Below are 57,671 nucleotides of genomic sequence, written 5' to 3'. Positions count from 1 at the left end.
CCGTCGCGCAGCACCTCGATATGGTCGATGGCGCCCACCGGGATGAGGTCCAGATCCACCGGCACGCCGCCGTTGGCGATGCGCGCCAGATTATTGATCAGCGCCGTGTTGTGCCGGCGCTTGCCGTTGACCAGCACCAGCGCCTGGTCGCCGTTCAGGCCGCGCATGGTGGTGGAGCGCACGGTCCAGCTGGTGCCACCGCCGTTCACGCCGGGCAGGTTGAAGGACGGCACCAGCTGGTTCAGCAGTTCCTTCAGGCCGACCTTGCCCGTTTCCGCCAAAGCCGCCGAGCCGACGACATCGATGGGGGAGGGGCTGTCGATGGCCGCCCGGCTGCCGCCGCGCAGGCCGGTCACCACCGTTTCCTGCACCGCGTCCAATTCCACACTATCGCTGGTCAGGGCCCCGGTGGTCGCGGTCGCCGGGGCGGCCAGCTCCCCCGCGTGCGCCGTGACGGCAACGGTGGGCAGGGCCAGCGCGGTGGCCAGCAGCAGGATCTTGTGACGGCTCAGAATAGCAGCGGCATGCATGTAAAACCCCCTTGGGCCCGACTTGGCACGCCTGCCGGGCTTCCCCGATGTTGAATAAAGCGTTGGGTTTTTAGACAGGCCGCCGCCCTGGCCCGTAAATCGACTTATCCTTGAGGATTTGATGAGGGCACTAAATTGGTAGTCAGGCCGCGCATCATTGCGGCGGGCCGCCCGGGATGAGGCCTTGGAAAGGCTGGATTCTTATAATGCACTAAATAAGTGTGAAATATGGAGCTATGCGATATATTGTACATCGCTATGCTGCGGACTCAGGTTGCTGTCTTGCGTATCGGCATGTGTAATTGGGGTCAATGAGAACCCATGGACAGTGAGGACCGTGCCCCATGCCCCCCAATCTGCCCACCGAGCTGCTGCGCACCTTCGTCGCCATCGTTGACGCCGGCACCCTGCAGAAGGCGACGGAGCGCATCTTCCTGACCCAGTCGGCCCTCAGCCTGCAGATCAAGCGGCTGGAGGACCTGTTGCAGACGCAGCTGTTCCTGCGTGAGGGGCGGCGCCTGACGCTGGCGCCGGCGGGGGTGACCTTGCTGGGTTTCGCCCGCAAGATCCTGGAAATGAACGAGCAGGCGGTCAGCGCCGTTACTGCCGGCGCCTTCGCCGGCCCGGTGCGGGTGGGCATGGTGCAGGACATGACCGACACGCTGCTGACCGGGGTGCTGGCCAGCTACGCCCAGATCCATCCCCAGGCGCAATTGCACGCCCGCATCGCCGGCACCGCCGAACTGCTGGAACAGATGACGGCCGACCGGCTGGATGTGGTGGCGGGCTTTGGCCCGGCGGGGGACCCCAACGGGGTGCTGACCGTGCCGGTGCGCTGGATGGGCAATCCGGAACTGTTGAGTGCCGACGTGCTGCCCCTGGTGGTGCTGGAAACGCCCTGCCGCTTCCGCGAGGCGGCGCTGGCGGCCCTGGACCGCATCGGCCGGCCCCACCGCATCGTGGTGGAAACGCCCAACCTGTCCAGCCTGCGCGCCGCCGTGCGCGCCGGCCTGGGCCTGACCTGCCGCGCCATGGCCTTCGACCCGCTGCCGCCCCTGCCGCTGGGTGTGCTGCCGCCCCTGGCCCCCGTCAGCGTCATCCTGGCCCATCGTCCCAACCCGTCGGAATCCATCACCAGCCTGATCAGTCTGGTGCACCAGGCGATCAGCGCCCAAGGCGCCGGGGACGACGATGGCGAAGAGGATGAGCCGCGGGCCAACGCGGCATGAGGATGGGTGTGCTGTTATGGGAGAAAGCCGCGCTGCAGTAGCCAGTCCTGAAACAGGCGGGGCCACGCCTCTTCTCCGGTAACGCCCATTGCCAGCCCCACCCCGTGGGGGCCATGGTCAAACAGATGGATGTCGTTGGGCACCCCCGCGTCACGCAGGGCCTGCGCCAGCAGAAGGCTGTTCTTGGAGCTGACACGCTGGTCATCCAGCCCGTCGAATAGGAAAACCGCCGGCGCGTCCGGGCCAATCTGCGTCTGGGCGGAAAGTTGTTGTTCCAGGGCGGCCCGCTCTGCGCCGTGGTAGCCGGCCAACAGGTGTCTGACGCTGCCGGACGGCGGCACCACGGCAGGATCAAGGGCGACCAAGGGATAACCCAGCCCCAGGACGGCCACCGTGTCGTCCGCCGCATCGATGACGTCCCCTGGGGTGAAGCCGAAATCGTCTTTGGGCCGGAAGGCGATCAGGGCGGCCAAGTGGCCGCCGGCGGAAAAGCCAAACACGCCGATGCGATTGGGGTCCACCCCATAGCGGGCCGACAGGGTGCGGACGAGCCGCACCGCGCGGCGGCCATCCCAGAGCGGCACGGGGTAGCGGTACGTCCCGTCCGGCTGCACCAGCCGGTAGGACAGCAAAAAGGTGGTGATCTTGAGGTGTTCGGCGAAATAGGCCGCGACCGTCGCCTGCTCGCGCTCGTTGGACAGGTGATCGTAGCCGCCGCCGGGGATGAGCACGAGGGCCGGGCCGGGATCCACACCGCCTGCCCGGAAAACCTGGACGAACGGGATGTCGCGACAGGGCTCATCCCCCACCGCCCCCGGCGCCCGCCCAGGCCACAGGCGAATATCATCAGGATTGGCCGCCTCATAGCAGGGGTAGGCAGCCCCGGCGGTCGTGGGCGCCGTCTGGCCCCACGCTCTGGTTCCCGTCGCCAGCACCCAAATCAGAAGACCGGCAGCGGGCACATAGTACGTCCACCTGGACCGTCGCATGCTTTTCCCCGTCGAGGACTGGTGCGCCTCACCATCCGCGCCGGCGCGCGAACCGATATTGGCGATGTCCCGGACGGGGCGCAATGCGGGGGCTGGATCGCCCACGCGAAAGGGTCAGCTATCATACCCCGGCGACTCCCGGGCCAGGCGGCGCAGCAGGCCGGCCCAGGGCAGTTTGGCGTGGTCGGGGCGGTGGTTGGCCACCTGCTGGCGCACCTCGGCCTGGGCGTGCTGGGGCGCCAGCAGGATGCCGTCGCGGCCGGCGCTGAGGGTGCGCACCTGCAGGGTGGCGGAACGTTCCAGGGCATGGATGCCCAGGAAGGCATGGGCGGCAGTGGGGCCCAGGGCCAGGGTGCCGTGGTTGCGCAGCAGCATCAGGCTCTTGTCGCCCAGATCAGCCACCAGCCGCTCCCGCTCATCCAGATGCAGGGCGATGCCTTCATAGTCGTGATAGGCCAGGCGCGGAATGACGGTCAGGGAATGCTGGTTCAGGGGCAGCAGCCCCTCCTTGTGCGCCGAGACGGCGATGCCGTCGGCGGTGTGCAGATGGATGACGAACTTGGCGTCATGCCGGGCGCCGTGGATGGCGGAATGGATGGTGAAACCCGCCGGGTTGATGCCATATTCCGTGTCGCCCCACACCGGCGCCTGCAGGATGTTCCCGTCCAGGTCCACCTTCACCAGGCTGCTGGCCGTGATCTCATCGAAGTACAGGCCATAGGGGTTGATCAGGAAGTGCTCTTCCGGGCCCGGCACGCGGGCGGAGATGTGGGTGTAGATCAGGTCGGTCCAGCCGAACAGCGCCACCAGGCGGTAGAGCGCCGCCAGTTCAACCCGCGTCTGCCACTCCGCCTCATCCACCTGCCCCTTCAGGGACTGGATGCCCAGGTAGGATCCGTCCGCCATCCTCATTCTCCATCGCGTTGATTGGCCTTCAGCGTCGATCCACGCGGGCGGGACGTCAAATTGGGGATTTTAAAGCTTGGCTTGAGCGTTCCTTGGACCGCCACCGCTCAAGGAACTGTTGAAACTTATCAAACAGTCGCCGGTGCGCCCGTCCGCTAGCCTGGGTTCTCGCTGCAATGGCATGGGTTTGGGTGCATCATGGCTTGGGGTCGGGATTGGTCGCGACGCGGCTTTTTGCGGGCGGGTGCGGGTTTGGGCGTGGTCGTCGCCGGCCCAGCGCTGCTGACGGCCTGTGATGATAAGAAGGCGCCCGGCGTCCTGAAGGTGGGGGACCAGCGCGGCGGGTTGCAGGCCCTGCTCAGCGCCTATCCCGATGACAAACCCGGCCTGGACTATCAGGTGGAATGGGCGCAGTTCCCCAACGCCGCCCCGGTGATCGAGGCCTTGAACGCCCGGGCCATCGACGTGGGCGCGGTGGGCGACGCGCCCTTCGGCTTCGGCTTGGCGGGCAAGGCGCAGATCAAGGCGGTCTCCGCCTATCGTTCCAGCGGTGAGGGCACGGCCGTGCTGGTGAAGCCGGATGGCCCGGTCCGGGCGGTGGCCGACCTCGCCGGCCGCACGGTCGCCACCAGCAAGGGGTCCATCGGCCATTTCCTGGTGCTGCGCGCCCTGGCGGAGGTGGGCGTGCCGGTGGACAGGGTGACCATCGCCTTCCTGGCGCCCAACGACGCCAAGGCCGCCCTGCTGGCCGGCAGCATCGACGCCTGGGCCACCTGGGACCCCTATACCGCCCTGGGGGAATTGCACGACGGGCTGAAGGTGCTGGTGAACGCGCAGGGGCGCATGCCCGGCCTGTCCTATCTGCTGTCCACGCCGGCGGCGCTGTCCGCCCGCCGCGCCCTGGTGCGGGACTTCGTGGCCCGCATCGACCGGGCGCGGGAGTATTCCGCCGCCAAGCCCGACGCCTACGCCGCGGTCTTCGCCCAGCAGACGGGCGTGCCGGCGGAGGTGGCGGCCCTGATGATCCGCCGCACCAACTTCCATCCCGTACCGCTGGACGATGGCATCATCGCCGACCAGCAGAGCATCGTGGACCAGTTCGCCAAGGTGGGGCTGGGTGGCGATGGCCTGGACGTGCGGCCGGCCTTCGAGCGGGTGCTGTAGAGGCCGCCTGTATCAGGAGGGCTGGTCGTCCGGCTGCTCATCCACCAGCAGCGTCTCCACCTCCGACGCGCGGGTCAGGGTGATGTCCACGGGGCAGCGGTTGGCGATGGACAGCAGCTTGGCGCGCTGCTCCGCATCCAAGGGGCCTTCCAGGGTGATGGTGCGGGTGAACAGGTCGGCGGGTGTCTGGTCCGCCCGCTTGGTGTGCACCACCCGCGTCTGGGCGCGCACCAGGGGCAGGCCCTTGCGCTCCGCATACATGCGCATGGTCATGGTGGTGCAGGCGGCCAAGCCCGCCGACACGAAGTCATAGGGGGCGAGGCCGCTGTTCAGGCCGCCCACGTCCACCGGCTCATCCGCCAGGAACTGGTGCGGGCCGCTGCGCATGGCCAGCTGGTAGCGGCCGCGACCCGTTTCCATCGCCAGCACGCCTTCGGCCTCGCCATGCGGATCCGGCGTCTCCCCCTGCTGCGGCAGGTAGCGGCTGGCCCAGGCGGCGATGACGGCGGCCGCGTAGTCGGCGTCCGCCGGGCGGGTCAGCAGATGGTCGGCGTCGTCCAGCGAGACGAAGCTCTTGGGATGCTTGGCCGCCACGAAGATGCGGGTGGCGTTGTCGATGCCCACCGTCATGTCGCCCGGGGCGTGCAGGATCAGCAGCGGACGGCGCAGGCGGGCGATGCGTGTCGCCAAATCCTGTTCGCGGGCATCATCGACGAAGCTCTGGCGGATCACGAAGGGCCGGCCGGCCAGGTCGACCTCGGCCTCGCCCTCCGCCTCGATGCGGTTCAGCGCCTCCGGTCCGAAGGTCTGCAGCACATGGGCCACATCGGACGGGGCGGCGATGGTCACGACGGCCTTGACCGTGGGCATGTCGCCGGCGGCGGCCAGGGCCGCGGCCCCGCCGAAGCTGTGGCCCACCAGCAGGCTGGGCGGCATGCCCGCCTGGGTCATGGCCGCATAGGCCGCCATCAGGTCATCGACATCGGCTGCGAAGCCGCCATCGGCGAAGTCACCGCCGCTTTTGCCCAGCCCGGCGAAGTCGAAGCGCAGCACGCCGATGCCGGTCATGGCCAGGGCGCGGGCCAGCCGCGTGGTGGCCAGGCTGTCCTTTCCGCAGGTGAAGCAGTGGGCGAAGATGGCCCAGCCGCGCGGCGTACCCTCCGCCGGCTCGATCCGGCCGGACAACCGGTACCCCTTGGCGCTGTCGAAATCGAACTGCTGGCTGGCCATGGCGGCCTCCCTTCCCTCTGCCTGCCGTTCTTGTAGCACCGCCAGCGGGGCAATGGCCAAGCCGTCCGCCGCCACGCAACGAAATCTCCATGCTTGAGAATTTTCAAACATTCACAGCATGAGAAGTCCATTGCCGGATTAAAATCCACGACATTTAATGGAGTTCATCGATCAGATATCACCATATCTCACATGTAGAATGAGGTGCGGCCTTGTCCCTGGCCCTCGACGCTCCGCAAGACGCGGCATTGTCCGCCGTCCCCCGGCCTACCCCCCGGCCCGCTGGCGTCCCGCTGATCCGGCGCCTTCTGGCCCGGCTGGGCAATTCCCGCTGGACCGTGCCCCTGGCCCTGATCCTGGCGTGGGAACTGGGGTCGCGGGTGGGTTTGGTGCCCTCCCGTGTGCTGGCTGCCCCCAGCGCCGTGCTGGCCACCTTCTGGACCCTGCTGGCCTCGGGCGAGCTGGTGTCCAACCTGCTGGTGTCGCTGGTCCGCGTGGCCACGGGCCTGGGCATCGGGGTTGCCGTCGGCACGGTGCTGGCCGTCCTGGCGGGCCTGTTCCGCCGGGGGGAGACGCTGGTCGACCCCCTAATGCAGATGCTGCGCACCTTGCCCTTTCTGGCGCTGGTGCCGCTGTTCATCGTGTGGTTCGGCATTGGCGAGGTGCCCAAGGTGGCGCTGATCGCCTTGGGCGCCGCCTTCCCCACCTACCTCACCCTGTTCTCCGGCATCCGCGCCATCGAGGCCAAGCTGGTGGAGGCGGGGCGCAGTTTCGGTCTGTCGCGGCTGGAGCTGATCACCAACGTGGTGCTGCCGGGGGCCACCCCATCCTTCCTGGTCGGCCTGCGCTACGCCCTGGGCCATGCCTGGCTGAGCTTGGTGGTGGCGGAGCAGATCAACGCCTCCGCCGGCCTAGGCTACCTCATCAACAACGCCCGCGACTTCATGCGCACCGACATCATCGTCGTCTGCCTGGGCGTCTATGCCGTGCTGGGCCTGGGCACCGACTTCCTCGTCCGCCTTCTGGAGCGCCGCCTGCTGGCCTGGCGCCCCACCTTCCTGGAGCGCTGAACCATGGCTTCCAACACCGCCCCTCTCACAGCTGCCCCCTTGACTGCCGACAGCTCCACCGCGTCCAGCGACGCCGCGGTTCGCGTGCGTGGCTTCAGCCGCCGCTTCGGCGACGTCACTGTGCTGCGCGACCTGGATCTGGACATCGCCCCGGGTGAGTTCGTGGCCCTGCTGGGCCGCAGCGGCTCGGGCAAGACCACCCTGCTGCGCACCCTGGCCGGCCTGGACGCCGCCCCGGCGGAGCAGGTGTCCACCCCCGGTGCCCGCGCCGTCGTGTTCCAGGAACCGCGCCTGCTGCCGTGGAAGAAGGTGTGGCGCAACATCACCCTGGGCCTGAAGGGCGGCCGCACCCGCCTGCAGGCCACCGCCGCGCTGGAGGAGGTGGGCCTGGGCCATCGCGTCGACGCCTGGCCCGCCACCCTGTCGGGCGGGGAAGCCCAACGCGCCGCCCTGGCCCGCGCCCTGGTGCGTGAGCCGCAACTGCTGCTGCTGGACGAACCCTTCGCCGCCCTGGACGCCCTGACCCGTTTGCGCATGCATCAGCTGGTGCTGTCGCTGTGGCGGGCACACCGTCCGGCCGTGCTGCTGGTCACCCATGACGTGGACGAGGCGATCGCCTTGGCCGACCGCATCCTGGTGCTGGCCGACGGCCGGCTGGCGGTGGAGGAGAAGGTGGCCCTGGCCCGCCCGCGCGAGGCGGGGCCGGAATTCCAGGCCCTGCGCCGCCGCCTGCTGGGTCACCTGGGGGTGGAACAGCCGCTGCCCCGCGATACGGCACCCCTGACCTTCATCCCGCCCGCCGCCGGCTTGCGCCCCGGCTGGAACCGGCCGGCCGCCGTTAATGGTCACGCCGTCAACGGTCACGCTGTCAACGGTCACGGCGGCCATAACGGTGTGCTCAATGGCGGCGCCCATCACAGCGCTCCGCTGGGCGGGGGCCTGTCATGACGGCGGCCCTGCGCCGCGTGGAAGCGGTGGAGGAGGAGCACGTCGACGGCCCGGCCCTGGACGCCGTGCTGGCCGAACTGACCGCCGAGTTCGCCGCCGGTGCCGCCGCGCACGACCGCGACGGCAGCTTCCCCTTCGAAAATTTCAGGAGCCTGCACGCCAGGGGTCTGCTGGGCCTGACGGTGGGGCCCGCCTGGGGCGGTGCCGGCGCCGACCTCGCCACCACGCTGAAGGTGGTGCGGGCGGTGGCCAAGGGCGACCCCGCCACCGCCCTGGTGCTGGTCATGCAGTACCTGTTTCATGCGTCCGTCGATCAGCGCGCCGTGCCCGACGCGCTCTACGACCGGGTGGCGCGGGACGCGGTGGAAAACGGCGCCCTGATCAATGCCCTGCGGGTGGAGCCTGACCTGGGCACGCCGGCGCGCGGCGGCCTGCCGGCCACGGTGGCGCGGCGCACGGCGGACGGCTGGTCCATCAGCGGGCACAAGCTCTATTCCACCGGCATCCCGGCCCTGACCTGGCTGCTGGTCTGGGCCCGCACTGACGAGCCGCAGCCGCGTGTCGGCGGCTTCCTGGTGCACCGCGACAGCCCCGGCATCCGCGTGGTCGAAACCTGGGACCATCTGGGCCTGCGCGCCAGCGGCAGCCACGACGTGATCCTGGAGGATGTGCCCACGCCGCTGGACCATGCGCTGGATCTGCGGGCGCCCGGGGTGGCCGGGCCGCGCGACGCGCTGTTCGGCGCATGGGCCGCCGTGCTGACCGCCGGCATCTATGACGCGGTGGCCGAGGCGGCGCGCGACTGGCTGATCGCCTTCGCCCGCCAGCGGGTGCCCAGCAACCTGGGGGCGGCCCTGTCCACCCTGCCGCGCTTCCAGGAGGCGGTGGGCACCATCGACGGCCTGCTGCTGTCCAACCGCGCCCTGCTGGCCGCCGCCACGCGCGGGGAGACCAGCGCGGTGGAGGCCGGTCTGGTCAAGCATCTGGTGACGGAGAACGCCATCCAGGCGGTGGAGACGGCGGTGCGCCTGACCGGCAACCCAGGCACCACCCGCCACAACCCGCTGGAGCGGCATTACCGCGATGTGCTGTGCGGCCGCATCCATACCCCCCAGGCCGATGTGGTGCTGGTCGGCGCCGGCCGCGCCGCCTTCGCCGCCGCTACCCCCTCCTGAAGCTCCCCCCTCCTGAAAGGGTTCCGCCATGTCCAACACCTTGCAGTTCATCGGCTTCATCGGGTCGCAGGATGGGTCCGAGACCCGGCCCGGCAGCGGCCCCATCATCGACCGCGACTATATCGGTACCGTGGCGCGGGCCCAGGAGTATGCCGGCTTCGACCGCGTGCTGATCGCGCACTCCAGCGCCTCGCCCGATGGCTTCCAGATCGCGGCCTACGCCGTACAGCAGACGGAGCGGCTGAAGATCCTGCTGGCCCACCGCCCAGGCTTCGTGGCGCCCACCCTGGCCGCCCGTCAGCTGGCCTCGCTGGACCATTTCAGCCAGGGCCGCTTGGCCGTGCACATCATCTCCGGCGGGTCGGATGAGGAACAGCAGCGCGACGGCGATTTCCTGAACAAGACGGAACGCTACGCCCGCACCGACGACTATCTGGACGTGGTGCGCAAGGTGTGGACCAGCACGGCGCCCTTCGACCATGACGGCCCCTATTACAAGTCGCGCGGATCGCAATCCTACGTGAAGCCCGTCAACGGCACGCTGCCCATCTATTTCGGCGGATCGTCGGATGAGGCCATCGCCGTGGCCGGGCGCCATGCCGACGTCTACGCCCTGTGGGGCGAGCCGCTGGACGACGTGCGCGAGACCATCGCCAAGGTGCGCGCCGCTGCCGCCCTGCATGGCCGGCAGGACCATGTGCAGTTCAGCCTGTCGCTGCGCCCCATCCTGGGGCGGACGGAGGAGGAGGCCTGGGCCAAGGCCGACCGCATCCTGGAGCAGGCCAAGCAGCTGCGCGCCACCCAGTCGACCTTCCGGCCCGTGCGTGCGGGAGAGCCACAGAATGTGGGTTCGCAGCGCCTGCTGGCGGCGGCAGCCGCCGGCAAGGTGCGGGACAAGCGCCTGTGGACGGAGATCGCCGTCCTGACCGGGGCCCAGGGCAATTCCACCAGCCTGGTGGGCACGCCGGAGCAGGTCACGGAATCGCTGCTGGACTACTATGACCTGGGTGTGCGCACCTTCCTCATCCGGGGTTTCGATCCGCTGGTGGATGCCATCGAGTATGGCCGCGAGCTTATTCCCCTGGTGCGCCAGGCGGTCGCGGCAAGAGAGGCCGGACACGCCACGGCGGTGGCGGCCGAATGAGCCCCATCCGTGTGGCCAGCCAACTGGCCGAGCCCATCAATGCCGAGGTGGCGCGGCGGGTCAGCGCCGCGACGGGGGAGGGGGCGGTCGAACTGACCACCCTGCCCCGGGGGGTGCCGGCCGAGTGGCCGCGCGATGCCGACGTCTTCGTGGCCGCACCCTTCCGCCGCGCCGGCGGCGACCTGCCGGCCCAACCGCCGGGCTGGCCTTTCAACCTGCGCTGGGTGCAGCTGGTTTCCGTCGGCATCGACTTCTATCCCGGTTGGCTGTTCGAGGGGCCGGTGGTGACGGCGGCCAAGCGCACCTCCGCCACGGCTCTGGCCGAGTTCTCGCTGGCCGCCATCTTCGCCGCCGCCAAGCGCTTCCCCGATATCTGGGTCAGCCGGGCGGCCGACTGGCAACCGTCGCCCCTAGGCCTGGTGGAGGGCGCCACCCTGGGCATCGTCGGCTTCGGCGGCATTGGCCAGGCCTTGGCGCCCAAGGCCCTGGCGCTGGGCATGACGGTGCTGGCCACGCGGCGCGGCGCCGGAGATTTGGGCGTGCCCGGCGTGGAGCGGGTGGATGACGTGGCGGCACTGTTCGCCCGCGCCGACCATGTGGTGCTGGCCGCACCCGCGACGGCGGAAACCCACCATCTGGTGAACGCCCGGGTGCTGGCCACCGCCAAGCCCGGCCTGCATCTGGTCAACGTGGCGCGCGGCGCGCTGATCGACGACCAGGCGCTGCTGGCCGCGCTGGCGGAGGGGCCGGTTTCGCTGGCCACCTTGGACGTGACGCATCCGGAACCATTGCCGGATGGCCACCCCTATTACAGCCACCCCCGCGTGCGCCTGTCGCCGCACACCTCCGTCTTCACGCCGGACACTCACGCCAACCTGGCGGCCCAGCTGGCCCACAATCTGATTCGTTTCCGCCGCGGGGAGCCGCTGGAGGATGTGGTCGATCTGTCGCGTGGTTATTAAGGAAAGATCGAACCCATGATGCTGATTTCGCGCCGGTCCGCCTTGCAGGGGCTGGCGGCGGGGGCGCTGGGCCTGGGCGCCCTGAACCTGGCCGCTTGCGGCCGCAAAAAGGACGCGGACCTTGCCGGCGTCACCCTGCGGGCGGCGACATACCGGGGCAATCCGGACTCCTTCTTCGAGCAGGCGGGCGTGGCCGACACGCCCTACACCCTGGAAACGGCCCAGTTCGCCGGCGGCAACCTGATCGCGGAGGCGATCAACGCCCATTCGCTGGACGTGGGCGGCATGAGCGAGATCCCGCCCATCTTCATCGCCGCCGCCAACCCCTTGGTGCGCATCATCGCGGTGTTGCAAGGCGACGTGAACAACCAGGTGGTGCTGGTGCCTAAGGACAGCCCGCTGCAGGCCACGGCGGACCTCAAGGGCAAGCGCGTGGGCTATGTCCGCGCCACCACCTCGCAATACATGCTGCTGAAGATTCTGAAGGAACAGGGGCTGACCTTCGCCGACATCACGCCGGTGGCGCTGTCGCCGCAGGATGGTCTGGCGGCCTTCAACCAGGGCAGCCTGGACGCCTGGGTCATCTATGGCGTGGTGGTGCAACTGGCGCGCGAGGCCGGGGCCCGGGTGCTGACCACTGGCCTGCACCGCCTGTCCGGCAACTATCTGGTGGCCGCATCCAAGGACGCGCTGGCCGACCCGCTTAAGAAGCGTGCCATCGGCGACTACCTGCAGCGCTACGCCAAGACCTTGGCCTGGATCGAGGCCGATTACACCCGCTGGGCCCGCATCCGGGCGCAGCTGACCAGCATTCCCGAGGCCGCCTACATCCAGGAATACCGGGAGCGCAGCGCCGGCTATCGCCTGCTGCCGGTCAGCGACGCGGCCATCGCCTCGCAACAGGACGTGGCCGACACCTTCGCCGCCGCCGGTGTCATCCCCGCCCCGGTGGATGTGCGCCCGCTGTGGGACGACAGCCTGCATGAGGTGCTGGCGAAACTGTAACGGCGTAGAAGAATGCGTTTCGCGGTACGCCGCGATACGCGATGTATCGCGAAACGCGATTTAACTTATTACGTTTCGTAAGCTGGCCAGCTGAGCTGTGGATATCTGCGTGTGCGCTATGAATATGATAAGACACTGATTTAGAAAGATTTTATAGAATGACATTAGCGCTACGTGGCGGGCATTGCGCTACGGTTAGCGATACGAGCAATTCGCGCTGTGTCGCGAGGCGCTACGTTTTGTGATTTTCCAAGATCGCAGAACGCGGTATTTTCCGAGGGCAACCGGGGAGAGCGGCTACTCCCCCCGGCGCCCTTCACCTCCCGATTTTCAGTTCCACGGCCATGCCGAAGAACCGGAAACGGAGATGAAGGAAGAAGGCCCGGATAAGCATCTGGTATCCCTCTTCCTGTGGCGGGGAGGCGGCCGATCCGCCCCCTGACCACAGGGGGAATCTTCCGTCAAAATCTGATCAAGCACCACGGCCTGATAGGAATAAAATGCGTGGGGCCGGAATTTTTTCAGGCCCCATGTCACACGGCCATGACGCCATCTCGTCTTTGGGTCATGCGATGACGCATGATCTGATGGAGATGACGATGAGCACCCATATCCCCCGCCTCAATGACGCGTTCAAGCTGGCGCCCGAGACCATCAAGGGCCTGCTGGCGGCCAGCAACGCCCTCAAGGCCAGCGGGCTGGAGCCGGCGCTGCTGGAACTGGTGAAGATCCGGGCATCGCAGATCAATGGCTGCGCCTTCTGCCTGCACATGCACGTCACCGACGCCCGCAAGATGGGGGAGACGGAGATGCGCCTGCATCTGCTGAACGCCTGGCGGGATTCCTCCCTGTACACCGATCGTGAGCGCGCGGCGCTGGCCTGGACGGAGGCGTTGACCCGCGTGGCCGACACCGGCGCGCCGGACGAGGATTACGCCCTGGTGCAGGCCAACTTCACCGAGGCGGAGCAGGTGCAGCTGTCGCTGGCCATCGGCATCATCAACCTGTGGAACCGCCTGCAGGTAGGCTTCCGCGCCGCCCATCCGCCGGTGGCCCACATCCAGGGGGCGGCCGCCTGATGAACGCAGGGGACGCCACCGCGATCTTTCAGACGCATCGGCCCCGGCTGGTGCGTCTGGCCTACCGCATGCTGGGCTCCTTGGCGGAAGCCGAGGACGTGGTGCAGGACGCCTACCTGCGCTGGCGGCAGGCAGACCACGCCATGGTGGACGTCCCCGCCGCCTTCCTGTCGCGCATCGTCACCCGCCTGTGCCTGGACACGCTGAAGTCGGCCCGGGTGCGGCGGGAGACGTATGTCGGCGCCTGGCTGCCGGAGCCTCTGGCCGGCAGTGATGAGGAAGCGGAGGAGGATGACCTGACCCTGACGCTGATGATGGCGCTGGAGCGGCTGTCGCCCCTGGAACGGGCGGCCTTCCTGCTGCATGACGTGTTCGGCGTGGCATTGGACGAGGTGGCGGGCACCCTGCACCGCGATGCCGCTGCCGTGCGCCAGCTGGCCGTGCGCGCCCGCCGCCATGTGCAGGAGGCGCGCCCCCGCTATCCCGTGGCGCCGGAGGAGGGGGAGCGCATCGCCCAGGCCTTCTATGCCGCATCCCATCTGGGTGACGTGGACACCCTGCGGGGCCTGCTGGCGCAGGACGTGGTGCTGCGGGCCGACGGCGGCGGCAAGGTGCACGCCTTCCGCAACCCCATCGTGGGGGTGGAGCGTATGGTTCGCCTGTTCGCCAGCCTGCACGCCAAGGGGGAGTTCCAGTCGACCGCCTTCATCCGGCCCATGCGCATTGACGGCCTGCCGGGCTATGTCAGTGTGGAGCGGGGCACGATGCTGCAGACCACCGCCTTCGAGATTGAGGACGGCCGCATCACCGCCATCTACATCACCCGCAATCCCGACAAGCTGGTCCGGATCGCGCAGGCGCTGGGGCTGGCCGGCGCGACCCCTTAAAGGGCGAAGCCGCGGCATGGTGGGAACTGTGAAGGTTTGCATTTGACCTGCCCTGCGCTTGCGTCGTGGTCGCTTTCATTGCATCCTCCCGTCGCAAATCTAGGGGAGTTTTGCGCCATGACTCATCGTATCCTGATCGTCGGCCAGGATCCCGACACCGTGGACTTCACGGCACCGGGGATCATCCCGGGCATGACGGCTGACAAGGTTCGCGCGGGCGTGACCGCGTCCAAGCAGTCGCTGGAGGGCCAGGGCTACAGTTGCGACAACCTGTATGTTCAGCCCGCCCCCGCCGTGGCCGAGACGGAAGTTGCCGCCGCCTTGTCCCGCGCGACCTATGACGTGGTGGTGATCGGTGCCGGCATCCGCAACCCGCCGGCCAACCTCATCCTGCTGGAAACCGTCCTGAACACCATCCACCGCGTGGCCCCACACTCCCGTATCGCCTTCAACACGCGGCCAGATGACACCGACGCGGCGGCGGTAAGGTGGCTCGGGCGATAGGGCCCATCCGGCTCCAAGGGGGCGGCCGCATAGTCGGCAAGACCCAGTCCAATGCTCAATAAGTGTGCTATTGCCAAAATTCACAGTCATTTGACGGCCAATCACTAATCACATAAGCAAATCTCGTTTTTATGGAACTGTGAAATACGCGAAACGAATGCTTCCCCATTCGTTTCGCGGAGCACTCTTCCATGGTTCGCCGGGCCTCGTTTTCCCCCGTTGCCGTTTCCTCGTTGCTGCTGGGGACTGCCCTGTGCGCGCTGACGGCATCCGCGTCAGCTCAGACGGTCCCGGCGCCGGTGGCCGAGGTGGCGCCGGACCTGGACGCCAGCGGCGGCGGCATCGCCGACATCGTGGTCACGGCGGAAAAGCGCCAGACCCGGTTGCAGGAAACGCCCATTGCGCTGTCGGCCTACACCGGCGATGCCATCGCCGACCAGCACATCAGCACGGTGCGCGACCTGGCGGGCCTGGTGCCCGGCCTGACGGTGCCGCGCGGCGGCATCACACCCACGACGCAGCTGTTCTTCCTGCGCGGGATCGGTGAGACCGACCCCATCTTCGACCCCGCCATCGCCCAGTATGTGGACGACGTCTACATCCCGCGCTCCATCGCCGCTTCGCCCCTGCTGGCAGAGCTGGAGCGGGTGGAGGTCTTGCGCGGGCCGCAGGGCACGCTCTACGGCCGCAACACCAGCGCCGGCGCCATCCGCTACATCACCCGCGACCCGAATGACGAGGTGCGGCTGTCGGTGGACGCCGGGGTCGGCACCTGGGGCGCGTTCGAGACGCACGGCTACGTCTCCGGCCCTCTGATCGCCAACAAGCTGTACGCCAGCCTGGCCTACGGGCATGAGCAGCACGACGGCTATACCCGCGACCCCACCATCAGCAAGGACGTGAACGACCTGAACGTGGACAGCGCCCGCGCCAAGCTGAAGCTGCAGGCCACGGACGACCTGGACATCCAACTGACCCTGGATGCCAAGCGCGACCGCTCCACCACCGCCTATTACACGCCCAGGAACCAGCCGGGCGGTGGCTTCGACCCGTCGCTGTCGTTCGCGGAACCGCAGCCGCAGAACAACTCCAACTCCGGCGGGGCGGCCCTACGCATCACCCAGGCGCTGGGCGACAAGCTGACCCTGAAGTCCGTGACCGCCTACCGCCTGTTCGGCCAGGCGCCCGTCGCCTACGACAACGACGGTGAGGCGGCGGTGAAGCAGGTGAACTACATCCGCTATTACGAGAATGAGCTGACGCAGGAATTCCAGGCCAACGGCAGTTGGGGTCCGCTGGACTTCACCAGCGGCCTGTTCTACCTGCACGAAAATTTCTCCAGCGACCGCAACGGTTTCAGCTATCCCAGCCTGGCCAACCCGCCGCAGGACCAGGTGGGCAACACCAAGACTGACAGCTACGCAGCCTACGGCCAGGGTGACTACCATGTCACCGACAAGCTGACCGGCACGGTAGGCCTGCGCTACACCATCGAAAGCCGCGACTTCACCTATCGGCAGTTTGACGACACGCCGGACGGCACGCGCATCACCGATGCCGCCGGCAACCCCATCGTGCCGGCCACGGCCACCAACAAGGCCGGCGCCTTCCAGGCCAAGTCGGACGCGACCTGGTACTCGCTGACGCCCAAGTTCGGCGTGTCCTACCAATGGACGCCGGACGTGCTGACCTATGCCAGTTATTCCAAGGGCTTTAAGGCCGGCGGCTTCGACAATCGCGCCAGCGCCCTGATCAACGCCCAGCTGCCCTATCAGCCGGAAAAGGTCGAGACCTATGAGGTGGGTGTGAAAAGCCAGTGGTGGGAACGGCGGGTGTTGGTGAACCTCGCGCTCTACTACAACGATTACACCAACCTGCAGGCGACGGCGACGGACCCGGCCACCTTGCGCTCCCGCCGTCTGAACGCGGCCTCCGCCCATACCGAGGGCTTTGAGCTGGAAACCACCTTCCAGCCCTTCGACGGGCTGCGCTGGGACAATTCTGCCAGCTACACCCTGGCGCTGTACGACCAGTTCCCGAACTACGCCGGCATCGGTACCAGCGCCACCGGCAACCGCTTGCCTTACGCCCCGCGCTGGACCTTCCGCACGGCCCCCACCTATACCCTGCCGCTGGCGGTGCCGGGCCAGGCGCAGGTGGGTGTGGACGCCCAGTACCAGACGCTGTCCTACGCCGACGTCGCCAATTCCTGGCAGGTGGCCATCCCCGCGCAGTGGAACGTCAACCTGTTCGCCAAATACACGACGGAGGACGAACGCTGGACCTTCTCCGCCACCGTGCGCAACCTGGCCGACCGCCGCCTGCCCCAGGGCGGCAGCTACTCCGCCTCCGCCGCCGGCACGGTCTGGTACTACGTTGAAAGCCCGCCGCGTACCGTGTTCTTCAAGGTGGGGTATAAGCTGTGAGGCAGCCTTCTTGGGAGCATCGTTGTGTGGTATGTATCATGGTATAGACTCCCGTCGGAGGCATGCCATGAGTGATGTCGCCAAGCTTTTCATCAACGGCCGCAGCCAAGCGGTGCGCCTGCCGGCGGCCTATCGTTTCGACGCCAAGGAAGTTTACATCCGCAAGGATCCGGAAACAGGAGACGTCATCCTTTCCCGTAAGCCGACGGACTGGTCGGGCTTCTTCGCTGCCCTTGAGGGAGTGGATGTTCCCGCGGATTTCCTGAGCCAGGAGGAGCGGGACCAGGGTTCCCACGAGCGTGATCCGTTCGCCGGATGGGAAGAATGACCCGTTATCTGTTGGACACCAATACGGTTAGCCATCTGGTTCGCCGCCACCCTGGCGTATCGCAGCGTGTCACGACCATGCCCATGTCGGCTTTGGCCGTCTCCGCCATCACGGAGGGTGAGCTGTTGTTCGGTCTTGCCCGCCGACCCGAGGCTGTGCGCCTTAGCGCGGCGGTCCGGGAGTTGCTGTTAAGGGTGGATGTCTTGCCCTGGGATAGCCGTGTGGCGGAAGTCTATGGTGCCTTACGGTCGCACATGGCTGGATCTGGCCGATCACTGGCCCCGTTGGACATGCTCATTGCCGCCCACGCGCGGGCGGTTGATGCAGTGCTGGTGACAAACGATCGGGCTTTCCGACAGGTTCCGAACTTGGCGATTGAAGACTGGGTAAAGTAGCCGTCTCGAGATGAAGGGGCTCTCGCCTGACCACCGGGCCTCAAGCCCACCTTCAGGAAAACTCGATTTCCCCGGCCCTGGTCCAGCCCCTAGGGTTGCTGTCCACCCACCCATTGATGTCACCAGGCGGAGGACGAGATGAGCGAGACCACCAACCCCGAGGCGCCGGCGCGGCTGCGCGCCTTCATCGGCCGGCTGGACACCCTGGTGGACCAGCGTCTGCCCGAGGGCGCGCTGCTGGACCAGGCGCGGGACGCGCTGGCGGACCTGGTGGCCCAGGACGACTGGCTGCCGGCCGCGTATGCCGAGCCTGACCCGGTGCGCTATCGTCAGTTTCTGCTCTATGCCGATCCCGATGGGCGCTATTCAATCGTCAGCTTCGTCTGGGGGCCGGGGCAGGAGACGCCGGTGCATGACCATACCGTCTGGGGCCTGGTGGGCGTCCTGCGGGGGGCTGAGTATTCCCAGCGCTTCGTCGTGGGGTCGCGCGATGAGCTGGTGGCCATCGGCCCCAAACAGCGCTTGGAGACGGGGGAGGTGGAAACGCTGTCGCCGCAGGCGGGCGACATCCACCGCGTCACCAACGCCCACCTGGACCGCACCTCCGTCAGCATCCACGTCTATGGCGCCGATATCGGCCAGGTGCGGCGCTGGGTCTACCCGGCGGAGGGACCGCGTAAGCCCTTCATCTCCGGCTACAGCAACGCCGGCGCCACCCCCGCCTTCGCCGTCAGCCGCACGCCGGCCCTGGAGCACGCCTGATGTCCTTCGCCCCCTCCGCAGCCGCCACCGTCTCCCCCGCGGACGTCCGCCTCCACCTGATCGCCCGGCGCGAACTGGCCCTGCTGGACGTGCGGGAGGAGGATCCCTACGCTCAGGCCCATCCGCTGTTCGCCGCCAACCTGCCCCTGTCGCGCCTGGAGCTGGAGGTGCTGGACCGCGTGCCCCGGCGCGACACCGCCATCGTGCTGTACGACGCGGGTGAAGGTTTGGCGGAGCGGGCGGCGGTCACGCTGGTGGCCTTGGGTTACACCAATGTCCGCTTGCTGGCCGGTGGCCTGGAAGGCTGGCGCGCCGCCGGCTATGAGATCTTCCGCGACGTCAACGTGCCGTCCAAATCCTTTGGTGAGCTGGTGGAGACGGAGGCGCACACGCCCTCTCTCAGCGCCCCCCAGGTCAAAGGCCTGCTGGATGAGCAGGCGGACGTGGTGGTGCTAGACAGCCGGCGGTTCGAGGAATACCGCACCATGAGCATCCCCACCGGCACCAGCGTGCCGGGGGCGGAGCTGGTGCTGCGTGCCCGCACCCTGGCACCCGACCCCAGCACCACCATCATCGTCAATTGCGCCGGCCGCACCCGCAGCCTGATCGGCGCCCAGTCGCTGCGCAACGCCGGGGTGCCCAACCCCGTCTACGCCCTGCGCAACGGCACCATAGGCTGGACCCTGGCCGGATTCACCCTGGAGCACGGGCAGGAACGCCGCTTCGGCGCGGTGGACAGCGCGGCTCAGGAAGCGGCCCGGACAGCCGCCCGCGCCGTGGCCTATCGCGCCGGTGTGCGCCGCCTGCCTTATGCCCAGCTGGAAGCGCTGGAGGAGCCGGGGCGTACCCTCTACCGCCTGGACGTCCGCACGCCGGACGAGTACCAGGCCGGGCATCTGCCGGGCTTCCGGGGCGCGCCGGGCGGCCAGCTGGTGCAGGAGACGGACCATTCCGCCCCGGTGCGTGGCGCCCGCATCGTGCTGTTCGACACCCTGTCGGTGCGCGCGGACATGAGCGCGTCCTGGCTGGCCCAGATGGGCTGGGAGGTGCTGGTGCTGGACGACGTTCCCACGTCCACCCTGACCGCCACGGGGCCGTGGGCGCCCACCCTGCCGCCGGTGCCGACTGTGGAGGCCATACCGCCCGCCCATCTGGCGCGGCTGCTGGCCGAAGGTGGCGTCACTCTGCTGGATGTGGGGCCCAGCCCGGCCTATCGCCGGGGCCGCGTTCCCGGCGCCCGGTTCATCATCCGCGCCCGGCTGGCGGCGGACCTGCCGGCGGTGGCGCGCGAGGGCACCGTCGTCGTCACTTCACCCGACGGCGTCGCCGCCCGCTTCGCCGCAGCGGACATCGAGGCGTTGACGGGCCGGCCGGCGCTGGTGCTGGACGGGGGCACGGCCGCATGGACGGCCGCCGGCCTGCAGCTGGAAGCCGGGGAGGGGGCCTATCTGTCCGCCCCAGACGATGTGTACCGCCGGCCCTATGAGGGCACCGATAACGCGGTGGAGGCGATGCAGGCCTATCTGGATTGGGAGTACGGCCTGGTCGGGCAATTGCGCCGCGACGGCACCCACGGCTTCTTCGTCATCCCGCCGTCGCGCGAGGCCCACGACACTCCTGAATCGCTATCGCCGCATTTGGCTGATGAAGGGCATGGGCGCTGAAGGGGGGGCTGGCGTCCCCTTTCAGCCGCCCGTCTCAGGCGATCGAGACGACGATCTTGCCCTTGGCGCTGCGGTCGGTGATGGCGGTGTGGGCCTCGGCAACGCTGTCCAGGGTGTAGGTGCGCGGGTCCAGGCGGGGCAGCAGTTTTCCGGCCTCGACCAGGGTGGTGACCTGCGCCAGGATTTCGCCATGGTGGGCGCGGTCCACGCCGGTCAGCAGCGGCGCCAGGGTGAAGACGCCGGAATAGGTCGCCCCCTTGAAGGATAGGGGTGCCAGGGCATGGCTGCCCCAGCCCAGCGCGCTGACCACATGGCCGAAGCGGGCCACCGCCTGGAAGGACGCGTCCAGCACCGCGCCGCCGTTGGTGTCGTACACCAGTTCGAAGCCTTTGCCGCCCGTCAGGCGGCCCACGTAATCCGCCACCGTTTCGGCCGCGTAATCGATGGGAGTGGCGCCCAGGCCGCGCACATACCCGGCGTCCTCGGCGCTGGCCGTGGCATAGACCTTGGCGCCCAGGGCGCGACCGATCTGCACCGCCATGTGGCCAACACCGCCGGCGCCGCCCTGGACCAGCAGGGTCTGTCGGGGCCGCACCTTGGCGCGGTCCATCAGCCCTTCCCAGGCCGTGATGGCCACCAGCGGCAGGGCGGCCGCCTCGCGCATCGTCAGGTTGGCGGGCTTCAGCGCCAGCAAGTCGGCATCGACCGCGGCGTACTGGGCGAGGGAGCCCTGGAGCCCGCCCACGCCGCCGGTCATGCCGTAAACCTCGTCACCCGGGCGGAAGGTGGTGACGCCGGGGTCCACCGCCTCGACCACGCCGGCCAGGTCCAGGCCCAGGATGGCCGGCAGGGGATGGCGGGCATGGGCGGCGGCGCCAGCACGGATCTTGGTGTCCAGCGGATTGACCCCGCTGGCCTGGATGCGGACCAGCACCTGGCCGGCGGCCGGCTGGGGGCGGGCGATATCGGTGATGCGGAAGGGGCCGTTCTGCGTCTCGACGATCGCGGCCTTCATGGTAGGGATCATGGTGTTCTGCTCCGGTTCGAGGGGCGCCCTCATCGGCGCCCACAAACCTTGCGCCCAACCACAATGCATGGAAATCTTAAGAACTGTACGAATACCATGCGATTTTGTTTGGGTGAGCTTATGCGCGTCCTGGAATGGAGTGACCTGCCCATCTTCCTGGCCATCGCGCGGGAAGGCACCTTGGGCGCCGCCGCCCGCAAGCTGGGCCAGACGCAGCCGACCATGGGCCGGCGCCTGCGCGCGCTGGAGGAGGCGGTGGGCGCTGCCCTGTTCCAGCGCACCAGCGACGGCTTCGTCCTGACCGATGAGGGACAGGCCATGCTGGGCCCGGCCCTGCGCATGGAGGAGGAGGCGCTGGCCCTGCAGCGCCATCTGGCCGGCAGTGTCGGCGGGCTGGAGGGCATGTTGCGCGTCTCCTGCTCCGACTGGTTCGGGGTGACGATGCTCTCCCCCGTGCTGGCGGAATTCGCCGGCATGCATCCGGCCGTGGTAGTGGAAGTGCTGACCGACCCGCGCCTCTACAGCCTGCCCCGGCGGGAGGCGGATTTGGTCATGCGCATCCGGCCGTTTGACGAGCCGGAGGTCATCGCCCGCCGGCTGGTGACCATCCCCTATGGCCTCTATGCCAAGCCCGGTCTGTGGACCCCGGTGGCGGGCGATGGCGCCGGTTGCCGGCTGGTGTTGATGGACACGGCCTTCGGCGGCATGCCCGACGTGGGCTGGGCCACCCGCCTGCTGCCCAAGGCCGCCGTGGTATCGCGCAGCAACAGCCGCGAGGTCCAGGCCCGCCTGTGCGCCCTCGGGGCAGGCCTGGCCGTACTGCCCCGTCCGCTGGGCGACAGCACGCCCGGCATCGCCCTAGTCGATCTGGGCGAGGCGCCGCCCAGCCGCGACACCTGGATCGGCTATCACCGCGACCTGCGGCGCCTGCCCCGCCTGCGGGCGCTGGTCGACCTGATCCTGCAGCGCCTGGCCAATTGACCCTCTGCTAATTGACCCTCTAGGGCAGGGCGCTCCAGCCCTGCCAGCCGATGGAGAGGCCGACCAGGATGATCAGCGCGCCGGAGGCGTAGGGCGCCCGGCGGGCCAGCATGGCGAAGGCGGGGCCCCAGTGCCCCGAGGGATCCCGAGGGATATGGCAAGGCCCTGGCTGGTTGCGGGGAACACCCGCCCGGCCTGGGAGTTGACGCGAGCGAGCCCAGCCTCCCCAAGCCCTATAGATGCCGATCCAGGGGGGCCAGTCCAGGGACGGGCGACGCGTCAACCCAGGCGAAGGAGTGTGCGATGCGGATCCAGGAAATCATGTCCACCAACGTGAAGCTGGCGACGCCGGACCAGAAGCTGCGCGAGGCCGCGCGGCTGATGTCCGAATGCGACATCGGCGCCATCCCCGTTGGCCAGGGTGATCGCCTGGTCGGTATGATCACCGATCGCGACATCACTATCCGCGGCGTCGCCGAGGGGCGCGGCCCCGACGCCACGGTGGGTGAGGTCATGACCCCCCAGGTGTGCTACTGCTATGAGGACGAGGATGTGGAGCAGGTGTGCCACAACATGGTGAACGTGCAGATGCGCCGCCTGCCCGTCCTGAACCGGGAAAAGCGCCTGGTCGGCATTGTCGCCCTGGGCGATCTGGCGGTGCGCGCCAGCGCCACCGCCGGCCGGGCCTTGAGCGGCATCTCCCAGCGGGACTGACGCCATGGATCGCGACCTGGCCGGGCTCGCGGCCAGTGCCGCCGACTGCCGCCGGTGCGACCTTTACCGTGACGCCACCCAGGTGGTGTTCGGCGAAGGGCCGGTGGATGCCCGCCTGGTGCTGGTGGGCGAACAACCCGGCGATCAAGAGGACAAGGCCGGCCGTCCCTTCGTCGGCCCGGCGGGGCGTATATTGGACGATGCGCTGGCGGCGGCCGGCCTGCAGCGGGACGATCTTTTTGTCACCAACGCCGTCAAGCACTTCAAGCATGAGATGCGCGGCAAGCGCCGCATGCATCAGCGCCCCAACCAAGGGGAGGTGGAGGCCTGCCGCTGGTGGCTGGACCGGGAGCTGGCGCTGGTCCAACCCGCCGTCATCGTGGCCTTGGGCGCCACCGCAGCCCGGTCGCTGATGGGCCTTACCGTCGCCCTGGTCCGTGAAGGCGGCAAGCCCCTGGCCTGGGCCGACGGCCGGCCCGGCATCGCGACATACCATCCCTCCGCCGTGCTGCGGGCCCGGGATGATGCCGCCCGTGCCCGCACCTATGACGCCCTGGTGGCCGCCCTGCGGCAGGCGCGGGACATGGCGGGAGCTGGCTACAGTAAAGATATAATGCTACAGTAAAGATATAATAAAGACGGGAATTTAAGCGGAACTCGAGCTTATCTATATTCAAAAAAATGGAAAATCAGAGAAAAGATCTGGAACCACAACGGTGGTGGCGATCTTTAACAGGCATCCAGCGCATGAGCGGCGTTGGACGCCTCGGGGCCGGTGAAGCGGCTTCGGGGCCTAATTTCCGAAGCAGAATGGAGTGATCCTATGGCTTCCAATACGTCGAACCGCGGCTTCGCGTCCATGGACGACGACAAGCAGCGCGAGATCGCCGCCAAGGGCGGCTCCAGTGTTCCGGACGAGAAGCGCAGCTTCTCCCAGGATCATGAGCTGGCCGCCGAGGCCGGCCGCAAGGGTGGCCAAGCCTCCGGCGGCAATTTCGCCCATGATCGGGAACGCGCCTCCGAGGCGGGCCGCAAGGGCGGCCAGCACTAAGGCGCTGTCATGACCCGGGCGGCGGTGGCGCCGCCGTGGCCCGGGGCAAGTTTCGGAGTGTTCGTTAGAAGGGGGCTGGGCCTGAGGGTCCGGCCCCCAGCCTTATGGAAGAGGCATTCCAGGCGCGCGTGGCGCGATTCCGTAGTGAATACAATATATAATGCAACTACAAGCGAAGCTATGGCTTAACTATACTTTGAAGGACATATATTTTTAAATAAAGACCGGAACCCGGAAGGATATCCCCTCTTATATGCGGGCGCCATGAAGAAGAAGCGTTCGGGCAATAGGCGAGACCGGGCGCAGCGCATCGCTGACATAAGATGAGGATGTCATGACCAAGGACAGCAACACCCGCGGCCGCGGCTTCGCTTCCATGGATGAGGGTAAGCAGCGGGATATCGCCAGCAAGGGTGGCTCCAGCGTGCCGAATGAAAAGCGCAGTTTCTCCCAGGACTCCGGTTTGGCCGCGGCCGCCGGCCGCAAGGGGGGGCGGAACGTTCCTGACGAAAAGCGTAGCTTTTCCCAAAACCGTGGCCTGGCGGCCGAAGCGGGCCGCAAGGGCGGCCAAGCGTCCGGCGGAAACTTCGCCAATGACCCCGCACGCGCGGCCGAGGCGGGGCGCAAGGGTGGCGCCAGCCACGCCCATCGCTGACGGAAGCTGAGCGGCGGATGGATATCGGCCACGCCGGCGGATCTGCCGTCGGCGTGGCCGACAGTCCCTCTGGAACCCCGCGCCCCGCCGCGCGGTTCACTTTCCCCGAGCCGATTGGCCGAACGGTAGGAGCATATCCATGGACGATGCCATCCCCCCACAGCAGCAGAACCACCAGCCTGGCCATGAGCGTGAGATGACGCCCGCCCCGGATTATGCCCCGCGCTTTCCCGGCGCCGGCCGGCTGGCGGACAAGGTGGCGCTCATCACCGGCGGTGACAGCGGCATTGGACGCGCCGTGGCCGTCCTCATGGCCCGTGAGGGGGCCGACGTCGCCATCGTCTACCTGGATGAGCATGAGGATGCGGCCGACACCGTGACGCTGATCGAGGCCGAGGGCAGGCGTGGCCTGGCCATCGCCGGCGACGTGGGGTCGGAATCCTTCTGCAGGGAGGCGGTGGACAAGGTGGTGGCCACCTTCGGCAAGCTGGACGTCCTGGTCAACAACGCCGCCGAGCAGCACACTACCGATGGGCTGGGCGACCTGACGGCGGAGCAGTTGGAACGGACCTTCCGCACCAATGTCTTCGGCTACTTCTTCATGTCCAAGATGGCGCTGCAACACATGCAGCGCGGCGGCGCCATCGTCAACACCACCTCCGTCACCGCCTACAAGGGCAGCCCCCATCTGCTGGACTATTCGGCCACCCGTGGCGCCGTGCTGGCCTTCACCCGATCCCTGTCGCAGTTGCTGGTCGAGGCGGGCATCCGCGTCAACGCCGTGGCGCCGGGACCCATCTGGACGCCCCTGATCCCGGCCTCCTTCGACGCGGACAAGGTGGCGGAGCATGGCAAGAACACGCCCATGGGCCGTCCCGGCCAGCCGAACGAGGTCGCCTCCTGCCACGTCTTCCTGGCCAGCGAGGAGGCTTCCTACATGACGGGGCAGGTCATGCACCCCAACGGCGGCACGGTCGTGAACTCCTGAACCAGGGGGAGGGATCATGCCGGAGAGGGGTTGATCGCCCACCGACTTATGGGGGGGTGCAGTCTTCCTGCCCACCCTCCGGTCCGATGGCCCGCTGCAGCATCACGGTGTCGGTCCATTTGTCGAAGCGGAAGGCCACCGCCGCCAGATAGCCGACCTGGCGGAAGCCGCAGGCCTCATGCAATCGCAAGGAAGCGGCGTTGGAGCTGTCGACATAACCAATCATCTGGCGGAAGCCGGCGGCGGCGCATTCCTGGATCAGGGCGGGCAGCAGCGCCCGGCCGATGCCGCGATGCAGGCGATCGGGATGAATGTAGATCGAATGCTTGACCGTGAACCGATAGGCGGGGCGCTTGCGGAACAGCACGGCGTAGGCATAGCCGAGCACGACGCCGTCGATGGTGGCGACCAGGTGGGGCAGCTTGTGCTTGCGCATGTTCTTGCGCCGCGCCTTCAGGTCCTCGATGTCGAACGGTGTCGGCACGAAGGTGCCGAGGTTGCCCACGCTATGCCCGATGTGATGCCGGTAGATGTCGAGCATGGCCGGCACGTCCTCGTCGTTGGAGTGGCGCAGCACGATGGGCGACGGCAGCGTCCCTGGCACGGGCGAGGCCAAGTCCTGGCTGGCGCCAGGATCCTGGTTCATGCCGGGAACAGGCATGGAAGAGTCGGTCATGGCGGACATTCCGGCACGCTCATTCCTGCATCACATAGGTATAGAAGCGCATCGAGCCATCGGGCTCAATCTTGCGATAGAGGCCCTGCACCTCGTTCTCGAAGCCAGGGAACAGGTTGGCGCTCTGCTCGAACATCTTGAGATAGTCCAGCATGGGCTTGGCCCGCGCGCCCAGGCGTTCACCCGGGACGATGGTGGCGATGCCCGGCGGATAGACCAGGAACAGGGTGGTGGCGATGCGGCCGTCGATCTCGCTCAGGGGCAGGTAGTCGACCTTGTTGCGCACCAGGCAGCGCGCCGCCTCATGGGGGGGCACCACCATTTCCGGCAGGTGTTCGGGCGCGAACTGCTTCTGCTGCAGCGCGCTGACGTTGATCTCGCGATAGTAGGCGTGCATCTGGGCGCACAGGTCGCGCAGGCGCACGCCCCGGTACCGCTGCGGCCAGCGGGTGACGAAGCGGGGCATGACGTCGTCCAGCAGGGCGTTGTCGTCATGCAGGCGCTTGAACGCCGCCAACGCGCTCAGCAGCGTGCCGGCCTTGCTGGACTCCACGCCGGGCGTCAGCAGGAACAGCAGGGAGTTGAGGTCGTTCTTCTCCGGCACGACGCGGTTCTCGCGCAGGTATTGGGCCACCACCGGGGCCGGGATGCCATGGTCGGTGTAGGTGCCCGTCCGCCGGTCGAACCCCGGGGTCAGGATGATCAGCTTGTTGGGGTCGGTCATGGCCAGCCCCTCGGTCACATGGCTGAAGCCGTGCCAGCTTTCGCCGGGCGAGAAGGACCAGTACCGGGCGTTGGTGGCCAGTTCGTCGGTGCTCAGGCTTTCCCAAGCCACCTCGTGAGCCGTATCCTCAGGGCCGGAGCCCGGGGGCGAGACGACGTCGGGAATGAAGGGCTCGAAGAACCAGCGGCGGGCCGGATCGGTTTCCTTCTGTTCGTACTCGCGGCGCAGGGCCCGCAGCTTCTTGCGCAGTTCGATACCCAGGCGGACCGTGTCGTCCCACAGGATGGTGCCGGACCGCCCCTTCATCATCTGCGCGCCGACATCCAGCGAGGCGAACAGGGGATAGAAGGGGGAGGTGGAGGCGTGCTGCAGGAAGCTCTCGTTGAACCGGCGATGCTCCACCCGGCGCTTCTGGCCCTTGATATGGCGGTCGCGGACATGGATCTGCGAGGCCTGGGAGAAGCTGGCCAATTGCTTGTGCGTCGACTGCGTGGCGATGATGCCGGGCGCATCCTCACCCAGATCCTTCAGGCCCATGGCGAAGCGTCCGGCATAGAGCGGGTGAAACTTCATGAAGCCGGCCCAGGCCTCGTCGAACAGGATGTATTCGCAAAGGTGGCCGATCTGCTTGAGGATCATCTCCGCGCTATAGATCGTGCCGTCGTAGGTGCACTGTTCGATGACCGCGACGCGGAAGGGGCGCGGCTTCTTCCATGCCTCCGGATCGGTCACGTGGGGGTTCAGCCGGATTTTTTCCCGGATGGCCGCTTCATCCAGCGCCTGGCTCTGGATGGGCCCGATCATGCCGTAGCAGTTGCGGTCCGTTTCCAGATAGATGGGAATGCCGCCGCTGATCAGCAGGGCGCCGTGGTGGGCGGCCTTGTGGTTGTTGCGGTCGAACAGGACCAGGTCACCCTCCGCCACCAGCGCGCCCAGCACCACCTTGTTGGAGGAGGAGGTGCCGTTCAGCACGAAATAGGTCTTCTCCGCCCCGAAGATGGCGGCCGCCTCCTTCTGGGCCTTGAGGGCCGGGCCCTCGTGCGTCAGCAGATCGCCCAGCTCGATGACCGAATTGTCCAGGTCGTCGCGGAACACCGCCTCGCCCAGATGCTCCACGAAAATCTGCCCGATGGGGCTGCGGCTATAGAAGATGCCGCCATTGTGTCCCGGGCAGGTCCACAGCTGGTTGCCTTCCTCGGCGTAATCCACCAGGGCGCCGAAGAAGGGCGTCTTCAGGGTGTCGGCATATTTCTTGAGACGGCTGATCAGGTTGCGGGCGATGAACTCCGGCGTTTCTTCCGACAGGAAGATGTAGCCGTCGATGAAGTCCAGCACCTCAACCGGGATGTCCTCCAGGCGCTTGCGACGGACCAGGATGACGATGGGCATGTCCAGGCCGCGGCGGCGCATCAGGTTGATCAGGGCCGCCGTCTTGCCCTCCAGCCCACGCTTGCCCCAATCCACCACCATGCAGCCGATGGCGGCATCGGTCTGGACGGCGATCTCCGCGTCCTCGACCCGCCGCGCCTTGACCACCTCAATGCCGTCGTCCTCGATGGCCGCGATGATTTTCTGAAGCCGCATGCCTTCCAGGTCATCGGCGTCGAAGCCGGGGGCGCAAAGAAGAACAGTGAAACGCTTAAAGAAATCCATTGCCAATCCATCCTTTGTTCAAAGCGCGCTGTCGGATCATTTAATGACAATTACGTGACGGTCCCGCCCCCTACCTTTGGACCGCGCCGCAGTATTATCTTAAGTCACAGCGTTTCGCTTAATACAAACGCTACCGCATGACGATCAGGATCAAAACCATCCGCTCTGGCGAGAGGGTGTTTGCCGCGTCCGCCAAGTCGGCCATCTCGGGCTTTGTCACCAAACTGCAAACGCTTCCAGGTAACCGTTTGGGAACCAGGAGGACGACACATGACCGAACACGACAAGACCGAGACCCGCAGTTGGCTGGACATCGAGCTCGAAGACGACATGGATGAGGAACTCGAGCAGGCCGTTGACGATGTGCGCATCCCGCCCGACCTGCGCGCCCTGATGGAAAGGCATCAGAAGAGCACCCTGGACCGCCACACCTATTTCCGCGAGTTGCTGCGCCTGCAGAGCGAACTGGTGAAGCTGCAGGACTGGGTGCGCTTCAAGGGCCTCAAGATGGTGATCCTGTTCGAAGGCCGCGATAGCGCCGGGAAGGGGGGCGCCATCAAGCGCATCACCCAGCGTGTCAATCCGCGCAGCTGCCGGGTGGTGGCGCTGCCGGCGCCATCGGACCGCGAGAAGACCCAATGGTACTTCCAACGGTACGTCCCGCACCTGCCGGCCGCCGGCGAGATCGTGCTGTTCGATCGCAGCTGGTACAACCGCGCCGGTGTGGAGCGCGTCATGGGCTTCGCCACCGATACCGAGGTCGAGGACTTCTTCCGCGACGTGCCGGAGTTCGAGCGCATGCTGGTGCGCTCCGGCATCATCCTGGTGAAGTACTGGTTCTCCATCACCGATGAGGAACAGCAGTTGCGCTTCCTCATGCGCATCCACGACCCCATCAAGCAATGGAAGCTGTCGCCCATGGACCTGCAGTCCCGCGTGCGGTGGGAGCAGTACACCATGGCCAAGGAGGACATGTTCGCGCGTACCAGCATTCCCGAGGCGCCGTGGCACATCGTGGAAGGCAATGACAAGAAACGTGCCCGGCTCAACCTCATCTCGCATCTTCTGTCGGTCGTCCCTTATGAGGAGGTGCCGCATGAGCCCGTGACGCTGCCCGACCGCGTGTTCAACCCCAACTACGAGCGGCACACCCTGCCGGCCGAGCTATACGTGCCTGAGCGCTACTGACCCCATGGGGGGACGGATGCCCCTCGCCGGATGCCGACACCTTCGGATCGCGGCGCAAGCACTGACCGGCCTGCGGCCTGGACTCAAATGTAACGGGCGGATACCGGCGGGTGTCCGCCCGAGTTTTTTTTGGAGGGCCGTCAATCCGGCCAGCCATTCAGCAGCTCCTCGGTGGTCAGGGTGATGACCTGCTGGGCGAAGCGGGTGCGGTACAGGGTCAGCACGGCGTCATGGGACGTGTCTACGGAACTGCAGACGGCATCGGTCACCACGCAGACGGGATAGCCCAGGTCGATGGCGTCAAGCACCGTGGCCAGCACGCAAACGTCGGTCTCGCATCCCGTGACAACCAAGCCGTCGGCCCCGCGCTGCCGCAGCAGGGACGCAAGCCTGCTGCGGATGAAAGCGGAATAGACCGGCTTGTCCACCACGGCGGCCGGCGGGCATAGCCGGGCCAGGGGCGCCAGCAACTCCAGGGCGTCAGGAGGCAGATGGTCGCGGGTGGCATGGCGCCAGCGTTCGTAATAGGGACGCCAGGTCCCGGGCATGGTCTCCGGCGTTCGTGGCGGGATGAAGCGGGTGAAAACGGTACGCGTGGGAAAGTGTTCGGCGATGGTGGCCACCATCGGCAGGATGCGGGGCAGCCAGGGGGTAGGCCAGGGACCGGAGGGGCGTTCCGGCGAGAACAGCCGCTGCATGTCCAGGCAGAGGTGCACGGTGGCTGGCGTCGGCATCCAATTCATGGCGGCGCTTTTAGATCACGTTGGCGGCAGGTGGCGTAGGCGCAGGTGGCGTAGGCCTTGAACCATTTACGTTTCCCCTGAACTCGGCAGGCCGCCAATTGTTCACCGACGCGATCGGTTGAGGACGACCAGGCTGAAGCGGCCCTGGCCGGGACGCGACTCTTGGCGCCGGAAGATCTGAGTCGCCGGTGACGGCCCGACTGCAACCGGCAGAATATAAACTAAAGGTTATAACGAATGGCTTTCGCCAGGTTCCGGGAGCCGAGGCCGTTTGGTGCATTAGGATAGCTTGTCCAGTCGACCGGTATGGCTGTCGGACTGCGGCGCGCCCTTGGCTGTCAGAGGCAACGTTTAAAAAGTGGTAAAGACTTCGCGCAGATGGTCGCTGCACATCGCGCTATTTTCTCAAAATTCGCTATTGCGTACGCAAGGGTTACCGCCGAGTGGTTGGACTTCACCCACAATTTTATAAGTTGTTACTAAATGTGATGAAATTGGGTGCGGGAAAATGGTTAAGCAACATTAACCAATAGGATTCTTCACCTTCCCCGATAGTTTAAGCCTCTGAAGATGCAATTGACATGAATTGCCCAGCTATCCCAAAAGTTGGTGGCGCGCCTGTCCCGTTTGGATAGGTCTGGAACTTGGGGGCACGGGGCTCCGGATTCCGGCGCGGAAGAAGGGTTGGGGTGGCAAGAAACGGATTTGGGTGTCGGGCGATGTTCCCCGGCGGTACCCCAAAGCCGCCATTTTTGTCTCTCAGCCCGGCGATGGTGCAAACCAGTGGTTGGGAGACAGGTGGCATGGCGAAGCAGGCGGTTACGCGCGGTCAGGGCACGAAGAAGACGCAGCAGGCTTTTCTCCTGGGCGCATCGGCGCTGGCCATCGGCGTGGGCCTGGCGGCCCCGAAGTCCGCTTGGGCTAGTGCCTGCGGCAGCTTCTCGACCAGTTCGACCATCGGCTCGGCGGCGCACTGCACGGCGTTCACTTGGACGGGCACGGTGGGCACCGTCATCAACAACGGCACGCTGGTCGGCAACAACACCGGCACTTCCAGCAATTACACCGGCTTCAGCATCCAGGGCGGCAAGACCCTGACGGCCTTCTTCAACAACAACCTGATCGGCGGCACCGGGACGACCGGCGGTATCGCCGCCATCGTCCTGACGGGCACCCCCACCTACACCACGACCAGCGGCACCATCAGCTACGGCATCAGCGCCTACACCACCATCGGCACCTTCGTGAACAACGCGGCCGGTCTCATCCAGTCGGACGGCGGCTACGGCGCCATCCGGATGATGAATGGCGTGAAGGTCGGCGGCTTTACCAACGACGGCACCATCCTGGCCAACGGCAACAGTGCTTTGAACCTGACAGGCGTCAGCATCGGCACGCTGACCAACAGCGGCTACATCTATAGTTCCGTGGGCGGCGCCATCGACGTCGACGTCATCACGACAATCAGCACCGTCGGCACCATCATCAACAGCGGCATGTTGAGGGGCAACAGCGGCGGCACCGGTGCCGTGAACGTGTTCGGCGTGGTGGGCTCGGTCAACAACACCGGCACCATCCTCAACGATTCCGGCCCGGGCGTGGAGGTGCGGAACTACGGCGGCTTCGGCCCGACGGCCATCTACCACAGCCATGTCGGCCAGGACGGTACCCTCAGCACCCTGACCAATTCGGGTCTGATCAGCGGCACCACCGGTGTTTCCATCGGTGCCGGCGGTTCCATCGTCAACCTGACCAACACCAGCATCGGCACCATCCAGGGCGGCATCGTCATTTCCAAGACCAGCGGCAACGCGTCGGTCACTCATAACGGCTATTTGGGCACCCTGGCCAACAATGGCGTCATTATCGGCAGCATCGCCACCGGCGGCCTGATCGGCACCCTGATCAACACCGGCACCATCAGCGCCACGGGCAACGCCATCAGCATCGGCACCTCGGGTACTATCGCTGGGCTGAACAACGGCGGCGTGATCAGCGGCAACATCGTCAACAATTCCGCCAACACCTTCAGCATCACCGGCGGGACGGGCACGGTCCTCGGCACCTTCACCGGCGCATCGGGCAAGGGCTCGATCATCAACACGCTGAGCAACATCGTAATCACCGGCGGCAACCTGTTTCTGAACGACAATATCAACGTCGGCAGCGGAACGCTGATCAGCCAGGGCACCAACCTGACCATCGCCGCCGGTTCCACCATCACCGGCAACTATTACAACACCCTCTCGACCAACACTCTGACCACCAGCGGCCTGACGGTCACGGGCCGCGTGACGCTGATCACCGGCACCATCGTCCCGTCCTTCAGCAGTGCGGGCAATTACATCGTCGGCACGGCCGCCAGCCTGATCTATTCGCCCACCGGCATTTCCAACCTCGGCTCTGCCTTCGCCACCGTGCAGGCCCCCACCGGCGCCCATTTCTCCAACATCGGCGCCAGCGGCACGACGCTGATCTATTACAACCCGCTGATGGATTATGTCGGTGGCGCCGTTGCTTCGGTGAGCGTGGGCAGCACGGTCCTGAACGGCACTTCCACCATCTATCCCACGGCGTTGTACATCGCCAGCACCGGCTCCCTGGGGACGCTGACCAACAGCGGCACGATCCGGGGCAACATCGTCAACTTGAGCGCCAACGACCTGTCCATCCGCGGCGGCACGCTGACCACCATCGGCACGCTGACCGGCTATTCCGGCTCCATCGGCACCATCACCAACACCACCAGCAACGTCGTCCTGGTCTCGGGCAACCTGCGGATCAACGACGTCATCAACGTCGGCACCAACACCCTGGTCAACAACGGCGCCAACGTTACCTTCGGCACGCTGGGTACCATCAGCCTCACCGGCAATTTCGCCCAGACGTCAACCTTGGGCACCCTGTCGCTGGGCACCAACCTGCTGTCCATCTCTGGCGCCGCCAGCATCGCCGGCACGGTGCTGAGCAACTTCACCACCACCGTCAACCACACGGTGGGTGAGGCCATTACCCTGATCTCGGCCGACGGCGGTCTCAGCCTCAGCTACGGCACCCTGACCGGCGTGGTCAGCTCCTCCGGCACCGGCATCAACGTGACCGGCACCACGGTCGGCAACTACCTGCTGGCCATGGTGCAAAACTATTACATCGCCGGCACCTACGGCACGATCACCAACACCGGCACGCTGACGGCGGCTTCGGCCGTCTATGTCGCGTCCACCGGCACCTTGGGCGCCGTATCCAACACCGGTGTCATCCAGGGCAGCATCGTCAACAACAGCGTCCGTGACCTGACCCTGATCGGGGGTACCGGCGCCACTTACGGCACCTTCACCGGCGTCACCGGCACTGCGGTCGGTTCCATCGTCAACACCGCCAGCAACGTGACGCTGTCGGGCAACGTCGCGCTCAACGACCATGTCAATGTCACGGGCCACACTTTGGTGAACAACGGTGGCAGCCTGTACCTGGGCTCCATCATCAATGTCACCGGCAACTACAGCCAGACGGGCGGCACCTTGGCCGAGCGGTCGGCCGTCAGCGGCGGTGAACTGATCGTCAGCGGCGCGGCCGTGCTCAACGGCGTCAACTACACGGTCGTGGGCGCCACGGGCGCCTATCACTATCTGCAGGGCCCGGCGGGGGCCACGCCCATCATCGCCGGCGGCGTGGGCTCCAGCTACACCAGCATCACCTACGACAGCGGCATCACCGGCCTGACCCTGGGTGGCTACACCCAGGGCACCAGCCTGTGGGGCACCGTGCTGAACGACTATGTCGGCGACAGCCTGGCCAGCATCTCCATCGGCAGCGGCACCCTGCTGGCCACGCCGGCCGGGGTGGCGACGCTGATCTACATCGCCGGGGCAGGCACGCTGGGCACGCTGTCCAACAGCGGCACCATCCAGGGCAACATCGCCAACAACGGCTCGGCCGACCTCAACCTGCGGGGCGGCAGCTCGACCTGGGGCACCTTCGCCGGTGCCGGCGGCACGCTGGGCACCATCACCAACACCAACAGCAACGTGGTGGTCTCCGGCGGCCAGGTCTACCTGGCGGACCAGGTCAATGTCGGCAGCGGCCTGCTGTACAACACCGGTGGCACCCTGGGCGTGGCGCCGGGCGTGACCGTCACGGGCAACTACCTGCAGAACAGCGCCAACGGCACCCTGGTCCTGGGCCCGAACGCCCCCCTGGTGGTCACTGGGGCCGCCACCATCAGCGACGGCTACATCAAGGTCGGCAGCTTCGACAGCCTGACCAACCATGTGGCGGGAGAGACCGCCACCCTGGTGCAGGCGGGTGCCTCCTCCACCTACACCCTGGTCAGCAGCCAGAGCGTGCCGGTGGTGCAGTCCAACGTGGGTGGCCTGGGCGTCATCGGCACCCAGGTGGGCAACAACCTGCAGGCCGTGGTCGAGAACGACTACTTCGGCACGTCCACCGCGGCGTTCACCCAGGCCGGCACCATCGTGCTGGGCACCAACAGCCAGGCCAGCGCCGCGCTCTATGTGGCGGGGACGGCCACCATCGGCACGCTGACCAACACGGGCGTGCTGAACGGCGAGGCCAACCTCGGCAACGGCATCTTCATGGGGTCGTCGGGCACGCTGGGCGCGTCCATCGGCACGCTGGTCAACAGCGGCACCATCGCCGGCCGCGTGGGTGTCGCCAACTACAACGGCGTCATCGGCACCATCGACAACAGCGGCCAGATCCTGGACAGCCTGCCCAACTCGGGCATCTATAACGGCAACACCATCACCCTGGTGAACAACCAGGCGGCCGGCACCATCGCCGGCGCCTTTGGCATCGCCAACAGCAACCTGCTCGGCACCATCCTGAACGCCGGGCTGGTTGCCGGCTCCGTCACCAGCGGGTCGACCACCGCGGTGGGCATCGCCAACTACGGCACGCTCAACACCCTGACCAACAGCGGCCTCATCATGGCCACGGCCGCGCGTATCGCGGACGGCGTGCTGAACTACGGCACCCTGGGCACCCTGACCAACGCCACGGGCGGCACCATCGGCGCCAGCGGCACCATCGTCAGCGGCACCAGCAACATCATCGCTGGCGTGAGCAACGGCGGCACCATCGGCACCCTGAGCAACAGCGGCCTGGTCACCGTCACCGGCCGCAACACTGTCACCGGCTTCAACGTGGTGGCCGGCATCGCCAACCTGTCGAGCGGCACGATCGGCGTCCTGTCCAATGCCAGCACCATCACCGCCGCCGGCAGCATCACCGACTTCAGCGGCTCCCGCCTGGCGGGCCTGTTCAACTCCGGGGTGATCGGCACGCTGTCCAACTCCGTGGGTGGGGTCATCAACGGCCTGGACAACTACACCGGCGGCAACATCACCCAACTGACCAACGCCGGCGTCATCACGTCCGCCTCCCGTTCCGCCCTGTTCAACGAAGGCACCATCGGCAATCTCTCCAACAGCGGGACGATTCAGGGCCCGACCGCGCTGCGCCTGGGCAGCAGCGGCACCATCGGCACCTTCACCAACAGCGGCACCATTGCCGGTTCCATCCTGAACGGCGCTTCCACCGCCCTGACCATCGGCGGTGGTGCTGGCACGGTGGTGGGCGTGCTGACGGGGGTCAGCGGCAGCGTCGGCGGCGCCGACAAGGGTCGGATCACCAGCACCGGCGCCGACCTGGTGTTCAACAGCGGCAACCTGCTGCTGAACGACGACATCACCGCCACCGGCCGCACGGTGGTCAACAGTGGCGCCTCGCTGCGCCTGTCCAACAGCGTCATCGTCACGGGCAATTACGCGCAGGGCGCCACCGGTACCCTGGTGCTGGGCAGCGGCGCGCTGCTGTCGGTGACCGGTGCGGCCATCGTCACCGCGGGCACGGTCACGTCCAGCGGCTTCAACGCCACCGGCAACTACCTGGCGGGTGGCAGCAACGTCACCCTGGTGCAGGGCGGCGCCGGCTCGTCCTACAACACCACGGTGGTGGCGGGCGGCGGCATCACCGGCCTGGGCCTGACCGGCAGCGTGTCGGGCAACGACCTCCTGGCCGTGGTCGGCAACGACTATGTCGGCGCCTCGCTGGGTTCCATCGTCAACAGCGGCGCGCTGAGCTATAGCGGCGCCAGCACGGGCGCGGTCTACGTGGCTGGCACCGGCAGCCTGGGCACCCTGGTCAACAGCGGCACCATCGCCGGCTCCATCGCGGTGGAGGTGGCGTCGGGCGGCACGCTGGGCCAGGTGATCAACACCGGTACCATCAGCGGCAACCTGGTCAACCTGTCGACCAACGGGCTGGTCCTGTCGGGCGGCACGGTGGCGGGCACCTACACCGGCGGCACCATCACCAGCACCCTGGCCAATGTGACCCTGGCCTCGGGCGCCATGGTCCTGGGCGACGCGGTCAATGTCGGCGCCGGCACGCTGGTCAACGGCGGCGCCTCGGTGCAGCTGAACACCGTGGTCAGCGTCACTGGCAACTACAGCCAGTCCACGGGCACGTTGGCGCTGGGCACCAGCGGCGAGCTGGTGGTCAGCGGGGCGGCGGTCATGACCGGCGGCACCGTGGCCACAACCTTGAACTCCGGCGCCAATTACGTGGTTGGCCAGTTGGGCGCCACCTTGGTGGCTGGCGGCACTGGGTCCAGCTACACCGGCCTCAGCTACGCGACCGGTGTTACGGGGCTGGAAGCGACGGGCAGCGCATCGGGCAACAACCTGCTGGTCGCCGGCCTGAACGATTATGTCGGCACGGTGCTGGGCAGCCTGAACAACACCGGCACGATCAGCGCCAGCAACGCCGTCTACGTGGCGGCGACGGGCACCCTGGGCACCTTGTCCAACACCGGCACCCTGTTGGGCGCCAATACCGCCCTGAACAACCTGGGCAGCATCAACAGCATCCTCAACGGCACGCTGGGCACCGTCGCCAGCACGCTGGGCGTCATGGCGGGCGCGGTGGGTGTGGCCAACGCCGGCCGCATCGGCACGCTGACCAGCTATGGCACCATCCTGGGCACCACGAGTGCGGGCGTGGACAATCAGGGCACGATGTACGGCCTGGGCAACGCCGGGACCATCAGTGGCGTGACCGCCGGCCTCAACAACGCCGGCACGCTGACCATCGCGCAGAACGCCGGCCGGGTTTCCGGCTCGATCGGTGTCAACAACAGCGGGACTATCGCTCTGCTGGGCAACATCGGCTTCGGCACGCTGCTGGGCAGCATCGTCGGCTCGGCCACCGGCATCCGCAACAGCGGCATCCTGGGCACCCTGGTGAACCAGGGCGTCATCTCCGGCGGTGTCAACGCCCTGTACAACGACACCAACGCCACGCTGGGCCCCATCGCCAACGCCGGCACCATTAGCGGTACCATCACCAACCTGTCCACCCGCGACCTGACCATCGTGGGCGACACCGTGGCGGGCACGCTGACGGGCGGCGTCATCAGCAACACGGCCAGCAACGTGGTGTTCGCCGGCGGCACCCAGGTGGTCAATGACGCCCTCAACGTCGGCAGCCACACGGTAGTCAACAGCGGCGCCAGCCTGACGCTCGCCGGCAACATCAGCGTGACCGGCAACTACAGCCAGGCGTCCGGCACCCTGCTGGTCAATCCCAGCACGGCCCAGCTGGTGGTCAGCGGCGCGGCCAGCATCACCGGCGGCGCCGTGGTGTCCACCCTGTCTAGCACCAGCAACTACCTGGTAGGCGACGCCTATACCCTGGTGCAGGGCGGGGCGGGGTCCAACTACACCGGCGTCACCATCGCCACCACCGGTGTCACGGGCCTGGGCGGCACCGTTTCCACCGCCACGGTGGGCAGCGGGCTGGATCTGCTGCTGGCCGTCACCACCGACTATGTCGGCACCGTGCTGGGCACCTTGACCAACAGCGGCACGATCAACGCCGCTACCGCGGTCTATATCGCCGGCACCGGCAGCCTGGGCACGCTGGTCAACACCGGTGCCCTGCAGGGCAACATCACCAACGCCAGCACCAACGCCTTCACCATCCTGGGTGGCAACGGCGGTACGGTGGGCACGCTGACTGGTTTCTCCGGCAGCATCGGGACCCTCAGCAGCACCGGCGCCAACGTGGTCCTGGGTGGCGGCAACCTGTTGCTGAATGACCAAGTCAACGTCGGCGGCAATACCCTGGTCAACAGCGGCGCCTCTGTCCGGCTGGGCACCATCCTCACCGTGACGGGCAACTACAGCCAGTCGGCGGGTACGCTGAGTGTGGGTGGTGGCCGTCTGGTGGTCAGCGGCGGCGCCACCTTGAGCGGCGGGACGGTGCTGACCAGCGTCTCGGGCACCGCCAACTACCTGGTAGGCCAGGCCGGCACCGCCACCCTGGTTGCGGCGGGGGCCGCCTCCAATTACAGTGGCGTCAGCGTCGGCGCCCTCAACAACATCACAGGCTTGGCGCTGGGCGGCACGCAAGCCGGCAACAACCTGGTGACCAGCGGTGCCAACGACTATGTCGGCACCCTGCTGGCGAGCGCCAGCAACAGCGGTACCATCAGTGCGCCCACGGCGGCCCTGTACGTGGCTGCCACGGGCAGCCTGGGCACCTTCATCAACAGCGGGCGCCTGTCGGCCAGCAACGGCACGAACGCTTACGGCGCCTTCAACGGCGGCACCATCGGCACGTTGGTCAACAGCGGGCTGATCACCGGCAGTGCCAGCGGCAGCCCCAGCAGCGCCGGCTATGGCCTGTTCAATACCGGCCGCATCAACGCCCTGGTCAACACCATCGGCGGGACCCTGTCCAACACGGGCACCACCGGCAACGGCCTTTACAACTCGGGCTACATCAACAGCATCGGCAACGCGGGCCTGATCACCGGCAGCAGCCCGGCCCTGAACAACGACGGTACCATCGCCGTCATCGACAATAGCGGCACCATCCGTTCCACCGCCGGCACGCGCACGGGTATCACCAACCACGGCAGCATCGCCTCGCTGATCAACAGCGGCGTCATCAGCGGCTACTCCGCCATCTACCAGGCATCGGGCAGCATCGCTGCGCTGCTGAACACCGGCACCATCGCCGCCACCGGCGACGCCCTGTTCATGACCGCCAACGTCGGCACCGTAACCAACAATGCCGGTGCCACCATCAGCGCCGCGCACACGGCGTTCTACGCCGGCGGCACGCTGTCGGCCCTGCTCAACCGCGGCACCATCGTCGGCGCCAACCACGTCCTGGTCATCACCAGCAACGGCCAGATCGGCACCCTGTTCAACAGCGGCCTCATCGCGGGCGACATCGCCAACAACGGCACCATCGGCCTGACCATCGGCGGCAGCACCGGCAGCACCATCGGCACGCTGACGGGTGCTACCCTGACCAACCAGGGCACCATCACCAGCACCAACGCCAACGTGGTGTTCAGCGGCGGCAAGCAGCTGCTGAACGACGTAATCAACGTCGGCACCAACACGGTGGTCAACAGCGGCACCGCGCTGACGCTGGGCAGCACGGTCAGCATCACCGGCAACTACAGCCAGTCCTCGGGCACCCTGGTGGTCAACCCCGGTGTCAGCCAGCTGGTGGTCAGCGGCCTGGCCAGCATCACCGGTGGCAAGGTCAGCGCCAGCCTGTCCAACACCGGCAACTACCTGGTGGGCGATGCCTACACCCTGGTGCAGGGTACCATGGGGTCCAACTACACCGGCGCCACCCTGACGGTGACCGGCATCTCTGGCCTGGGCTCCACCACCTCCATCGCCACCGTCGGCGGCAATGTCGACATGCTGCTGGCCGTCACCAACGACTATATCGGCGGCACCCTGGGCAGCGTGGGCAACAGCGGCACGCTGGGCGGCAACAACGCCGTCGTCGTGGCCAGCATCAACGCCAGCACGACCGGCAGCCTGGGCACCTTCAACAACAGCGGCCTGATCAACGCCAACTTCGGCATCTCCAGCCAGGGCACCATCGGCACGCTGCTGAACAGCGGGCGGATCATCGCCAACGGCACGGCCGTCTACAGTGGTGGCACGCTGTCCAGCCTGGGCAGCCTATCCAACTCCGGCACCATCAGCGGCGTCGGGTCCAGCGGCGTGGCCCTGTCGTTCGAGGGCAAGGTCGGTACCATCACCAACAGCGGCCTGATCCACGGCGATCAGGTGGCGCTGTACAGTAGCGGTAGCATCGGCCTGCTGGCCAACAGCGGCACCATCGAGGGTTCCGTCATCAACGCCGGCGCCAGCGCCCTGGTCATCCAGGGGGGTGCCGGCACGGTGGTCGGCACCTTCACCGGCGTGTCGGGCAGCATCGGCACCATCGTCAGCACCCTGGCCAACGTCACCCTGGCCAGCGGCAACCTGTTGCTGAACGACCAGGTGAACGTCACCGGCCAGACCCTGGCCAACAACGGCGCCTCGGTCTGGCTGGGCACCCTCCTCACCGTGACGGGCAACTACAGCCAGTCGGCGGGCACGCTGGACGTGGGCGGTAACAGCCTGGTGGTCACTGGTGCGGCGGTCATGACCGGCGGCACCGTGGCCGCCAGCCTCACCAACGGCAACTACCTGGTGGGCCAGGCCGGCCCCACCCTGGTGGCCGGTGGCACCAACTCCAGCTACACCGGCCTCAGCTACGCCTCGGGCGTGACGGGGCTGGAACTGACGGGCACCCAGGTGGGCACCAACCTGCGGGCCGTCAGCCTGAACGATTATGTCGGCACCGTGCTGGGCAGCCTGAACAACACCGGCACGATCAGCGCCAACAACGCCGTCTACGTGTCGGCGCAGGGCACTCTGGCCACCCTGTCCAACACCGGCACCCTGTTGGGCGCCAATGCTGCCCTGAACAACCTGGGCAGCATCGGCACCATCACCATCGGCACCCTGACCGGCACGGGCACGACGACGAGCTATGGCACAGTGGGTCTGCTGCAGGGCGCGGTGGGTATCACCAACGCCGGCAGCATCGGCACGGTGGTCAGCTACGCCACCATCGTCGGCACCACCGGGGCGGCGGTCGATAACCAGGGCTCGATGTACAGCCTGGGCAACGCCGGAACCATCACCGGGGTGACCGCGGGCATCACCAACGCCGGCAGCATCGGCGGCCTGGTCAACGCCAACCAGGTCACCGGCAGCATCGGCATCAACAACACCGGCACCATCGCCTTCATCCAGAACTTCGTCTTCGCCACCGACAGCCTGACCACGTTCATTGGCAGCATCAGCGGCTCGGCCACGGGCCTGAGCAATGCCGGCGTGGTCGGCACCCTGGTCAACGCCGGCGCGATCATCGGCAGCATCGGCCTCAACAACTCGGGCACCGTCCTGGGCCTGGCGAACGCCCTCTTCCCCACCGGCAGCCTCACCGCCGTGGTGGGCAGCATCACGGGCTCGGCCACGGGTATGCGCAACACCGGCGTGATCGGCACGCTGCTGAACCAGGGCCTGATCTCCGGCGGCAACTACGCCCTGTACAACGGCGCCGGTGCCACGCTGGGCACCGTTCTCAACGCCGGCACGATCAGCGGCAACATCGTCAACCTGTCGGCGACCGACCTGGTCATCGCGGGCGGCGGCGGTACCCTGACGGGCGGCAGCATCAGCAACACGGCCAGCAACGTGGTGTTCGCCGGCGGCACCCAGGTGGTCAATGACGCCCTCAACGTGGGCGGCCACACGGTGGTCAACAGCGGCGCCAGCCTGGCCTTGGCCGGCGACCTCAGCATCACCGGCAACTATAGCCAGGCCACGGGCACGCTGGCCCTGTCGACCAACCACCTGTTCGTCAGCGGTGTCGCCAATGTGAGCGGCGGGGTCATCACCGCCAGCGTGGACGCGGCGCAGAACTACGTGGTGGGGGGCAGCAACGGCGCCATCCTGATCCAGGGCGGGGCGGGCTCCAGCTACACCGGGGTCAGCCTGACCTCCGGCGTCAGCGGCCTGACCATCGCCGCCGGCGTGGACACCATCGGATCCAACGTCGACCTGGTGGTCGCGGCGGCCAACGACTACATCGGCGGCACGCTTGCCAGTCTGACCAACACCGGGACCATCACCGGAGTGGTGACGGCGGCCTACATCGCCACCACGGGCAGTCTGGGCACCCTGGCTAACAGCGGCCTGCTGGACGGCGGCAGCATCGGTATCAACAATCTGGGCACCGTCGGCCTGGTGGACAACAGCGGCACCGCCACCGGCCTGATCGGCCTGTACAACCAGGGCACCATCGGCACGGTCATCAACACCGGCCTGCTGAAGGACGCGTCGTCGGCCCAGGCCGCCGCCGTGAACAACGCCGGCAGCATCGGTGTCCTGACCAACCTCGGCACCATCACCAGCCCGGTGGCGCTGTATAATAGTGGGAGCATCGGCTCCATCGCCAACAGCGGCCTGATCGCCGGCAGCATCATCAACGCCAGCGCCAACGCCCTGACCATCGGTGGCGGCAGCGGCACGGTGGTGGGCAGCCTGACAGGCACGCTGAGCGGTAGCGTCGCCAGCATGGGCACAATCACCAGCACGCTGGCCAACGTGGTCCTGACCGGTGGCAACCTGCTTCTGAACGATCAGGTCAACGTCACCGGCCAGACCCTGGTGAACAGTGGCGCCTCGGCGCGGCTGACCACCCTCATCGGCGTGACGGGTAGCTACAGCCAGTCGGCGGGCACCTTGCAGGTGGCGTACGGCAGCGGCCAACTGGCCGTCAGCGCCGCCGCGGTGCTGACCGGCGGCACCATCGCCGCCACGGGCGTGCCGGGCACCATCAACATGCTGGCGGGCGTGGGCGACACCGTGGCCCTGGTGGCCGGTGGCGTGGGCTCCAGCTACACCGGCCTCAGCTACACCAGCGACGTGACGGGGATGGAGGTCACGGGCAGCGTGGGCGGCAACAGCCTCTACCTGGCCGGCATCAACGACTATGTCGGCGGTACGCTGGGAACGCTCAGCAACAGCGGCACCATCACTGCCAACAATGCCGTCTACGTGGCGGCGACGGGCACGCTGGGCAGCTTCACCAACAGCGGTACGCTGCAGGGCGCCAACGCCGCCATCAACAACCTGGGCAGCATCGGCTCCATCCTCAACGGTACGCTGGGGACGGTGGGCAGCAGCCTTGGCGTTATGGTGGGCGCGGTGGGTGTGGCCAACGCCGGCAGCATCGGCACGCTGACCAGCTACGGCACCATCCTCGGCACCACCGGGGCGGCGGTCGACAACCAGGGCGTGGTGTTCGGCCTGGGTAATGCCGGCACCATGACCGGCGTCACCGCCGGCGTGAACAATGCCGGGACCCTGAGTATCTTCCAGAACGCCGGGCTGGTTACCGGCTCCATCGGCATCAACAATACTGGGACCATCGCGCTTCTCGGCAACATTGGCTTCGGCACCCTGATCGGCAGCATCACGGGCTCGGCCACCGGCCTGCGCAACACCGGCGTCATGGGCACGCTGCTGAACCAGGGCCTGATCTCCGGCGGCAACTACGCGCTGTACAACGGCGCCAGTGCCACGCTGGGCACCATCGTCAACGCCGGCACGATCAGCGGCAACATCGCAAACCTGTCGACCGGCGACCTGGTCATCGCGGGCGGTGGTGGCACCCTGACGGGGGGTAGCATCACCAACACCGCCAGCAACCTGGTGTTCGCCGGCGGCGCGCAGGTGCTGGGCGACAGCATCGTCAACGTGGGCAGCCACACGGTGGTGAACAGCGGGGCCAGCCTGGCCCTGGCCAGCACTGTCACCATCACCGGCAACTACAGCCAGGCCACGGGCACGCTGGCCCTGGGCAGCAACCATCTGGAGGTCAGTGGCGTGGCCGCCATCAGCGGCGGCACCATCACGGCCGATATCAGCTCCATCACCAACTACATCGTGGGGTCGTCAACCGGCGTCATCCTGGTGCAGGGCGGGACGGGGTCCAGCTATACCGGCGTGGGCATCTATTCCGGTATCACGGGCCTGACCATCGGCACCGGCGTCACCACCATCGGGTCCAACGTCGACTTGGTGCTGGCGGCGGTGAACGACTACATCGGCGGTATGCTGGCCAGCCTGAACAACACCGGCACCATCAGCGGTGTGGTCACGGCGGCCTACATTGCCGGCACAGGCAGCCTGGGCACGCTGTCCAACAGTGGTCTGCTCGAGGGTGAGCTCTACGGCATCCATAACCAGGGCACCATCGGCCTGGTGGACAACAGCGGCACGGCCAGCGGCATCGTCGGCCTGTTCAACCAGGGCACCATCGGCACGGTGCTGAACACCGGCCTGCTTAAGGATCGGCAGGAGGTCAACGCCGCCGGCCTTAACAATACCATCGGAGCCAGCATCGGTGCCGTGATCAACCAGGGCACCATCAGCAGCGTGCCCTACGGCCTGTACAACAGCGGCACCATCGCCAGCATCGCCAACAGCGGGGTGATCAGCGCCACCGACACCGTCTCTGGCCAGGGTCTGCACAACAGCATCGCCGGCGTCATCGGCACCATTACCAACAGCGGCACCATCGCCGGTGTCACCGCCCTGTACAACGAGGGCAGCATCGGCACCATCGCCAACAGCGGCACCATCGCCGGCAGCATCGTGAACACCAGCGCCAACGCCCTGGTGTTCACCGGCGGCAGCGGCGCCACCGTGGGCACGCTGACCGGTACCAGCGGCATCGGCACGATCACCAGCACGCTGGCGAATGTGGAACTGGCCAGCGGCAACCTGGTGCTGAACGACCAGGTGACCGTCGGCACGGGCACGCTGGTGAACAGCGGCGCCAACGTGCTGCTGACCAATGCCATCAGCGTGACGGGCAACTACAGCCAATCGGCCGGTACGCTGGCCATGGGCATCGGCAGTGGCACGGCGGGTGAGCTGCTGGTCAGCGGCAACGCCGCCTTCACCGGCGGCACCGTGGCGGTGACGGCGCTGTCGGGCAGCAACCTGATCGCGGGCCAGAGCTACACCATCGCCGAGGTGGGCGGGTCCTTGACCACCAGCGGGCTCAGTGCGGCCGCCACGGGCTTCAGCGCCACGCTGGGCACGGGCGCCAACGGGGCCGCCACCGACCTGCTGCTGACCCTGCTCAGCGACTATGTCAGTGGCACGCTGGGAACCCTGACCAACACCGGGACCATCAACGCCGCCACGGCGGTGCTGATCACCAGTGCCGGCAGCCTGGGCACGCTGGCCAACAGCGGTGCCATCATCGGCAACGTGGTCAACGCCAGTGCCAACGACCTGGTCATCGTGGGCGGCAGCAACGGCACGGTGGGCAGCTTCTCGGGCGGCACCATCCGCAACAGCCTGAGCAACCTGACCTTGGCGTCGGGTGCGGTCAGCCTGGGCGACGCCATTGACGTGACGGGCCATACGGTCAGCAACAGCGGGGCCAGCCTGACCCTGGCCGGCGATGTGGCGGTGACGGGCAACTACAGCCAGACGGCGGGCACGCTGGCCGTGGCGGGCCACAGCTTGAGCGTCAGCGGGGCGGCGCAGGTGACGGGCGGCGTGGTCGATGCCGGGATGACCGGGACGGCCAACTACCTGGTGGGCGACAGCGTCACCCTGATCCGGGGCGGCGACGGCTCCACCTACACCGGGGCCACGGTGGTCAGCGGCCTGACAGGCCTGGACGCCCTGGGGGCCACCAGCGGCAGCAATCTGCTGGCCGTGGCGGGCAACGACTACATCGGCGCCAGCCTGGCCACGCTCAGTGTCACGGGTACCCTGGCCAACACGGCGGGCGGGGCCACGGCGGTGTACATCGCCGGCACGGGCACGCTGGGCAGCCTGGCCAACAGCGGCGTCATCAGCGGCAACGTCACCAACGTCTCGGCACGGGATCTGACCATCACCGGCGGCAGCGGCACCGTGGTGGGTAGCTTCACCGGCGGGACCATCCGCAACACGGGGGCCAACGTCATCTTCGCCTCGGGTGCCGTCAGCCTGGGCGACGCGATCGACGTGGGCGGCACGCACACGGTCAGCAACATCGGGGCGGCCATCGGCCTCGCCAGCGACGTGGCGGTCAACGGCACCTATGCCCAGAGCGCGGGCAGCCTGACCGTGGGCGGCCATGTGCTGACGGTCAGCGGCCCGGCGCTGGTCTCGGGCGGCACGGTCAGCGCCGGCGTCTCCGGCGTGGGCAACTACTTCGTGGGCGACAGCGTGACAATGATCCAGGGTGGGGCGGGGTCGTCCTACACCGGGGCCGTGGTCACCAGCGGCCTGGCCGGCCTGGACGCCAAGGGTTCTGTCAGCGGCAACACCCTGCTGGCCGTGGCGGGCAACGACTATATCGGCGCCAGCCTGAACACGCTGAACGTCACGGGCACGCTGGCCAACACGGCCGGCGGCGCCACGGCGCTGTACATCGCCAGCACCGGCACCCTGGGCAACCTGGCCAACAGCGGAGCCATCGTCGGCAACGTGGTGAACCAGTCCGCGCGTGATCTCACCATCAACGGCGGCGGCAACGGTGCGGTGGGCCGCTTCAGCGGCGGCACCATCACCAACACGGGCGCCAATGTGGTGTTCGCGTCCGGTGCCGTCAGCCTGGGCGACGCCATCAACGTGGCGACGCACACGGTCAGCAACGCCGGCGCCAGCCTCACGCTGGCCAGTAACGTCGGTATCACGGGCAACTTCAGCCAGAGCAGCGGCACGCTGGCCGCCGGCGGCCATGTGCTGACCGTCAGCGGTGCGGCCACCGTGGCGGGCGGCGTGGTCAACGCCGGGGTCAGCGCGGTGGGCAACTACATCGCCGGCGACCGGGTCACCCTGATCCAGGGCGGCACGGGGTCCAACTACGCCGGTGCCACGGTCACCAGCGGCATCACCGGCCTCAGTGCCACGGCCGTGACCAGCGGCAGCAACCTGCTGGCGGCGGCGGGCAACGACTACATCGGCGCCAGCCTGGATACGCTGAACAACACCGGCACGGTGGCCAGCCCGACGGCGCTGTACATCGCCTCGACCGGCACGCTGGGGACCCTGGCCAACAGCGGGGCGCTGGCGGGCAACATCACCAACCTGTCGACCGGCGACCTGATCATCAACGGCGGCAGCGCCACGGCCCCGGGCACCCTGACCGGGTTCAACGGCGCCATCGGCACGATCAGCAACACCGGCAGCAACGTGCGCTTCACCGGCGGCGTGCAGCTGCTGAACGACCACATCACCGTCGGCAGCCACACGGTGTTCAACAGCGGGGCGACCCTGCTGGTGAACAGCGCCATCAACATCACCGGCGCGTACAGCCAGTCGGCGGGTACGCTGGCCATCGGGGTGACGTCGCAGACCAGCTACGGCAACCTGGCGGTCAGCGGTGCGGCGGCCTTCACCGGCGGTTCGGTGCTGCTGCAGGGCGTGGGCAGCGGGGCCGGGGCCCTGCAGGCCGGCACCTACACCATCGCCTCGGGCAATGGGCTGACCTTGAGCGGGGTGGACTTCACGGCCACGGGCTATACCGTGACCAGCGACCTGGTGACGGTGGGCAACACCACCCAGCTGGTGGTGAAGGTGGCGGGCAAGGCCACCAACTACACGGCGGTGGGCAACGCCCAGGGCGGTGCGGCGGTGGGCACGGGCTCGGCCCTGGACCAGATCGCGGCCTTGGCCAGCAACAGCATCACCACCAACCAGCAGCTGGCGGCGTTCACGCAGCAGGTGCTGGCGCCGCTGGCGACGCTGACGCCGGCGGCCAAGCAGGTGGCGGTGGCGCAGCTGTCGCCCAGCCAGCTGACGCCGCAGCTGACGGCGGCGTCGGTGACGCCGACGACGACGGCCATCAGCCAGCACCAGGAGACGGTGGCCAGCCTGATGGACGGCAGCGAGAAGGGCATGGCCGCGGGCTCCAACGGTCGCGAGGGGGTGATCTGGGGCGAGGTCGTGGGCGCCGGCGTGCTGCGCGGCACGACGACGGAGGCGGCGGGCTACCGCGCCAGCAGCAGTGGCTTGGTGCTGGGCGCCGACTGGTTCGCCAGCGACGAGGTCATGGCGGGCCTGGCGTTCAGCTGGATCAACAGCGCGTCGGTGGGCCAGGGCGTCATGGCGGGCAGCCTGACGCGGGTGGGCAGCTACCAGCTGACGGCCTACAGCGTCTGGCGTCCGGACTTCGCCGACCAGAAACTGTCGGTGGAGGGCCAGGTGGGCTGGGGCTACAACCACTTCGACCAGCGCCGCGACATCGCCTTCCTGGGCGCGCGTGCCAACGCCAACTACGGTGGCGAGCAGTACCTGGGCAAGGTGACGGTGGGCTACGACCTGCCGCAGCAGGGGGCGTTCACCTTCACGCCGCAGTACAGCCTGCGCTTCGTGCGCCTGGTGAACCATGCCTACCAGGAACACGACGCGGGTCCGGCCAACCTGAAGGTGGATGTCCTCGGCACCAATGCCGTCACCCAGGAGCTGGGGCTGAAGGTGGACACGCAGTGGAACACGGGCGTGGGCCTGCTGTCGCCGGACCTGCGGGTGGCCTGGGTGCACGACTTCAAGGACGGGCCCATCCCGACCACGGGCGTGCTGGCCGGCGTGGCCTTCGCCAGCACCACCGGCCGGGTCAACACCGACGGCCTGGCCGTCAACCTGGGCGCCACGCTGCAGCAGAGCGAAGCCTTCAGCCTGCGTCTGGAGTACAACGGCGAGTACCGCCACGACTACCAGAGCCACGGCGGCGTCCTGCGCGCCAGCTGGAGCTTCTAAGGTCGAGCGCACAACAGAAAGCCCCGCTGGAGCGATCCGGCGGGGCTTTCTTCTTGGGCTGCTGCCGGATTGGATGACACCGGGAAAAGATCGCCTGGTGTGTGAACCGGCGCCGAAAGGGAGGCCCGACCAGTGCCGGTCAAGGCTCTACTCTTTTATCACTTTCTTCAGATTTTTCAGTACGTTGCCTCGCTGCTCCCAAGAGGTCCACTTCGATGTCGGTTCACAGTGGCGGCGACGCAGGCACGTTTCACCAGCTGCCGCCAACGCGTCCCGGCCAAAAAAGAAAGCCCGGCGCCGCAGGGAGGGCGGCGCCGGGTGAGAAGAGGACCGGGAGCAACGGGAGGGATTGCTTACCAGTCGGCCGATGCGCGGACACCGAAGGTACGCGGCGGGCCGAACTGCCAGTTCCAGATATTCGCTTGGCCGGGGACGACGACGTTACCGGCGTAGGCGAGGGACCGGTAGTCCTCCAGATTGTGCACATACAGCTGAACGCTGTAGGCCTTGCTCTCAGGCTTGTAAGTCACGCTCAGGTCGGTCTCGGTATGCCCGACTTGATGGGAGTCGTTGTAATTGTAGAAATCGAGATAGTAGTCACCCTTATATCGCGTATAGGCCGACGCCGTAAGGCTGCCGGCAGTGCCGAGATGGAAGACGTGGTCGTAGCCCAATGTCAGCACCCATTCGGGCGCCTGGGGAAGGCGATTGCCGGACAAGTCGATGGTCGGCGCCTCGGTACCTGATTCATTGTAATAACTGACACTGCCGAGAAATTTGTCGTATGTTGCGTGCAGCCAGTTCACCGAGGCGGAGATGGTGTCGTCGCGGGTCGGCCGCACCTTGCCCTCCACTTCGATGCCATAGATGGTCGCCTTGCCGGCATTGAAGGTCTGTGCGCCGGCGGCGGGATTGAGCAGCACGTCGTTCTGCAGGTCCTTGTAGTCGTAATAGAAGCCGGCGACGTCCAGCGTGTACTGGCTGTTGTCGCCGCGCGTCAGCTTCACGCCGCCCTCGTACGCCGTGTTGGTCTCCGGCCGGAACGAATTTCCCGTCCCGTCGAAGCCGCCGGCCTTGAAGCCGGTCGAAACCTTGCCGTAGATCAGTGTGTCAGCGTCCAGCTTGTAGTTCAGGCCAGCCAGCCAGGTGAACTTGCTGCCTTCGTAATGCAGCGGCAGCCGGCTGGCGCCGATCGAGCTGGCGACGCCGGACAGGTCCGTTGGGCCGGTGTTGTAGGCGCCGGTGCCGCCGGAGAAGACATAGTAGAATGGATTGAAATTCGCGAAGGTGGCCGTACGCACATCCGACGTGTAGCGGCCGCCGACCACGGCGGTCAGCGCATCGAAAAGCGGCACCTCGACCTGCCCGAAGCCGGACCAACTGCGGCTGTCGGTCGGGTGCTGGAAGTAGTTCACGTAGGAGCCCTTGTCGCCGACGAAGGGTGTGTAGAGGCCGCCGTTCGTGGCTTGCAACTCACGGAAATAGAAGGCGCCGCCCTGCCACAGCACGCCGTCCCACACGCCATTGAAACGCAACTCGTGGCTCTGGGTTTCCACCGTTTCGTTGTAGTGCGTGAAGAGGAAGGCAGGTGCTAAGGTCAGCACGTTGGTGTCTGACGTGGTGCGGTAGCCGCCGGTGTAGGTCACCGTGGCCGGCCCGAAATCATAGGCGATCTGTCCGCGCGCCGCGGTGGAATGCTGTTGCAGCCAACCCACGCCCATCAGCGGTGAATCATAGGTATGGCGATTGATGCCGGACAGGGCATGGGTGTTCTGCGGGATGCAGGCCACACTGCCGCCCGCAGTGCCCGCCGATACCCAGCCGTTGCCACAGGTGGTGGTGCTGGTGCCGGGATTGTTCTGCGCGCTGGTCATGTCGGCCCAGGCCTGGGAGGCCGGGATGACGTCCTGCACGATGCGCTCCACCGCCGCCTGGACGGTCAAGCCCTCCACCGGCTTCAGGACCAACGTGACACGGCCAGCGTTGGTGTCGTCGGTGTCGCTGCGGTTGGCGTTGCTGGGGATATACGCCGAGGTCGGGCTGAATGGCGTATTGGTATGCTCGTCATAGCCGTCGTGCGAGCGGTGGACGCCAGAGATGCGCAGACCGCCCACGGTACCCAGCGGGATGTCGATGCCGCCCTCGACAATGACCTGGTCGTAGTTGCCGTAGGTCACCGCCGCGTTCCCGCCCCAAGTATCACCGGGCTTGCGCGTAATGAAGTTCACGGCGCCGCCCGTGGTGTTCCGTCCATAGAGCGTGCCCTGGGGGCCGCGCAACACCTCCACGCGGTCGACGTCGAAGATCGCGGCGTTCAGAATGGTGGGGCGGTTGATGTATTCGCCATCGATATTGACGGCGATGGACTGGTCCTGGGCTTCGTTATTACTGAGCGTACCGATGCCGCGCACGCTGACGCGGGTATTGTTGGTGTCGTTGGTGATGTTGAGCGACGGCGCCAGCTTCTGCATCGACGTAAAATCGGTCACGCCCTTCTGTGCCAGCGCCTCACCCGAAACCACGGACATGGCAATCGGAACATCCTGCACGTTCTCCGCACGGTGCTGCGCGGTGACGATCACTTCTTGAAGAATATCGCTGTCGGCCGTCGGCACGCTCTGTGCGCGGGCGGCCGTGTTCAGGGCGCAGCCACACGCGCCGATCAGAAGAATGCCTCTCAGGAACATTTTCGACATAGGTAATCCCTCCCTGTTTTTTTTGGCGCGATGGTCCGACAGCAATGCGCTTTCCGAACCATAAAATTAGAATTCTAATTTCTAAAGTCTGAAGCGTTCTGTCAATGGCTTCCGCATTCCTGTTTGACAGGAATGCGATTTAAGGCCTCTTAGCCCCTTATGACACGCAAAAATGTGTCCATTCAGCCGGTTAGGCACGGCTCGCCCATTTAAAACCAGGCTGGCGCCTGTAGTATCCTTACAATATAATAAGAACGTTAATTCTATATTGTTGAACCCATGGCGGGCGGGTAGCTTGGAATCGTCGTAGGCACCCTGACGGTGAGACAATCAACATTTCTGGGAGGAAAAATCATGAATGTAGGTAAGGTTCTGAAGATCGCGGCGCTGACGATGGTGGCGACGACCGCCAGCGCGCAAGTCATCGTGACGATCAACTATCGGCCCCCTGAAACCGTGCAGCGCGTGGCCATCCCGGTAAACCCGGCGGAAAAGCGCCTCAAGGTGCTGATTATCAGCGGTCAAAACAGCTATGAGCATGACTGGACCGGCGTGAACAACATGCTGCGCACCCTGATGCAGGACACCGGCCGCTTCGATGTCCGAGTGACGGAGGACTTCGACCATGGCACGCTGGAAATGCTCAAGGCCTACGATGTCGTGCTGCTGAACTATTCAAGCCGGTGGAATTACGCAGACGCCTCACAGCACATCTGGTCCGACCAAGCGTTCAAAGCCCTCTATGACTATGTGCGCCAGGGCGGCGGCTTGGTCGCCTATCACTCGTCGTTCACCTGGGGCCGAGACATTCCAGAATATCGGAAGCTGATCGGCGCGGTGATGACTCCGCATGACAGCCGCCGGTCGCCGCCCGGTGCCTTCCCGGTCCACATCGTCGATCGCACCAATCCCATCACCCAGGGGATGCGGGAATATATCTGGACGTACAACGACGACATGTACACCAACATGCAGATGGATCCCGAGGCGAAGATCCACGTGTTGGCCACGGCCCACGATTCCTCGGCCAGCTACGCCCCCGAACTGGCCGGACCGAAATATCCAGTCGCGGCCTATACGCCTGATAAGCTCAAGGCGATGAAGGGCATGGACGCCGACCATCCACAGGTCTGGACGGCGGACTATGGCAAGGGGCGCGTCTTCTCGATCACGCTGGGGCACGACGAGGTTTCACTGCATTTCGCAGGGTTGCAGACTTTGATGCTCCGGGGAACCGAATGGGCCGCCAGTGGTGCCGTCACGCTGCCGGTACTGGAAGAGGCCAAGGACTTTCCGACCCACTGAATGGTGCCCAACCTCTTCAGATCTAGGGGTTGGGCATACTTATGCGCGCAGGCCGGCCGTCCATGGCGTACGCAAGGTCTGACACCAGCTCAAGCGGGAGGGCCAGGTCGTCGCGATAGACCCCGCCCAGGCGTTGTTCCAGGAAGCCCCGTCGATCTCTCCGCCAGGTGTGAACCGGTGTCGAAGTGGGCCTGTTGGGAAAGGTGAGGCAACGTACAAGGCAGTTGAAGAAGTAAAAAAGAGCAACCATCTGATCTTATTGAAATCAGCAGGGTCATTTATCTTGATGATTTACAGACCGCCGCTCCCCGAAAACTTCTTGAGCTTGCCGGTGGGCCGAACCACGCGACATTTCAAGTCGTTAAAGGTCATGGTCATCACCTGTCCAGTGACAGCCAAGGATACCAACGCGGCGACGTCGGTACAGCCAGGATACCAACAATTTCGTACAGCGACCCTCGTTGGACCACCTGCGCTCGCCTACGACCCGGTGCGACGACGCGCCCAGAGTCTCTTGTAGATCAAGGGGATGGCAACCCGTTAGGCAAGGAAAAACCCCCGGAACCTTGCGGTTCCGGGGGCCCTATTGGCTCCCAGGGAGGGACTCGAACCCCCGACCCGGTGGTTAACAGCCACCTGCTCTACCGGCTGAGCTACCTGGGATCAGCGCGCCTGCTTCGTTTTCGTCTGACCGATCAGTCAGCGGCGCTGCGGTGGGCGGTGATATAGCAAAGCGTTTTTGGGATGGGAACCCCTTTGTTTGGCAAAATCGAAAAAAATATGACGGACCCCGGATGGAGAGGGTTGGAAGCGGGGTGGCTCCTCCGGGAAAAGCTTGGAAAACAGTCCGTTGTGGGTGATAGCCGAAGCAATGGATGATGCGCGTCGCCGGATAGGGCGTGAACCTCGGCGCCGTTTCCCGTATCTCTAGGGCTCACGCCCCGTCAGGAATCCGGAAGCCCATGTCCGACCCCGCCCGCACGCCGCCATCGTCCCAGAAGAATCCCTGGACCGTGCTGTCGCGCGACCTGCGGTATGAAAACCCGTGGCTGCGGGTGTTCCATCACGAGGTCCTGCGCCCAGATGGCCGCCCCGGTATCTTCGGCACGGTGGAGTTCGCCACCGTGGCGGTGGGCGTCCTGCCCGTGGCCGCCAACGGCGACACCTGGCTGGTCGGCCAGTGGCGCTTCGGCGCCGGCCGCTACAGCTGGGAAATGGTGGAGGGCGGCATACCCTTGGCGGGTCCCAAGGCGGTCGGGCCCCTGGCCGGCGCCGCCGAGGAACTGCGGGAGGAGGCGGGCTTGCGCGCCGGCCGCTGGCTGGAGATCCAGCGCATGGACATGTCCAACAGCATTGGTAACGAGCACGCCCATCTTTACCTGGCCTGGGACCTGACCGAGGTGCCGGTGGCGCCGGACGAGACGGAGCAGCTGACCATCCGCCGCCTGCCCCTGCGCGCGGCGCTGGACATGGCGCTGTCGGGCGAGATTCTGGACGCCATGACCATAGCCGCCCTGCTGCGGGTCCGCCTCATGCACCTGGAAGGCACATTGCCGCCCGACCTGGCGCCCCTGGTGGCGGCCGGGTTCGCCGGATAGCGGCCTACTGCTGCCGTCCCTGCGCCACCGCCGCCATGATGGCGCGGCTGCGGCTGGTGGACAGCAGTGTGTTCACGTCCGGGGCCAGGCGGCGGCGCCAGTTCGGCCGCTCCCGGTCGGTGCCCGGCAGGTTCACTGCGTCCACCTCGCCGGCCAGGTCGTCAACCTGTGCCAGCATCAGGGTCGATGGCGCCGCCGCGACGAAGGCGTGGATGGCCGCGGCCAGGGTGTCGTCCAGCTCTCCGTCCAGATCCCCGCCGTCGGTCAGCAGGCCCGCGCCCACCAGCTGGTCCAACAGGCCGCGCTTCTCCTCCCGCCGGGCGGCCCGGGCCTGCGCGTCGGCCGTGTCGTCCAGCAAGCCCAGAGTGTGCTTTTCGGCGATGTCGGCCGCCATCCACCAGCCGGCCAGGGTGGGCAGGTCGTGGGTGGAAACGCAGGCGGCGGCATTGGCCGGCCAGCGCGCCGGGTCGCGGAAGCGCTCCCCCTCGCGCTCGAACCACAGCACGCGGTAGGACAGGATGCCGGCGTCGCCCAGCCGTTCGCGGAAGCCCTCGGGCACGGTGCCCAGATCCTCCCCCACCACGGCCACGCCGGCCCGCTGGCTTTCCAGCAGCGTGCGCGCCAGCAGCAGGTCGAACGGGGCGGCCACATAGGCGCCGTCGCGGCCGGCGGCGCCCTTGGGCACCCAGAACAGGCGTTTCAGGCCCATGACGTGGTCGATGCGCAGCAGGCCGGCATGGCGCATGTTGGCGGCCAGCAACTCCGCGAAGGCGGCGCCGGCATTGGCCTCCTGCGCCAGGGGATTGGGCGGCGGCAGGTTCCACACCTGCCCCTCGGCCGAGAACAGGTCCGGCGGCGCGCCGATGGAGGCGTCCAGCGCGAATTCCGCCCTGTTCCCCCAGGTCTCGGCCCCGTCGAAGGCGGCCCCCACCGCCAGGTCGCGGTAGAAGCCCAGCGCCAGCCCGCCCTGACGCGCGGCCCGGTCGGCGGCGGCCAGTTGGCGGTCGGCCAGCCATTGCAGCCAGAGGGGGAAGTCCAGGCCTTCCGAGGCGACGGGGGCGTCCGTCAAACGCGCCTTCTCGGGCCAATGCGTCCAGGGGCCGGCGTGGATCTCGGCCAAGGCCTGGAACCGGGCGAAGCGCTGCAAGCTTTCGCCGCCGGCGCGGACGAAGGTGGCCAGTTCACCCACCACCGGGTGGTCTGGCTGCCGCCGTGTCAGGTCGCGGAAGCCGGCATGGGCGGCGGCCAGGGCCTGGCGCTTCAGGGCCCACACCCCCGGGTAGTCGATGGCGCGCCGGGCCGACAGCTGGTCCAACGCCGCCCCTTCGGCCGCCATCAGGACGGCGGCGGCGCCCGCCGGATCGGCATCGCCCAGGGCGGCCAGGTCGATGTAGAGGGGGTCCAGGAAACGGCGATCGGACGGCTGGTAGGGACTGGCGCGGTCGCGGTCACCGTTGAACAACGCGTGCAGGGGGTTGATGCCGACGGTGCCGGCGCCCAGCGCCCCGGCGCCGGCACCCAGCCGCGCCAGGGTGGTGAAGTCGCCCATGCCCTGGTCGCCCGCGCGCCGCAAGGCATAAAGATGGGCGCCGATGCCGAAGCGCGGCGCGCCGGCCAAGGCCTGCGGCAGGTGGGCGCGGGGTGGGGCGACCACCAAGGTGGCGGCGATCTCCGGCCGGTTGGCCAGGCAGAGCCGGTGCACGCCCGCCGGCAAGGCGTCCAACGTCACCTCCACCACCGTGCACCGGCGCCCGTCTGGGGCGGTGACGGGCAGGCGCCGGCCATCCAGCGCCACCTTCAGCACGCGGGCCGTCCCATCCTCCAGCCGCAGCGCCAGGTCCAGCGCTGGGGTGTCGGCCAGGGGAACGACCAGGCGCAGCGCTTGCCCCGCCGTGCCCACCACGGTGCGGGGCAGGGGGCGGAACGGTCCCTCTTCGGACAGCCGTTCCAGCCCGTCGCGGACGGCGCCCAGGGTTTCCGCGTCCAGGCCCATGGCGCCCAGCAGCGCGCGCTTGGTCTGGTCGGGCACGGGGTGGTGGCCACCCATCTCATCCCACCAGTCCGGCGCGATGCCGGCGGCGCGGGCGTAGCGGTCCAGCAGGTCGGCCGTGGGCGGGGACCGCCGGCGGCCTTCGTCGGCCGGCTGCTCGGCCAGGACGATGACGCTACGCAGTCCCACGGGGAAGGGCCCGTCGACGGGGGTGTCGGCCCCATCGCACTCTTCCCCGGCACCGCTGTCCAGCACTTGGCGCCAGCCATGGCCGGCGCGGTTCCAGGGCGGGGTGACGGTCCGTGCCTCCCAGGCGCGGTTGACGATGACGGCCACACGGTCGATGTCGCCCGTCTCGGCCGGTGCGGCGAAGACCGCGACCAGCGGCCCCTCGCCATCCCAGTCACCGCCGGCCAGCGCCTGTCCATCGGCGCGCAGCCATTCCACGTCGGGCACGCCGGCGGCATTGGGATCGCCGGTCAGGAAATGGTCGGTGCGCAAGGCCGGGTGCGCCTGCCGCAGGGCGATGGCGCGGCGGGTGAAATCGTACAGGCCGGCGTCGACGGCGCCATGGTCCAGCCAGTTCAGGCGGTTGTCCTGGGCGTAGGCGTTGTTGT

General features: G+C 67.1%; 36 protein-coding genes and 1 tRNA gene (2 of these 37 running past the window's edge). 26 read left to right on the top strand and 11 right to left on the bottom strand.

What is annotated here, in order from left to right; all coding sequences use genetic code 11:
• Positions 1-530 carry the 5' end (the start) of a TonB-dependent receptor plug domain-containing protein gene (locus Y958_RS18805; protein ID WP_244909455.1) on the bottom strand. It extends 1,984 nt beyond the left edge of the window, so the window shows 530 of its 2,514 coding nt (coding positions 1-530); it begins with the start codon at positions 528-530; its stop codon lies off the left edge, out of view.
• 344 nt (positions 531-874) lie between these two features.
• On the opposite strand from Y958_RS18805, the gene Y958_RS18800 reads away from it, so the two are divergent.
• Entirely contained in the window at positions 875-1,759 is an 885-nt protein-coding gene (locus Y958_RS18800; RefSeq protein WP_088873479.1) for a LysR substrate-binding domain-containing protein, read from the top strand.
• Positions 1,760-1,773: 14 nt separating this feature from the next.
• Here the strand turns inward: Y958_RS18800 and Y958_RS18795 are convergent, their stop codons facing one another.
• The gene (locus Y958_RS18795; protein WP_186291343.1) at positions 1,774-2,568 is read right to left on the bottom strand and encodes an alpha/beta hydrolase; all 795 of its coding nucleotides are present in this window, start codon (positions 2,566-2,568) and stop codon (positions 1,774-1,776) included.
• A 294-nt stretch (positions 2,569-2,862) separates the two neighbouring features.
• Positions 2,863-3,654, bottom strand: coding sequence for a class II aldolase/adducin family protein (locus Y958_RS18790; RefSeq protein ID WP_088873477.1), 792 nt, complete (start codon positions 3,652-3,654; stop codon positions 2,863-2,865).
• A gap of 258 nt (positions 3,655-3,912) precedes the next feature.
• Here Y958_RS18790 and Y958_RS18785 point away from each other — a divergent pair, with 258 nt between their 5' ends.
• The gene (locus Y958_RS18785) at positions 3,913-4,818 is read left to right on the top strand and encodes an ABC transporter substrate-binding protein (protein WP_244909581.1); all 906 of its coding nucleotides are present in this window, start codon (positions 3,913-3,915) and stop codon (positions 4,816-4,818) included.
• 12 nt (positions 4,819-4,830) lie between these two features.
• On the opposite strand, the gene Y958_RS18780 is transcribed toward Y958_RS18785, so the two are convergent.
• Positions 4,831-6,048: a bifunctional alpha/beta hydrolase/OsmC family protein gene (locus Y958_RS18780; RefSeq protein WP_088873475.1), complete on the bottom strand. Its 1,218-nt coding sequence runs from the start codon at positions 6,046-6,048 to the stop codon at positions 4,831-4,833.
• A gap of 212 nt (positions 6,049-6,260) precedes the next feature.
• Between Y958_RS18780 and Y958_RS18775 the strand changes: the two genes are divergently transcribed.
• The 14 genes from Y958_RS18775 to Y958_RS18710 all read left to right on the top strand — a co-directional run bounded on the left by Y958_RS18775 (position 6,261) and on the right by Y958_RS18710 (position 20,397).
• Complete coding sequence (locus Y958_RS18775; protein ID WP_244909454.1) at positions 6,261-7,118, top strand: ABC transporter permease; 858 nt, start codon at positions 6,261-6,263, stop codon at positions 7,116-7,118.
• 3 nt (positions 7,119-7,121) lie between these two features.
• A complete protein-coding gene (locus Y958_RS18770; RefSeq protein ID WP_088873474.1) occupies positions 7,122-8,066 on the top strand; it encodes an ABC transporter ATP-binding protein in 945 nt (314 codons plus the stop codon).
• Positions 8,063-9,241 (top strand): acyl-CoA dehydrogenase family protein, encoded by a 1,179-nt coding sequence (locus tag Y958_RS18765; protein WP_088873473.1) that lies wholly within the window; start codon positions 8,063-8,065, stop codon positions 9,239-9,241. Before Y958_RS18770 ends, Y958_RS18765 begins: the two co-directional genes overlap by 4 nt.
• Positions 9,242-9,269: 28 nt before the next feature.
• Positions 9,270-10,385 (top strand): LLM class flavin-dependent oxidoreductase, encoded by a 1,116-nt coding sequence (locus Y958_RS18760; RefSeq protein WP_088873472.1) that lies wholly within the window; start codon positions 9,270-9,272, stop codon positions 10,383-10,385.
• Positions 10,382-11,347, top strand: a complete 966-nt coding sequence (locus Y958_RS18755) for a D-isomer specific 2-hydroxyacid dehydrogenase family protein (RefSeq protein ID WP_088873471.1) — start codon at positions 10,382-10,384, stop codon at positions 11,345-11,347. Before Y958_RS18760 ends, Y958_RS18755 begins: the two co-directional genes overlap by 4 nt.
• A 15-nt stretch (positions 11,348-11,362) precedes the next feature.
• A complete protein-coding gene (locus Y958_RS18750; RefSeq protein WP_088873470.1) occupies positions 11,363-12,352 on the top strand; it encodes an ABC transporter substrate-binding protein in 990 nt (329 codons plus the stop codon).
• A gap of 599 nt (positions 12,353-12,951) precedes the next feature.
• Positions 12,952-13,431, top strand: coding sequence for a carboxymuconolactone decarboxylase family protein (locus Y958_RS18745; protein ID WP_211098614.1), 480 nt, complete (start codon positions 12,952-12,954; stop codon positions 13,429-13,431).
• Positions 13,431-14,318 (top strand): sigma-70 family RNA polymerase sigma factor, encoded by an 888-nt coding sequence (locus Y958_RS18740; RefSeq protein ID WP_088873469.1) that lies wholly within the window; start codon positions 13,431-13,433, stop codon positions 14,316-14,318. The genes Y958_RS18745 and Y958_RS18740 overlap by 1 nt, the downstream gene beginning before the upstream one ends.
• A 117-nt stretch (positions 14,319-14,435) precedes the next feature.
• Positions 14,436-14,822, top strand: a complete 387-nt coding sequence (locus Y958_RS18735) for a hypothetical protein (protein ID WP_088873468.1) — start codon at positions 14,436-14,438, stop codon at positions 14,820-14,822.
• A gap of 191 nt (positions 14,823-15,013) precedes the next feature.
• Positions 15,014-17,248: a TonB-dependent receptor gene (locus Y958_RS18730; protein WP_088873467.1), complete on the top strand. Its 2,235-nt coding sequence runs from the start codon at positions 15,014-15,016 to the stop codon at positions 17,246-17,248.
• A 67-nt stretch (positions 17,249-17,315) separates the two neighbouring features.
• Entirely contained in the window at positions 17,316-17,576 is a 261-nt protein-coding gene (locus tag Y958_RS18725) for an antitoxin (RefSeq protein ID WP_088873466.1), read from the top strand.
• Positions 17,573-17,971, top strand: a complete 399-nt coding sequence (locus tag Y958_RS18720) for a type II toxin-antitoxin system VapC family toxin (protein WP_088873465.1) — start codon at positions 17,573-17,575, stop codon at positions 17,969-17,971. The genes Y958_RS18725 and Y958_RS18720 overlap by 4 nt, the downstream gene beginning before the upstream one ends.
• A gap of 138 nt (positions 17,972-18,109) precedes the next feature.
• Entirely contained in the window at positions 18,110-18,733 is a 624-nt protein-coding gene (locus tag Y958_RS18715; RefSeq protein WP_088873464.1) for a cysteine dioxygenase family protein, read from the top strand.
• Positions 18,733-20,397 carry a rhodanese-like domain-containing protein gene (locus tag Y958_RS18710; RefSeq protein WP_088873463.1) on the top strand — a complete coding sequence of 555 codons (1,665 nt, stop codon included), beginning with the start codon at positions 18,733-18,735 and terminating at the stop codon, positions 20,395-20,397. Before Y958_RS18715 ends, Y958_RS18710 begins: the two co-directional genes overlap by 1 nt.
• Before the next feature lie 34 nt (positions 20,398-20,431).
• On the opposite strand, the gene Y958_RS18705 is transcribed toward Y958_RS18710, so the two are convergent.
• Entirely contained in the window at positions 20,432-21,424 is a 993-nt protein-coding gene (locus Y958_RS18705) for a zinc-dependent alcohol dehydrogenase family protein (RefSeq protein ID WP_088873462.1), read from the bottom strand.
• Between the two features lie 120 nt (positions 21,425-21,544).
• Between Y958_RS18705 and Y958_RS18700 the strand changes: the two genes are divergently transcribed.
• From Y958_RS18700 to Y958_RS18675, 6 genes are all read left to right on the top strand, one after another.
• Entirely contained in the window at positions 21,545-22,405 is an 861-nt protein-coding gene (locus tag Y958_RS18700; RefSeq protein ID WP_244909453.1) for a LysR family transcriptional regulator, read from the top strand.
• 303 nt (positions 22,406-22,708) lie between these two features.
• Complete coding sequence (locus Y958_RS18695) at positions 22,709-23,119, top strand: CBS domain-containing protein (protein WP_088873461.1); 411 nt, start codon at positions 22,709-22,711, stop codon at positions 23,117-23,119.
• A gap of 4 nt (positions 23,120-23,123) precedes the next feature.
• On the top strand, positions 23,124-23,744 hold the full coding sequence (locus Y958_RS18690) for a UdgX family uracil-DNA binding protein (RefSeq protein ID WP_088873460.1): 621 nt from the start codon (positions 23,124-23,126) through the stop codon (positions 23,742-23,744).
• A 198-nt stretch (positions 23,745-23,942) separates the two neighbouring features.
• Positions 23,943-24,170 carry a con-10 family general stress protein gene (locus Y958_RS18685; protein ID WP_040845803.1) on the top strand — a complete coding sequence of 76 codons (228 nt, stop codon included), beginning with the start codon at positions 23,943-23,945 and terminating at the stop codon, positions 24,168-24,170.
• Between the two features lie 334 nt (positions 24,171-24,504).
• On the top strand, positions 24,505-24,825 hold the full coding sequence (locus tag Y958_RS18680) for a con-10 family general stress protein (protein ID WP_088873459.1): 321 nt from the start codon (positions 24,505-24,507) through the stop codon (positions 24,823-24,825).
• Between the two features lie 139 nt (positions 24,826-24,964).
• Positions 24,965-25,813, top strand: a complete 849-nt coding sequence (locus tag Y958_RS18675) for an SDR family oxidoreductase (protein ID WP_088873458.1) — start codon at positions 24,965-24,967, stop codon at positions 25,811-25,813.
• A 46-nt stretch (positions 25,814-25,859) separates the two neighbouring features.
• On the opposite strand, the gene Y958_RS18670 is transcribed toward Y958_RS18675, so the two are convergent.
• Together Y958_RS18670 and Y958_RS18665 are read right to left on the bottom strand one after the other, a co-directional pair.
• Entirely contained in the window at positions 25,860-26,489 is a 630-nt protein-coding gene (locus Y958_RS18670) for a GNAT family N-acetyltransferase (protein ID WP_186291341.1), read from the bottom strand.
• A 19-nt stretch (positions 26,490-26,508) separates the two neighbouring features.
• Positions 26,509-28,797 carry an Orn/Lys/Arg family decarboxylase gene (locus Y958_RS18665; protein ID WP_338039373.1) on the bottom strand — a complete coding sequence of 763 codons (2,289 nt, stop codon included), beginning with the start codon at positions 28,795-28,797 and terminating at the stop codon, positions 26,509-26,511.
• Positions 28,798-29,136: 339 nt separating this feature from the next.
• Here Y958_RS18665 and ppk2 point away from each other — a divergent pair, with 339 nt between their 5' ends.
• On the top strand, positions 29,137-30,054 hold the full coding sequence (gene ppk2, locus Y958_RS18660; protein WP_088873456.1) for a polyphosphate kinase 2: 918 nt from the start codon (positions 29,137-29,139) through the stop codon (positions 30,052-30,054).
• Between the two features lie 140 nt (positions 30,055-30,194).
• Here ppk2 and Y958_RS18655 read toward each other — a convergent pair whose 3' ends face one another.
• The gene (locus Y958_RS18655) at positions 30,195-30,788 is read right to left on the bottom strand and encodes a cysteine hydrolase family protein (protein ID WP_211098612.1); all 594 of its coding nucleotides are present in this window, start codon (positions 30,786-30,788) and stop codon (positions 30,195-30,197) included.
• An 812-nt stretch (positions 30,789-31,600) separates the two neighbouring features.
• Between Y958_RS18655 and Y958_RS18650 the strand changes: the two genes are divergently transcribed.
• Positions 31,601-49,465: a hypothetical protein gene (locus Y958_RS18650; protein WP_088873454.1), complete on the top strand. Its 17,865-nt coding sequence runs from the start codon at positions 31,601-31,603 to the stop codon at positions 49,463-49,465.
• A 353-nt stretch (positions 49,466-49,818) separates the two neighbouring features.
• Here Y958_RS18650 and Y958_RS18645 read toward each other — a convergent pair whose 3' ends face one another.
• The gene (locus Y958_RS18645) at positions 49,819-52,152 is read right to left on the bottom strand and encodes a TonB-dependent receptor (RefSeq protein ID WP_276328594.1); all 2,334 of its coding nucleotides are present in this window, start codon (positions 52,150-52,152) and stop codon (positions 49,819-49,821) included.
• A 363-nt stretch (positions 52,153-52,515) separates the two neighbouring features.
• On the opposite strand from Y958_RS18645, the gene Y958_RS18640 reads away from it, so the two are divergent.
• Complete coding sequence (locus Y958_RS18640; RefSeq protein ID WP_088873452.1) at positions 52,516-53,466, top strand: ThuA domain-containing protein; 951 nt, start codon at positions 52,516-52,518, stop codon at positions 53,464-53,466.
• A gap of 587 nt (positions 53,467-54,053) precedes the next feature.
• On the opposite strand, the gene Y958_RS18635 is transcribed toward Y958_RS18640, so the two are convergent.
• A tRNA-Asn gene (locus Y958_RS18635) sits at positions 54,054-54,129 on the bottom strand.
• A 299-nt stretch (positions 54,130-54,428) separates the two neighbouring features.
• On the opposite strand from Y958_RS18635, the gene Y958_RS18630 reads away from it, so the two are divergent.
• Complete coding sequence (locus Y958_RS18630; protein ID WP_088873451.1) at positions 54,429-55,064, top strand: NUDIX hydrolase; 636 nt, start codon at positions 54,429-54,431, stop codon at positions 55,062-55,064.
• Between the two features lie 4 nt (positions 55,065-55,068).
• Here Y958_RS18630 and glgX read toward each other — a convergent pair whose 3' ends face one another.
• Positions 55,069-57,671, bottom strand: the 3' portion of a protein-coding gene (glgX, locus tag Y958_RS18625; RefSeq protein WP_088873450.1) for a glycogen debranching protein GlgX. 1,618 nt of this gene lie beyond the right edge of the window; only the last 2,603 of its 4,221 coding nucleotides appear in the window; the start codon falls outside the window, past its right edge; the stop codon is at positions 55,069-55,071.

The sequence above is a fragment of the Nitrospirillum viridazoti CBAmc genome, assembly GCF_000730165.1.
In the GTDB taxonomy this organism is placed as follows: Bacteria; Pseudomonadota; Alphaproteobacteria; order Azospirillales; family Azospirillaceae; genus Nitrospirillum; species Nitrospirillum viridazoti.
Note: the sequence above shows the minus strand (reverse complement) of the source record. Positions and strands in the feature narration are given on the sequence as shown.

Coding starts and splice junctions, on each gene's coding strand:
- Y958_RS18640 (WP_088873452.1), top strand. CDS start 52,516: ATGAATGTAGGTAAGGTTCTGAAGATCGCGGCGCTGACGATGGTGGCG.
- Y958_RS18770 (WP_088873474.1), top strand. CDS start 7,122: ATGGCTTCCAACACCGCCCCTCTCACAGCTGCCCCCTTGACTGCCGAC.
- ppk2 (WP_088873456.1), top strand. CDS start 29,137: ATGACCGAACACGACAAGACCGAGACCCGCAGTTGGCTGGACATCGAG.
- Y958_RS18790 (WP_088873477.1), bottom strand. CDS start 3,654: ATGGCGGACGGATCCTACCTGGGCATCCAGTCCCTGAAGGGGCAGGTG.
- Y958_RS18765 (WP_088873473.1), top strand. CDS start 8,063: ATGACGGCGGCCCTGCGCCGCGTGGAAGCGGTGGAGGAGGAGCACGTC.
- Y958_RS18720 (WP_088873465.1), top strand. CDS start 17,573: ATGACCCGTTATCTGTTGGACACCAATACGGTTAGCCATCTGGTTCGC.
- Y958_RS18715 (WP_088873464.1), top strand. CDS start 18,110: ATGAGCGAGACCACCAACCCCGAGGCGCCGGCGCGGCTGCGCGCCTTC.
- Y958_RS18655 (WP_211098612.1), bottom strand. CDS start 30,788: ATGCCGACGCCAGCCACCGTGCACCTCTGCCTGGACATGCAGCGGCTG.
- Y958_RS18730 (WP_088873467.1), top strand. CDS start 15,014: ATGGTTCGCCGGGCCTCGTTTTCCCCCGTTGCCGTTTCCTCGTTGCTG.
- Y958_RS18750 (WP_088873470.1), top strand. CDS start 11,363: ATGATGCTGATTTCGCGCCGGTCCGCCTTGCAGGGGCTGGCGGCGGGG.
- Y958_RS18690 (WP_088873460.1), top strand. CDS start 23,124: ATGGATCGCGACCTGGCCGGGCTCGCGGCCAGTGCCGCCGACTGCCGC.
- Y958_RS18725 (WP_088873466.1), top strand. CDS start 17,316: ATGAGTGATGTCGCCAAGCTTTTCATCAACGGCCGCAGCCAAGCGGTG.
- Y958_RS18680 (WP_088873459.1), top strand. CDS start 24,505: ATGACCAAGGACAGCAACACCCGCGGCCGCGGCTTCGCTTCCATGGAT.
- Y958_RS18665 (WP_338039373.1), bottom strand. CDS start 28,797: ATGCGGCTTCAGAAAATCATCGCGGCCATCGAGGACGACGGCATTGAG.
- Y958_RS18685 (WP_040845803.1), top strand. CDS start 23,943: ATGGCTTCCAATACGTCGAACCGCGGCTTCGCGTCCATGGACGACGAC.
- Y958_RS18760 (WP_088873472.1), top strand. CDS start 9,270: ATGTCCAACACCTTGCAGTTCATCGGCTTCATCGGGTCGCAGGATGGG.
- Y958_RS18755 (WP_088873471.1), top strand. CDS start 10,382: ATGAGCCCCATCCGTGTGGCCAGCCAACTGGCCGAGCCCATCAATGCC.
- Y958_RS18670 (WP_186291341.1), bottom strand. CDS start 26,489: ATGACCGACTCTTCCATGCCTGTTCCCGGCATGAACCAGGATCCTGGC.
- Y958_RS18630 (WP_088873451.1), top strand. CDS start 54,429: ATGTCCGACCCCGCCCGCACGCCGCCATCGTCCCAGAAGAATCCCTGG.
- Y958_RS18745 (WP_211098614.1), top strand. CDS start 12,952: ATGAGCACCCATATCCCCCGCCTCAATGACGCGTTCAAGCTGGCGCCC.
- Y958_RS18740 (WP_088873469.1), top strand. CDS start 13,431: ATGAACGCAGGGGACGCCACCGCGATCTTTCAGACGCATCGGCCCCGG.
- Y958_RS18700 (WP_244909453.1), top strand. CDS start 21,545: ATGCGCGTCCTGGAATGGAGTGACCTGCCCATCTTCCTGGCCATCGCG.
- Y958_RS18735 (WP_088873468.1), top strand. CDS start 14,436: ATGACTCATCGTATCCTGATCGTCGGCCAGGATCCCGACACCGTGGAC.
- Y958_RS18695 (WP_088873461.1), top strand. CDS start 22,709: ATGCGGATCCAGGAAATCATGTCCACCAACGTGAAGCTGGCGACGCCG.
- Y958_RS18675 (WP_088873458.1), top strand. CDS start 24,965: ATGGACGATGCCATCCCCCCACAGCAGCAGAACCACCAGCCTGGCCAT.
- Y958_RS18645 (WP_276328594.1), bottom strand. CDS start 52,152: ATGTTCCTGAGAGGCATTCTTCTGATCGGCGCGTGTGGCTGCGCCCTG.
- Y958_RS18710 (WP_088873463.1), top strand. CDS start 18,733: ATGTCCTTCGCCCCCTCCGCAGCCGCCACCGTCTCCCCCGCGGACGTC.
- Y958_RS18705 (WP_088873462.1), bottom strand. CDS start 21,424: ATGATCCCTACCATGAAGGCCGCGATCGTCGAGACGCAGAACGGCCCC.
- Y958_RS18650 (WP_088873454.1), top strand. CDS start 31,601: ATGGCGAAGCAGGCGGTTACGCGCGGTCAGGGCACGAAGAAGACGCAG.
- Y958_RS18800 (WP_088873479.1), top strand. CDS start 875: ATGCCCCCCAATCTGCCCACCGAGCTGCTGCGCACCTTCGTCGCCATC.
- Y958_RS18780 (WP_088873475.1), bottom strand. CDS start 6,048: ATGGCCAGCCAGCAGTTCGATTTCGACAGCGCCAAGGGGTACCGGTTG.